Below are 57,671 nucleotides of genomic sequence, written 5' to 3' on the forward strand. Positions count from 1 at the left end.
GCGAAAAGGCTCCCACTTCCTCGCCTTCCTCGGCCTCGCAGCCGCCCTCACCTGCTACAAGAAGCTCGCGAAACTCACCACATGAGACATCCTCTAAGGCTCCGGTGATCTCGGGAGGCGCACCGTACACGTCGTGTCAGCCGAATGACTGCACTGATGCGGGCGGCCCGGGTACCGCGGGAACGTTCACATTCACGGGGGACAAGAGCGTCATCGGATTCCAGTACCGGCTCTCCACGCAGAGTGCCTGGTCTGCGACGGTCTCCGGCTCGACGGTGACGCGGGCGGTCAAGCCTTCCCTCGCCGGTACGCAGACGCTCGTGGTCAGGGCCAAGGACAGCCTCAACCGGTGGAGTGGGAACAGCTATTTCGACTTCAAGGTCGCTGCGGCGCAGGGGCCGACGGGGCAGTGGCATTTCGCGGAGGGTCCGCCCTCGACCACCAGCGCGGATTCCGCGACCGTCGGCACACGTCATCCGGCCACCCTGAACGGCTCGGCCGGCTGGTCCAACGACGCCCGACGGGGCTACCTCACCACCGGCGACCACTCCTTGTACCTCCACGGTGACACCTCCTATGCCCAGACCAGTGAGCCGGCCGTGAACACGGCCGATTCCTTCACGGTCTCCGCCTGGGCGTACCTGGAGAGCGACACGACGTTCGGCTCGGTGATGGCGCAGGGCGGGCCTGGCGCGGGGTTGTTCGAGCTGTACTACTCGAAGGGTGTCAACCGGTGGATGTTCAAGTGGCACACCTCCGACAACGTGGTCTACGCGTCCGCCGGCGACACGGGGAAACCGCCGCTGCAGGTTTGGACGCACCTGGCCGGTGTGTATGACGCGGACGCCCAGACGATTCAGCTGTTCGTCAACGGCGAGGCCCAGGGCGACCCGGTCACGATCCCGGCAGCTGACACCCCGAGGGCCACGACGCTGCCGTTGCAGTTCGGCCGCTCCAGCAACTACGCCGGGTCGGCGTACATCGACTATTTCACCGGCCGGCTGGATGAGTTCGAGGTGTGGCAGCGGGCGCTGACGGCTGATGAGATCAGCCTGGACGCCCAGTTGATCGATCCGGACACCAAGTGGCCGTCGACCGAGCTGGTCGCACACTATGACCCGTCGGTTGCTACTGGCACCACGGTCAAGGACATCACCCCCTATCAGCGTCTGCCTTTGCAGCTTTCTGCGACCGGGGCGTTGCTTGACGCGGAGAGCGGGGCGATCAGTCTCGACGGTGCCTCGGGCACAGCCACGACCGGCAGCCCGTTGGTGGATCCCTCCGGATCGTTCACGGTCTCGACCGAGGCGATGCTGGATTCGGAAGCGGTGGAGGGCAAGCCTGTCGGATATACCGCGCAGGTCCTCAGCCAGCAGGCCGCGGACGGATCCGTGTGGGGTTTCTGGTACCAGATCACGGGCATCGATCCCGACCTCGGCACGGTCACGGCGAAGTGGTATTTCGGACGCCGGGACGCCGACGGCAGCGTCAGCACCTCGGCAGTCTCCTCCGAGGACAATGCCGAAACGGGCAGTCCTGTGCGCCTGGTCGGTGTCTACGACGCCTCCGCGCACGTCGCGCACCTCTACCTGAACATGGATGAGCAGACCAAGGGCGTGAGCTATACACCGGCACAGACGCTTACTGATCTCGCCGTCGGCTCGGCATTGCTGAACGCTACTCGCGGAAACTATTTCCCTGGCCAGATCGATGACGTGAGGATCTGGGCGGGTGCCATGGCCGACGGAAATCAGATCGCCGACGTGATCCTTAATTAACCTCCGACGACCGGTGTGTGGGCCGCGCACTGGCGACCCACACCACCCACTGGAAACTTTCTCTCCCCCAGGCTCCAAGAAATCAGCCGAGCACGATGGGGCAGGGCTGAGCATCTACCGAAGGACTGAGACTCGTGGGCACTGGTTTCAGGTTTGCCACGCTGCGTCGCACCGCCAACCACTCCTCCCCGCCCCTACCGCCTCCACCGCCTGCCCGAAGACGCTCCAGGCGGATGCAGCGCCTGGGCGCCGTCGGCGTAGCGCTGGGACTGATACCGCCGTTGCTGTCCGTGTCGATGGCGACGGCTGCTGTTGCCGCGCCGCTGGGCCGGCCGGATGTGCCCAAGCCGCACGTCAGCAAGGTCTTTCCCTTCGACAGTACGAAGGGCGAAGGCGCTGCGGCTGCGGCGGCCAAAGGGCGCGCCGCTGACGGCGTCCTGGCGGCGCGGGCGCTGAAGGAGCAGACGGCGCCCGTGGCCTGGCCGAAGGCCGCCACCGCCACCCTCACTCTTGCGGCCGGTGGCCATGCCCGGGTGAAGCCCGGCTCGCTGCCGGTCACCGTGACCTCCCTGGCCAAGCCCTCCGCAGCCAAGGCGAAGGCAGGCGCGAGGGCGAAGGCGAAGTCGGGGACGGGTTCGAAGTCCGGGGTGGCTACTGCTTCCGGCGCGGTGAAGGTCTCGGTCCTGGACCAGAAGGCGGCCGAGCGTGCCGGGGTCACCGGTGTGGTGCTGAGCGCGCAGGCCGAGCACGCCGGCACCGCTCAACTCTCCGTTAGCTACTCCGCGTTCGCCGGTGCCTTCGGTGGCGACTGGGCGGGCCGTCTGCGTCTGGTGGAGCTGCCCGCGTGTGCCCTGACCACGCCGCAGCAGGCTCGGTGCCGTCACCAGACGCCGCTGAACTCCCGCAACGACGTGGGCTCCCAGCAGGTACGCGCTGAAGTCGACCTGCCTGCGACACCCGAGCCTGGTGCGGCGGTGTCGTCGTCATCGGGCCCGGTGGTGCTGGCACTGGCTGCCAGCGCAACGGGTGCGTCGGCGACCGGCAGCGGCAACCCTTCCGCTACCCCGCTCGGTGCCTCGTCCACCTGGGAGGCGGGCGGGTCCTCGGGCTCGTTCACCTGGAACTATCCGCTGCGCACCCCGGCTGCGGCGGCCGGCCCTGCACCGGACCTGTCGATCTCCTACGATTCGGGCAGCATCGACGGCCAGACCGCCAACACCAACAACCAGGGCACACAGATCGGCGAAGGCTTCGATCTCCCCTCCTCCTACGTCGAGCGCCGCTACTCCTCCTGCGACGACGACGGTCAGGACGACAAGCAGGACCAGTGCTGGAAGTACGACAACGCGTCCCTGGTCTTGAACGGCAAGGCCAGTGAGCTGGTCAAGGACGACACCACGGGTACCTGGCGGCTGAAGGACGACGACGCCTCCACGGTTACCCACTCCACCGGCGCCGACAACGGTGACGAGGGGGACGCCGACATTGACGGCGCCGGTGAGTACTGGACCGTCACCACCGGCGACGGCACCAAATACGTCTTCGGCAAGGACAAACTGCCCGGCGCGAACACGGAGCGCACCAACTCCGTATGGACCGTTCCGGTGTTCGGTGACGATTCCGGCGAGCCTGGCTACAGCAAGGGTTCCGCCTTCGCCGACCGATCCGTGAACCAGGCGTGGCGGTGGAACCTGGACTATGTCGTGGACACCCACGACAACGCCATGTCGTACTGGTACGCGAAGGAGACCAACTACTACGCCAAGAACGGCGATGACTCTCCGACGACCGAGTATGTGCGTGGCGGGTATCTGAAGGAGATCCGCTACGGGCAGCGCGCGGGGCTGCTGTTCGCCACCGGGACTGATGCGGACAGTCCGGAGAAGGTCACCTTCGACTACGCCGAGCGCTGCCTGGCGGCCGACTGCTCCTCGCTGACCAAGGACACGGCGAAGAACTGGCCGGACGTGCCGTTCGACGCGATCTGCGATCAGGGCAAGGACTGCGCCGCCAACACCGGCCCGTCCTTCTTCACCCGCAAGCGTCTGACCGGAATTCACACCTACACCTGGGACACCCGCAAGAGCCCCGCCTCGCTCCAGCAGGTCGATTCCTGGACTCTGAAGCACAAGTACCTCGATTACGGTGACACCGGCGACTCCAGTGACCAGACCCTGGTCCCGGACCAGATCCAGCACACCGGCTACGGCTCGGGCGCCACATTGTCCCTGGAACCGGTGACCTTCACCTACCAGGACCGCGCCAACCGCGTCGACACGAACAACGACGACATCCTGCCGATGACCAAACCGAGGATCAAAACCATCACCTCGGAAACCGGGCAGGTCACCACCGTCAGCTTCTCCGGCCCCGAGTGCAGCTATGCGGCCGGCCTGCCGGCCCCGGATGCGAACACCAGCGCCTGCTACCCGGTGTACTGGCACATCAACGGCTCCGCCGAACAGAAGCTGGACTGGTTCCAGAAATACCGGGTCATCACCGTAGAGGACGCGGATCCCACGGGCCACTCGGACGCGGTGCAGACCGCCTACACCTACGACGACGGTGGCGCCTGGCACTACAACGACGATCCGTTCACCGAGAACACGTACCGCACCTGGTCCGTCTGGCGCGGCTACGGCAAGGTGACCGCCACCACCGGCACCGGATCCACGGTCTCCAAGACTGTCTCGGTCTTCCTGCGCGGCATGGACGGCGACCGGCAGGTCAACGCCGACGGCACCGCAGACACGCCACGGAAGGTCAGCGTCACCGGCATCAAATCCGGCGCCCTCACCGACAAGGACGAATACGCCGGCTTCCTGCGCGAACAGGTCGTCTACAACGGCGCCGCCGAAGTCTCCGGCACCATCAACGCCCCCTGGTCCACGAAAACAGCCACCCAGCACAAGTCCTACGCCGACATCGAGGCGTACATGGTGCGCACCGGGACAGCCAAGAACTGGACCAGGGCCACCAGCACCGGAACACCAGTGGACCGCTCCACCACAACCACCACCACCTTCGACGACTACGGCATGCCTGCCACCGCACAGACCAGCGGTGACGGCATCCCGACCACCTGCACCCGCACCTGGTACGCCCGCAACCCCAGCGCGGGCATCACCACGCTGACCTCACGGGTCCGCGCCGTCGCCCGGCCCTGCGCGACGGCGGAGACCGACCTGAACCTGCCGGCGGACGACAAGAGCCAAGGCGATGTCGTCTCCGACACCGCGACGGTCTACGACACCGCCGGGGCCACCGCCTGGTCGCAGAACCAGGTTCCCACCAAGGGCGAGACCACCTGGACCGGGCGCGCGACGGGTTATCCGGCGGCCGCGACCGGCGGGGAGCGGCCCCCGTCCTGGCAGACGGTGACAACCATCACGGGCTACGACGGTCTGGGCCGGCCCAGCACCGTGGCCGACGCAAACGGCAACACGACGGTCACGAAGTACACCCCGCCCGCAACCGGTTCCCTAGTGGCTGCGGTGGGCCCGTTGACGCGGACGGACGTCACCAACGCCACCAAGGCACAGACGACCATCACCCTCATCGACCCCTTCTGGAGCCTGCCTTTCAAATCGCAGGACATGAACGGGAAGATCAGCAAGCAGGGCTATGACGCGCTGGGCCGCCTGACCGACGTATGGCGGCCCGACCGCTCGGGAAGTGACACTCCCAACACCAGCTACGCCTACAGCGTCACCGCGGACAAGCCGTCCTGGGTGTCGACCAAAACGCTGAACGCGGACGGCAGGACCTACACCACCAGCTACCAGATCTACGACGCGAAACTCCGCCCGCTGCAGACACAGACACCTTCACCGCTCGGTGGCCGGATCATCACCGACACCCGCTACGACGACCGTGGGCTGGTGACAGAGTCCTACGCGGACGTCTACGACAACACCTCCGGCCCGACCGGCGAACGCATGGGCGTGCAATACGCCGGGGCCCCGTCGCAGACCGAGACCGTCTTCGACGGTGCAGGCCGCCCCACGACCAGCACCTTCCTGGTGCGCGGGGTCAAGCGCTGGTCGACGACCACCAGCTACACCGGCGACTCGACCGCCACCACCGCCGTGGACGGCGGGTCGGCCAGCCGGACGTTCACCGACGTCCTCGGCCGCACCACCGAAACCCGCCAGTACGCCGGCACCAACCCCGACAGCAACACCTCCTACACCTCCACCACGTTCACCTACACCCCGGGCAGCGCCCCCCAGACCGTCACCGCCGAAGCTGACGGCACGACGTGGTCCTACCGCTACGACCTGTACGGACGCCAGACCTCGGCCACCGACCCGGACAAGGGCACAACGACCACCAGCTACAACAAGCTGGACCAGGTGGCCTCCACCCAGGACGCCAACCACAACGTCCTGTCGTACGCCTACGACGCACTCGGCCGCAAAACGAACGAGTGGAACACCACCACCCAGACCGACGCGAACAAGCTCGCCAACTGGACCTACGACACCGTCACCGGCGGGAAGGGCCAGCCCGCCACGTCCACCCGCTACGTCGGCGGAGCCGACAGCACCGGCAAGGCATACACCCGAGCCGTCACCCACTACGACAGCGTCTACCGGCCCACCGACACCACCCTCACCCTGCCGAGCACTGATCCACTGGTCACCGCAGGAGTCCCAGCCACCCTCGCCTTCCACACGGACTACAACGTCGACGGATCGGTGAACGCCGCCTTCGATCCCGCCGTGGCGGGCCTGGACTCAGAAGGCGTTACTTACCACTACAACACGCTGGGCCAGATCACGGGCAGCCAGGGCATCAGCGGCTACCTCCTGGACACCTCCTACTCCGAACTGGGCGACCCCCTGCAACTCAGCCTCGGCCAGTCCGTCAACAACCCCAACAAAGCCTTCATCACCAACCACTACGAAGACGGCACCCGCCGCCTGACGGATTCCATCGTCACCGACACCACCCACCCCTACCAGCTGCAAAACCTCCAGTACGGGTACGACGACGTCGGCAACGTCACCCACATCTTCGACCCCACCACCCTCGGCGGCACCTCAAAGGCCGACAACCAGTGCTTCACCTACGACGGCTACCGCCGCCAGAGCGAAGCCTGGACCCCCACCACCCCCGACTGCTCCACCACCAACCGCACCACCGCCAACCTCGGCGGACCCGCCCCCTACTGGACCAGCAACACCTACACCGACTCCGGCCTGCGCACCACCGAAACCACGCACACCCCGGCCGCCACTACCAAGACCACCTACTGCTACGACACCAAACGGCCGCACGCTCTCACCACCACGACGACGAGCACGGCGACGGCCCCCTGCACCGGCCTCACCCCCACCTACGTCTACGACGACAGCGGCAACACCACCACCAGGCCCGGCCCCAAAAACCCGCAGACACTCCACTGGGACACCGAAGGCAAACTGTCCACGGTCACTGACGCCGCACCGGGCACGGCCGATACCAGCTACCTGTACGACGCCGACGGCAGCCTCCTGATCCGGCGCCCCACCAACGCGACGGGCAACGGCGAAACCGTCCTCTACCTCGGCACCACCGAAGTCCACCTCACCGTCACCGGCACCACCAAAAAGCTCTACGGACTGCGCTACTACACCGCAGGCAGCCAGACCATCGCACTGCGCAGCAACCAGGCCAGCAACGGCGGCACCGCCACCACCCTGACCTTCCTGGCCGCAGACCAGCACAGCACCTCCAGCCTCGCCATCGAGTCCACCACCCAAGCCATCACCAAGCGCTACACCACCCCCTTCGGCGCCGACCGCGGCACACCCCTCTACGGTCCCTGGCCCGACGACAAGGGATTCCTCGGCAAACCAGCCGACACCACCACCGGCCTCACCCACATCGGCGCCCGCGAATACGACCCCACGACCGGCCGCTTCATCAGCGTCGACCCACTCCTCGAAACCGACAAACCCCAGACCCTCAACGGCTACACCTACAGCGCCAACAATCCGGTCACCTTCTCCGACCCCACCGGCGAAGGACTCGCCTGCGGGCAAGGATTCGATGTCGGCTGCGGCGACGGGGTCGTCACCCGCGGCGACGGCAGCCTGTCCAAAAACGGCAAACCCACCGGCGGCGGCGTACTCAAGGGATGGGCCCACACGGGCAACAGCGGCGGCACGGCCACCGCCGGTAGCGATAGCAAGAAGAGCAGTGACTCCGGGCAGAGCTGGCTTTCGACCATCAAGGACACGATCGCAGACGTCGGTTCTGTGCTCTTCTCCCAACCCGAGATCTGGTGGGGCGCTACGGAAACCGTCGGAAGCATTTTCTTGATGGGGTTTGGTGGTGACACCGTCCTTGGCGGCGCCGCCCTCTGCACCACCGTAGTAGGTTGCTTCGCCGGAGCTCCCGCAATCGCAGGCGGTCTGACCATCTCCAGCGTCGGAGCCGCCGGTGCTGGAGACGGCATCGGACGGATCAACGAGGGGCTCGGAACGGCTCTAAGGGAGGCCAGTAGTGAATCTTCCGGTGGTTCGAGAACATTCACTTCGGACGACCCGCTCGTCGGCGACCTGGCCACCTCTATCGAGGCGAAGTACCCTGGGTTGGTCGAAGATGTCAATGTTCCAGTCAACCGTGCTGATGGTTCTACGCTGACTGACTTTGATATTGAGCTCAAGAATGCCGTTATCCAGGTGAAGGCTGGCCCTGGAAAAGGTGCTGGAGCGCAGGTGACTCGGACGCAGGAAGGAACCGACAAGCCGGTGATCGTTTACGGTCCGAAACTTCGGCCTGCCGTGGTAAAAGAGGTAAATAGTCGAGGAGGGATTGGCGTTACGTCAATGGATGATCTACTGTCAGTGATCGCGCCATGAATTCACTGATCGCCTGCTTGCCTTACGGCGTTACGGTCGAAGAGTTCTCTGATGAATTGGAGAAAAGTGGAATTGATGTAGATTTTGTGCGTAATCGTCTTTCCGTTTCGTACGGGGGCTCCCATGCTTGGATCGAAGTAGACTCGCATGGTGAACTGGAGAGGGAGTATGAGCCTGATGAGCGTGCTCTCATAAAGGAGCTCATCGGAGTATGGGTAGGATTCATTATCGATTATCGAACGCAGGAAGCCGCAGATGCTGTCGTTGCTGCAGTAGCTCAGAAATGGCCGTGCGTCGTAGACGACGAGGCAGGTTTTCTGGGGCTGGCGCGAGATTACTTCGAGCGCTGAATTTTCTGCGTCGTCCAGGTTGTTGGGACTCTTCAGGAGGGTTCAGCTGATCCAGGACGTCATCGAAGTGACGCCACGAACAGCTCTTCGGAGCAGCAGCATGGCTGCCGCCTCGGAATCCTCGTCCAGGTTCGTGGCGGTTTCACTCGGGAGACGGAGGGTTGGAAGGTCTTTGTGGCCCCCGTTCCACACTGAAACCGATGCCCTGCCGCCCGAGATTGCTTCCACCGTTCTGTGCCCTGTAATGCGTGGATATAGCTGACGGTGGCAATGAGGGAGGCAGGGCCGCCGGGGCCCCGACTGCACTGGAGTCGCCGGGTCCGCGGTCCCACGGGACAGGAGATTCTAGGATGCTGTTGGGGCATGCGGCCCGTTGATCTTCCGTACGGCGGCGACAGCACCTTGCAGACGGATGTCCCCGCATATGGTGGATACCCAAGCAAAAGGACACTTGCTCTACAGCGAATCCACAATCGGTCGGCAAGGGGTCTACAGGGCGTGATCTTCACGCGCGATGACCGGGCGGGGGAGGGGAAACTGTCGTCGCGGCTCGGTCTGGTGACGGAGGCTGTCGTGGCGGCGCCGGAGATGGATCTGTACGCCTACGATGCCCGCCGTCCTGGAAGCGACCTGTGCGTGGTCTGGGACCGGTGCCCGGTCGGTGGAGTGCGTCACGCTACGGCAGCCCGCCGACCCGCAACCCGACCTGGACCTGCGGCTCGACGCGCCAGGCCGCGCGCACGGTGACTCTCGCCGACGGAACCGAACTTGCTCACGACGTCGTGATCCTGGGTCGCAAACTGAGTGGCACGGACAAGACCAAGTCCACCGCGGCGAGGCCATCGACCCGCGCCAACCGTAGCTGGGCCCGTTTTCACAGGCGGAGACCGTCGGCTACGACCTCACCGGCAACCGGCAACCGGCAACCGGCAACCGGCAACCGGCACGCGGGCATGCCCACCTCCCGGGGCGGATACAGGGCGAGATTCCCTGCCGCCCAGGGCGTGCTGCAGGGCAGTGAGATTGCGGAACTGATTGACTCAGCCGCCGCTCTTGCGCCGGAACGACCGCTGGCTCGCAGCCGGGCCGTGCGCCCCACGGACCTTCGACGCATTGACGTTCGCAGCAAGGTCAGCGGCGTCCGCCTGCACACCCCGCTTGCGCGCCAAGGCCTCCCGGAACTTGCGTTTCAGGTCGTACTGGCCGTCGCTGTCGGGCACCAGAGCGGACGTCTCGGGGCCGGTCGGCTCCGAACCTTCTTCGGATGCAGGCTCTGCGGTCATGGCGACCTCCTGGGTTCGGGCTGTGGGAAACACAGCTTGTCGTGCCGGGCGCAGTACGGGGCGCAAGTAACATCATCTTGGCTCCGGCTTCGGAGGGTATCGCCTCGCGGCCGGGCACACCACGAGGGCCTATCTCGTAGGTGTATGCACAGGAGGGGTTCGGGCCGGGCTGGAGATTCTCCATTCCGGGATCGGAAGTCTTCGATTGTCAGGGCAGCGGGCTCTCAGCCGCCGCGGCGCACCAGGGCCGCCTTGCGGGCCTCGGCGAGCTTGCGGGCCTCGGCGGCCTTCCGGGACTTGCCGCCGGCGCCGCGGGAGGTGTCCTTGCTGGTGCCCAGACCCCGGAAGGGAGCGTTGGCGTTTTGGGGCCGGGGCGCGGCGGGCCTGCCGTCGAGCGGGGTGCCGGAGGGTGCCTTGGCCCCGGTGATCCGGCTCAGCTCCGCCTCGCCCGAGCGCACCTTGGTGATGGTCGGCTCGATGCCGACCCCGGCCAACAGCCGGCTCATCTCGCGGCGCTGGCCCGCCAACACCAACGTGACGACGCTGCCGGACTCACCGGCCCGGGCAGTACGGCCCGCGCGGTGCACATAGTCCTTGGGGTCGGTGGGCGGGTCGACGTTGACCACGAGATCGAGGTCGTCGACGTGCAGTCCACGGGCCGCGACATTGGTCGCCACCAGGACGGTGATCTGACCGTTCTTGAACTGCGCCAGGGTCCGTGTGCGCTGCGGCTGGGACTTGCCGCTGTGCAGGGCCGCAGCGTGCACTCCGCTGGCCCGCAGATGGCGGGTGAGCTGGTCGACCGCGTGCCTGGTGTCCAGGAACAGCAGTACGCGGCCGTCGCGGGCGGCGATCTCCGTGGTGACGGCGTACCGGTCGGGGCCGTGGACGACCAGAACATGGTGGTCCATCGTCGTGACTGAGCCCGCGGACGGGTCGACCGAGTGGACGACGGGGTCGTGGAGATAGCGGCGGACCAGCTGGTCGACGTCGCGGTCCAGAGTGGCCGAGAACAGCATCCGCTGACCGTCGGGGTGCACCTGGTCGAGTACCTCGGTCACGTGCGGCAGGAAGCCCATGTCGCACATCTGGTCGGCCTCGTCGAGGACGGTGATCCCTACCCGTCCCAGGCGGCAGGCCCTGCGCTCGATGAGGTCGTGCAGACGGCCGGGGGTGGCGACGACCACCTCGGCTCCATCGCGCAGCGCAGCGACCTGCCGGCCGATCGACATGCCGCCGACGACCGCGGCCATCCGCAGCCGCAGTGCCTCTGCGTACGGCGCAAGCGCCTCGGTGACCTGTTGGGCCAGCTCTCGGGTGGGCACCAGGATCAGGGCGAGGGGCTGCTTCGGTTCCGCGCGCCGCCCGGCCGTCCGTGCGAGCAGCGGCAGGCCGAAAGCGAGCGTCTTGCCCGATCCGGTGCGCCCGCGCCCCAGGACGTCGCGTCCCGCGAGGGCATTGGGCAGCGTGGCCGCTTGGATCGGGAAGGGCTGGCTCACACCGAGTTCGCTGAGCGTTCGCAGTACCTCGGCCGGCAGTTCCAGGCTGGCGAAGGAAGCGATCGGGGGCACCGTTGCGGCAGTGGCCATGAGCGGGGCGAGATCGCTGTGCGAGGTGCCAGGGCGGTCAGGGAGATTCATGGAGAGCCTTCCGCATGCGAACGTACCGAGGAAGGCCCGGTAGGAATGAGCAGTCGACGAGCAAGAGGAACCGGACAGGCAGGATCGCCCCACCATCACGAGCACGCAAAAGCACAAGGTTAACACAAAGTGACAGCCCCGCGTCCCGAGATCGCGGCCCGGCGCTTCCGGCCCTCGCCCAAGTGACGATCTTGGCATTCTTGGTCCTGCTGACGGGAGGGCAACGGAGTCGTCCGTCGACGGAGTTGTCGGCACCCGGTCCGGTGGCTTGCAGAACGGACGGACGCTGAGGCGCGCAGGGAGGCGCGGGGTTGAATCTGGTTCACGTCGAATACCCGTTCCTTTTGGTGCGTCAGAACGGCAGGCCCTGGAGGTCCACGCCGACGGTGGGCCGGGGCAGGTCGGCCAGGTCGTACGTCATGGTGCTCAGCGGGCAGGGCCGGGGGCCGGCAGGCTGTCGGAAGGTGACCGGCACAGCCATGCGGCGCCATCCGAGCCGTGTGCAGAGCGGGACCAGCTCCGGGCGGCAGAGCAGCATCACCGTTTCGGCCCCGGCGTCCCGGGCGTGTTCGATCGCGACGCTGATCATGGTCCTGGCGATGCCCCGGTTCCGATGGGCAGGGTGCACCAGCACACCGCCCAGCCCGGCGACGCGACGCGGTGCCCCGTCGAATGCCATCTCCCGCAGCAGCAACCCCGCGGAAGCCACCAGCCGGCTGTCACGGAAAGCCGTCAGTGTGTGTTCCTTGTCCGACCAGGCCAGGCCGAACCCGTTGATCCCGAAGGGGTCGGGCCGGCCATCGCAGAGTGCGGCGGTGTCCTCCCGGTCACCGGGACCGGGTGCGTAGTGCAGTCGGAGGTCTGAATCGTCTGAATCACCTGAAACACCGTCCAGTACCGCAGGTGTTTCCGCCTCCGCGTACACGGCGGGATCGAACCGGTACCGCACACAGTGCAGGCCACTGGACTGGACGGTCCCGGACTCCTCGGCACCCAAGCGGCGCAGCACCGCGATCGAGGCCATGTTGCCAGGCAGGACGAACGCGAGGACGGCCGGGAGCTTGAGCCGGCGGAACGCCAGGTCCAGGCAGGCACGGCCCGCCTCCGCCGCGATGCCGCGGCCCTGTGCCCGCGGATGGACGGCGAAGCCGAGGTCGACCCCGTACCCGGCCCGGTTGCGCAGTCCCACCCGTCCGAGGAAGGCATGGTCTGCCGCGTCCCTGACCGCGAAGTCGCCGTAGCCGTGCCTGGACCAATGGGCGACGTGATCGTCACACATGGCCTCGGCTGCGGAGCGGCTGTCCGCCCGGCCGGTCGCCAGCCACCGCATCACACTGTCCTGACTGACCACAGCCTCGAACAGATCGTTGCTGTCCTCGCGGCGGATCGGCTCCATCACCAGCCGCTGCGTGCGCAAGACGGGTCCATGCAACCGAGCCACTCTGCAACTCCCCTCAGCCAACGGGAGGGAAGCATATGTGCCAGGCGTCGTGGAGCTGGTTGAGTCGTTCCATCCGTTCCATCCGTTCCATCCGTTCCATCCGTTCCATCCGTTCTGGCGGGTGTTTCCACCTCCTCCGCGCCGCCGCAGGGCGGTAACCGCACGGTACGGAGATCGCGAGGCCCGCGCATCGGTCATCTGTGATGCAGCCGATCACCTGAGATGTGTGTCCCACCCCTCTCCTTGAAGGCCCGCACGCGTCACCGTGTCGGCGGTGTCGCGTGCGGGCCTCGTGGCGTGCGGGCCTCGTGTTGCCGCGGGCCTTGTGCCGCGTGCTGGCGTCGTGCTGTGTGTGGGCCTCGCGCCGCGTGCGGGCCTCGCGCTGTCTGTCAGCTTCGGATGGGGCCCTCACAGGTGTAGTCCGACGTCCCCGCGACCCGGTTGGACCAGATGTCCACCTCGCCGAACGAGCAGTTCATGTCCGTCAGGTTGTTGTCGCCGCCCGCGGCACGTTCGAGGAGGAAGTAGTCGACCGTCTCGGACATGTCCTTGAAGACCGCGTCCGCGTTGTCGGCGTTGGTCAGGTTCGCGGAGATCCGGCCGGTGCAGACGAACCGGGGGCGATCCGTCGAGCCGGTGGCACGGCAGTCGGGGACGGATTCGGTCGTCGCGGTGAAGGAGGAGCGAATCTGGTCGGGCGAGGTGTCGCGGAGCTGGTCCAGCGGCGTATAGGTGGTGTCGGGCACGTACAAGTCGTCCAAGTTGGCGATCTGTTCGTCGAGGAAGCGGTCGTACGCGCTCTGCAACCCCGCGTCCCTGCCGAGTCGGTCGCGCCAGGCGTCGAAGGCCGCCGGGTCGTCGGAGCGCAGGTCGCGGTACATCTCCCGGAGCAGGGAGGGGCGTTCGGTCCACAGGAACTCGAAGAACGTGCCCGCGTAGTCGTAGAAGCGGAAGCCGTCGCCGTCGTAGGTGGCGTGCAGGAGCTGGTTGACGGTCATGCGCGGCCCGCCGCCGGCCGTGTCGTGGATGATGCCCTGGACCAGGGACTTGCGGACCCGGATGCCGTCGTCGCGGGTGGCGCCGTCGAAGAACTCGGCGGTGCCCTCGTCCATCGCGGTGGTCCGGTCGCCCTCGTACCAGGGCCCCTCGCCGAAGGAGCCGGGCACCGCCCAGCGGCCGTTGAGGTAATGCGTGTACTCGTGGCGGAACAGTTCCTCCAGGGTCAGGCTGGAGTCCTGCGGGACGCGGCGCTGGTAGGTGTAGAAGGTCGCTCCCTGCTCGATGTAGATGCCGCCGTTGTCGGTGTCCATGCCGGTGAGGAGTGGGTGGAAGTTCTCGTAGTCGGCGCGGGAGGCGTACAGGACGATGTGCAGGGTGGTATTGGTGTCGCCCGCCAGGGGCTCCTGCGTACCGAGGACGCGGTGGAACTGCGCATTGACCTGCTTGCTCGCGTAGTAGAGCTGGTCGACGGTGTCCCGGTCGAGGGCGGTGCGGACCTGCATGCCGTCGACGCCGTCGGCGCCGTATGCGTACGTGGACGGGAAGAGACGTTTCTCGATGTCGTCCTTGCACACGTGGTACGGGGCGCAGGCCTCGAACCACACCAGCCAGGTGGCGACCTTCGCCCACGGCGCGCTGCTGTCCCCGAAGTTGCGGGCCGTGGTGTCCAGGAGGGTGCCGAGGCCGGAGACGGTCTCGTCGCGGAGCCCGTCGATCTGGCCGAAGCGGCCGTATTCACTGAGCGCGTCGCGTACCACCCAGGCGTTGGGCCCGTCCTTGAGGTGGGTGTAGTCGGCGAAGGACCTGAACATGGTCCGGTATGAGGGGTCGGCCAGCACCGCGGCGTGGAAGGCGGCGTCCTGGTTGCCGGGGTACACGCCGAGGTAGTTCACGGAGAGCGCCGCGAGGGCGGCACCGGCCCAGGAGGTGTCCTGGGCGGTGTCGGGGTGCTGGGCGTCCATGGTGGTCAGAACCCGCTTGATCAGCGGGAGTTGGTACTGGCGCAGGCCGGGGGCGGAAGCCGCGTCGAGGGCTTCGCGCAGGGTCTCGGCGTTGGGGCGGGTGACGTCGAAGGTGCGGGCGGCCGAGCCGAAGGCGTCGACGGCCTCGCGCATGGCGTTCACGGTCGGCGCGTCGGTGACGTCGATCTCGCCGTGCGAGAAGTCCTGGTAGGCCACGGCGTGCAGGTAGGTGAACATCTCCAGCAGGTGACTGCCGTTCTTGCCGTCGTGGGCGGAGGCGAGCCGGGTGATGCGGCGGGAGACGGCCTGGACGTGTTGGTCCGACATGACGGGGACGAGCCGCTGGTCCCAGGTCCACAGGATGGAGCGCAGGCAGTCGTCGGCGGTGACGGCGGGGTCGGCCAGGAAGTCGGCGAAACTCTCCGGGGACAGACCGGTGACACCGTCGAGCGTGCAGGGCACGGATGCCGCGCCGAGGGTGGCAGGCGGTGTGACGGCGTGGTCCTTGCCCTTCGGTAAGGGTGTACGGGGCCCGGGGATGCGACCGCCTGTGAGGCCGCCGGGGGTCGGCACCTTCCGGGCGTGGTTGGGGGCCTTGGCCAGGCGGTCGACCGTGTCGAGGGGGTTCGGCGAGGCGGTCGGGCTGGTCGCCGAGGCCGGGCGTATCGCCGTAGGCGACGGGGCTGCGGGGGCGGCCGCGAAACCGGACGGGGTCGCCGTCATGCAGAGTGCCACCGTCGCGGTGGCGGTGAGCAGGCTACTGCGCGTGGTTCTGCGCAGAAGCCCGCGCAGGTTTCTTGACTGGAACACCGTTGGCTCCTGTCTGGGAGTGGGCAAGCGATGCGTGCGCTGGGGGCAGTGGGGCCGCGCGGCCTCAACTGCTCCGTGCGTGGTGGCGTGTGAGGAGACGAGGGTCGTGTTGTTGAGTACATGACGCCATGTGATGCGTAACGTTATTATGTGAAATTGCACTGACGTGCAAGAGTTGCGACGTGACGGATTGCGGAAGCGCGCGCCAAGTGGCTCGGGTGCGCGGTCGGCAGCCGGTGAGGCAGCCGGCGGGAAAAGCGGTACCTGCGCTGAAAGGTGACACGTCGCGCGACGGTGCGCAGGTGCACTCGACGGATCGAGGAGGAGCGATGAACGAACCCCAGGCCGACGCACCCAGGACGGTCAGTCATGACCTGCCCGTCTCACCCGAGTTCGAGGCGTTCATGGCGGAAGGCTGGGCGCCCACCCCGCTGGCCGCCGACATCCGGCTGGCTGCCGCCGACTTCACCCCCGCCCGCCGTGCCCGGCTGTCCGCCCGCTTCCCCGGCGAGCGGCTGATCATCCCCGCGGGAGAGCTGAAGGTCCGCTCGAACGACTGCGACCACCGCTTCCGGCCGCACAGCGCGTACGCCTGGCTCACCGGTCTGACCGGCGAGGAGCAGGCCGGGCACGTCCTGGTCATGGAGCCGGACGGACCTCATCGGCACGAGGCGGTCCTGTACGTGCGGCCCCGCTCGCCACGTACCGACGGCGGCTTCTACCGGGACCGGCGCTACGGCGAGTTCTGGGTCGGCCGGCGCCCCGACCTCGACGAGGCCGAGCGGATGACCGGCATCCGCTGCGCCCGCCCCGGCGGCCAGGGAGTGCTGCCGCCGGGCCGTGACGCCATGGCCGACGCGGAACTCGCGGCGGTACTGAGCGAGTTGAGGCTGATCAAGGACGTCTGGGAGGTGCGCCAGTTGCAGTACGCCGTGGATCACACCGTCGCCGGTTTCGAGGACGTGGTACGTGACCTGCCGCGCGCCCTCGCCCACCCGCGCGGCGAGCGCTGGATCGAGGGCGTGTTCGGCCTGCGTGCCCGCGCCGAGGGCAACGGCACCGGCTACGAGACCATCGCGGCGTCCGGCGCCCACGCCTGCGTCCTGCACTGGATACGCAACGACGGCCCCCTGGATGCACAGCAGTTGCTGCTGCTGGACGCGGGTGTGGAGACGGACAGCCTCTACACCGCGGACATCACGCGCACCTTCCCGCTCTCCGGGCGGTTCTCACCCGTGCAACGGCAGGTGTACGAGCTCGTGCTCGCGGCTCAGGACGCGGGCATCGCGGCGCTCAGGCCGGGGGTGAGCTTCCGTGACTTCCATCGGGCCGCGATGCGCGTGATCGCGGAAGGGCTCACGGAATGGGGTGTGCTCAAAAGTCCCGAAGGCGACCTGCACCGCCGCTACACCCTGTGCAGCAGCGGGCACATGCTCGGGCTCGACGTCCACGACTGCGCGCAGGCGCGGGCGGAGAGCTATCTGGACGGGGTGTTGGCGGAGGGGCAGGTGCTGACGGTCGAGCCCGGCCTCTACCTCCAGCCCGACGACGAGACGCTGCCGGACGAACTGCGGGGCATGGGCGTACGCATCGAGGACGATCTGCTCATCACCTCCGAAGGAGCGCAGTTGATGTCCGGTGCCCTGCCGCGCACCCCGGATGCGATCGAGGCGTGGATGGGGGAGCTGACCGGGAGCCGCTGAGCCTCTTGGCAAGGAAAGTGCAATGTGAAATATTACTTGTCGTGCCCACGAGAAGCTCTGCGGATCTCATCGTCATCGGGGCGGGCGTGGTAGGCGCGGCCTGCGCCTACTACGCGGTCCGCTCCGGCCTCTCCGTCACCGTGATCGACCGTGGCGCCGTCGCGGGCGGGACCACGGGAGCCGGCGAGGGCAATCTGCTCGTCTCCGACAAGGAACCCGGCCCTGAACTCGAACTGGCCCTGCTGTCCGTGCGGTTGTGGCGTGAGCTGTCCGGCCTTCTGCCACCCCTGATCGAGTACGAGGCCAAGGGCGGGCTGGTCGTCGCTTCCGATGAGACGTCCATGGCAGCCCTGCGGAGCTTCGCCTTCCGGCAGGAACGCGCGGGCGTGCAGGCGGAGCAGGTCACCGGCGACCGGCTCCGTGACCTGGAGCCGCACCTCGCCCCGGACCTGGCGGGCGGCTTCTGCTACCCGCAGGACGCCCAGGTCCAGCCCGCACAAGCCGCCGCGCATCTGCTGCGTGCCGCGGGCGGGCAGGGCTCTGGCGGCGTGCGCCTGCGGCTCGGCGAGGAGGTCACCGGCGTCCTCACGGGTGCGAAAGGGGAGGTGCGGGGCGTACGCACGGCGAGCGGTGACGTGCACGCTCCGTACGTCGTGAACGCCGCCGGGAGCTGGGGCGGTGCGCTGGCCCGGCTCGCCGGCGTGGACCTGCCCGTGCTGCCCCGGCGCGGCTTCGTCCTGGTCACCGAACCGCTGCCGCGCGTGGTGCGGCGCAAGGTCTACGCGGCCGACTATGTCGCCGATGTCGCCAGCGGCTCGGCGGGGCTGCAGAGTTCCGCCGTTGTCGAGGGCACCCCGGCGGGACCGGTCCTGATCGGTGCGAGCAGGGAACGGGTCGGCTTCGACCGCACGCTGTCGGTGGAGGCGCTGCGCCGCCTCGCGGCCCAGGCCACCCGGCTGTTCCCGGTGCTCGCGGGGGTGCGCGCGATGCGGACGTACGCCGGATTCCGCCCGTACCTGCCCGACCATCTGCCCGCGATCGGCCCGGACCCCCGCGTTCCCGGACTGCTGCACGCCTGCGGCCACGAGGGCGCGGGTGTCGGGCTCGCCCCCGCAACCGGGCTGGTCATCGCCCGCATCCTGTCCGGCGCCCGACTCCCTGTGGACATCGAGCCGTTCCGGCCGCACCGCTTCGGTGCGGCGGGATGACATCCAGGACGCCGGTCGCGTCCGTCGTCGGCGGAGCCTCGACCGGACGCCCGTCCTGCACGCCCTCACTTGAGAAGGAGCCGCTCCATGGCGCGTGACCGCACCCCCGCCGGGCTTGTCGGCGCGGCACCCGGCACCCCCTTCGAGATCACCTTCGACGGGCGCACCCTCACCGCGCTGCCGGGACAGACCGTGGCCGCCGCCCTCTGGTCGGCAGGCGTCCTCGCCTGGCGCACCACCCGCCGCGACGGCCGTCCGCGCGGAGTCTTCTGCGGCATCGGCCAGTGCTACGACTGTCTCGCCACGATCAATGACCTGCCCAACAGGCGGGCCTGTCTGGTCCCCGCTCGCCCAGGCGACGTGATCACCACTCAGGAAGGGCACGGCCATGCCGAACTCGCCGTCTGACGAGGCCGCCGAGGACGCGTACGGCGCGCGGTACGACCTCGCGGTGATCGGCGCGGGCTGCGCGGGCCTCGCGGGTGCCGTCGCCGCGTCCGAACGGGGCCTGTCCGTAGCCGTGTTGGACGCCGCCGGCCAGATCGGTGGCCAGTTCTACCGCCACCCCGCCCCGGCCCTCGGCGCGGCGCGCCCTCAGGCACTGCACCATGACTGGTCCGTCTTCGCCGGCCTGCGCCGCCGCTTCGAGGCGAGCGGCATCGTCCACCTCGCCGGGCACCATGTCTGGACCGTGGCGCGAGCGGGCGAAGGGGAGTGGGCGGTGCACGCGGTCACGGGCGCGGACGGCACAGGCGAACGCCCCGTCCGCGTACGGGCCCGCACGGTCCTCCTCGCGACCGGTGCGTACGAACGCCACTTGCCCTTCCCCGGCTGGACGCGGCCGGGTGTCGTGGGTGCCGGCGGTGCGCAGGCGATGCTGAAGTCCGGGCTGGTCCTGCCCGGCAGGCGCGTCGTGGTGGCGGGCAGCGGCCCGCTGCTGCTCGCCGTCGCCGCCTCGCTCTCCGCCGCCGGGGCGCGTGTGCCCGCGGTGGTCGAGGCGTCCGGCTACACGGGGTACGCCCGCCGCCCCGGCGTCCTCATCGCGAACCCGCACAAGCTGATGGAGGCCGTGGTCCACGGTGCGGGCCTGGTACGGCGCGGGGTGCGCGTGCGCACCCGCAGCGCGGCGACCCAGGTCCACGGCACCGACCGGGTGGAGGCGGTCACCGTCTCCCGTGTCGACCGTGACTGGCGTCCCCTGCCGGGAACGGGCCGCCGGATCGCCTGCGACGTGCTCGCGGTGGGGCACGGTCTCGTCCCGCAGGTGGAACTCGCCACGAGCCTCGGATGTGCGACGCGGCGGACCCAGGACGGAACGTACGCCCTCGCCCTGGACGCGCTGCAGGAGACCTCGGTACGAGACCTGTGGGCGGCGGGCGAGACCGGCGGGATCGGCGGTGCGGAACTCGCCCGCGCCGAGGGCGAGCTGGCGGGCATCGCGGTGGCCGCCCGGGCGCGCGACCGGCCCGGACTCGCCCGCGGCGGCCGCGTGCGGGAGCTTCTACGCCGCCGCGATCGCCTGCGGGCCTTCGCCGACACCATGGCCGCCGTGCACGCACCGGGGCCGGGCTGGACGCACTGGCTCGACGACGCGACGGAGGTGTGCCGCTGCGAGGAGGTGAGCGCCGGCGCCGTCCGTGCGGCCCTCGCCGACCACGGCGCCCGTGACGCGCGCACCGTCAAACTCCTCACCCGCGCGGGCATGGGCTGGTGCCAGGGCAGGATGTGCGGGCCGGCCGTGGCCTGCCTCGCGGCCGGAGCGGGCGCCGAGTCCGCACCGGCATCGCCCGAGCGCCGGCCGCTCGCGGTGCCCGTGCCGCTGGGAGCGCTCGGCTCGATCGAGCCGAGCGGGACGGCCGCCGTGCCCACCGACGCGTCCGGGCAGCCCGGCGTGGCCGGTCCGGACGGGCCCGGCCGACCCCATCGGACGACGGACCGGACGAGTCCGCCGGCAGACGAACACCGCCGGTCCGCCAACTGATGGACCCGGCACCACCCTTGTGGGTGCCGCACGCAGCACAATAAAATGTCACACATCATAGAGGGGGTTCTTTCATGACCGCCACCACCGCCACGACCACCACCGCATCCGCCTCCAGCACGACCTGGAACGCCGACCGCCCATGGCGCGGCATCATGGTCGCCACCGCACTGCCCCTGCGCGAGGATCTCTCCATCGACTACGACGCCTACGCCGAGCACGTCCGCTGGCTCATCGGCAACGGCTGCGACGGGGTGGTGCCCAACGGCTCCCTCGGCGAGTACCAGACCCTCACCGACGACGAGCGTGCCCGTGTGGTCCGCACCGCCGTCGAGGCCGCGGGGGACGGCGCGCGCGTCATGCCGGGCGTCGCCGCGTACGGCAGCGCGGAGTCCCGCCGCCTGGCCGAACAGGCCGCTGAGCAGGGCTGCGGGAGCGTTCTGCTGCTCCCGCCGAACGCCTACCGCGCCGACGCACAGGCGGTGCGCGCCCACTACGCGGACGTCGCCCGGACCGGACTGCCCGTCGTGGGCTACAACAATCCCATCGACACCAAGGTCGATCTCACGCCCGCACTCCTCGCCCAACTCCACGGCGAAGGCAGCATCGTGGCCGTGAAGGAGTTCAGCGGCGACGTCCGCAGGGCCTACGAGATCGTCGAACGCGCCCCGGAACTCGACCTGTTGATCGGGGCGGACGACGTCCTGCTCGAACTCTCCCTGGCCGGCGCGGTCGGCTGGATCGCCGGCTACCCGAACGCCTTTCCCGTCACCTGCGCCGAGCTGTACCACGCCGCCACCGCCCGCTGCCTCGACACCGCGCTCCCGCTGTACAAGTCCCTGCACCCGCTGCTGCGCTGGGACTCCAGGGCCGAGTTCGTGCAGGCCATCAAGCTGTCCATGGACCTTGTCGGCCGCCGCGGTGGCCCCACCCGCCCGCCGCGCATGCCGCTTTCCGCCGCGACGGAGACCTCGATCCGCGCGGCGACCGAGAAGGCCGTCGCCGACGGCATGCGCTGATCCGGACCGGCCCCAGAAGAAGGGACGTTCAATGCGTACCCGTCACGTCTTCCATGCCGTCGACTCGCACACCGAAGGCATGCCCACCCGCGTGATCACCGGAGGTGTCGGCGTGATCCCCGGCACCACGATGGCGGAGCGCAGGCTCCACTTCATCGAGCACATGGACCACCTGCGCACGCTCCTGATGTACGAGCCACGCGGCCACGCCTCCATGAGCGGCGCGATCCTCCAGCCGCCGACACGTCCCGACGCCGACTACGGCGTGCTGTACATCGAGGTCTCCGGCGTGCTGCCGATGTGCGGACACGGCACCATCGGCGTGGCCACCGTCCTCGTCGAGACCGGCATGGTCCCCGTCGCCGAAACCACGACCGTCCGCCTCGACACCCCGGCCGGACTCGTCACCGTCGACGTACACGTCGAGGACGGCGCCGCGAAGTCGGCCACCCTCACCAACGTCCCCGCCTACTGCGCCGGCCTGGACCGCAAGGCGGAGGTGCCGGGGTACGGGACGGTGACGTACGACCTCGCCTTCGGCGGAAACTTCTACGCCTTCGTCGAACTGGACGCGCTGGGGCTGCCGTTCGACCGGTCCCGCAAGGACGACCTGCTCGCGGCCGGGCTGGCCGTCATGGACGCGATCAACGCATCGCCGGACCGCCCCGTCCACCCGGAGCGGTCGGAGATCGCCGGGGTCAAGCATGTCTACCTGGCCGCTCCCGGCTCCGACGCCCACCGTTCACGCCACGCCATGGCCATCGACCCGGGCTGGTTCGACCGCTCACCGTGCGGCACCGGCACCTCGGCGCGGATGGCGCAACTGCACGCCCGCGGCGCCCTGCCGCTGCACCGCGACTTCGTCAACGAGTCCTTCATCGGCACCGAGTTCACCGGCCGCCTCGTGGCGGAGACCGAGGTCGGCGGGATGCCCGCCGTCGTGCCCCGGATCACCGGGCGTGCCTGGATCACGGGCACCGCCCAGTACTTCCTCGACCCGGACGACCCCTTCCCCGGAGGCTTCCTCCTGTGACCACCGGCCCGGCCCGCATCGTCGCGCGTGACCCGGCCGATCCTTTTGACGTACTGGTCCAAGCCCCCGCTCCCGGGGCCCCAGCCACGGCCCACGCGAACAAGGCCATGACGCCCTGGAGTTCCACACCAGTGGCCGCGCCTGCACACTGGCACCCGCACACCCGTAGGCTCCGGCGAGAACAACGTGACATTATACTCAGGTGATCCGCTCGGCCGTGCGGGCACGGGGCACGAAGGGGAACACCACCGCCATGGGCCACCTCAAGCAGCGCAACCTCATCACCACCAGGGAGCGGCTGCGCGACCAGGTCGCCCACGCCTTGCGCGCCGCGCTGATCTCCGGCGAACTCCGCCCCGGTGAGGTCTACTCGGCGCCCGGGCTGGCCGAGGACTTCGGTATCTCCGCGACACCGGTGCGCGAGGCGATGCTCGACCTCGCCCGCGAGGGCCTCGTCGAGCCGGTCCGCAACAAGGGCTTCCGCGTCACCGAGGTCAACGAACGCGACCTCGACCAGTACACCGAGATCCGCATGCTGATCGAAGTCCCCATGATCGGCCGGGTCACCCGCAGCGCCGCCCGCGAGGAGCTGGAGGCGCTGCGTCCGGTGGCCGAGGACATCGTGCGCGCTGCACGCGAGCACGACCTCATCGGCTATCTGGAGGCCGACCGCCGGTTCCATCTCTCCCTGCTCGCGCTCGCCGGAAACGACCGACTCGTCGAAACCGTCGGCGACCTGCGCAAACGCTCACGCCTGTACGGACTGACCGCCCTGGACGAACGCGACCAGCTGATCCCGTCCGCCGAGGAGCACCTCGAACTGCTCGACCTGATGGTCGCGGGTGACGCGAAGGGCGCCGAGAAGTGCGTCGCCCGCCACCTTGGGCACGTGCGTTCGCTATGGGCCAGGGGCGACCAGGAGCCGGAGCCGGCGGGGCGCGCACCCAAGAGAATGCTGGGCGCGGGCCGCTGAATTTTCCGGAGGTAGTCCAAAGGTCTGGCTTGGACATCTGTCGGCGGGTGAATGGGCCCTCGTTGCCGTGTATCGCACCGAACGTGCTGCGCAACAGGGCGCGAACGGTACGCCGACATCGGAATGCGATGTCCCGGATGCCGTCGTAGGGCGCGCTTGCCCGACATCGCGGACGTGGGGGCCAGGATGGGGTTTCCGTGTCCGGGCCCCATTCCCGATCAGGAGTCGGCGTCCCCGCAAAAGGACGATTCCTCCGCGGTCAAGAAGGGCCCGCACGCTTCGTGGAGGGTGGCGGCCATCGCCGTCGCCGCGGGTGTCGCGGGGAACTGGGCCTGGGTGGCGAGCGCCAGTGTCCAGGTGAGGGCGGGTGCGACCGGAACGGTCCGCAGACCGGGGTAGTCGCCGGCCGCCGTGGCGGGCATCAGGGTGACGCCGAGCCGGTTGCGGACCAGGCCGGCGGCGGTGTCGTAGTCGGCCACCTCGTAGGGCGCGGCCACGTCGGTCCCGGTGGTGGTGAAGGCGTCGTCGGTCAGGCGGCGGATGCCCCAGCCCGCGGCGAATCGTACGACCGTCTCCCCGGCCAGGTCCGGCACCTGGACCTGGCTGCGGGAGCCCAGCCGGTGGTCGGGCCGGCACAGCAGCACCAGGGGTTCCCGGGCGACCGGCCGCAGGGCGATCTGCGGCGGTGCCGAGGTGGCGGCGACCAGGGCGAGGTCCAGCGAACCGTTCGCGACGGCCGCCAGGTGTCCGGCGGTGCCGGCGACGCTCTGGTGCAGCCGGATCGACACCAGCGGATATGCGGTGTGGAAGCGGCCGAGGGCGGCCGGCAGGTCGAGCGGTCCGGACGACATCAGCGTGCCGAGGTCGACGCTGCCGCTGAGCTGCTCCCGGAACTGCTCCACGGAGTTCTTCGCGCGCCGGGCCGCGGCGAGCGTCCCCCGTGCCTCGGTGAGGAACTGGGCACCCGCCGAGGTCAGCGCGATCCGGTACCGCGAACGGTCGAGAAGCTCAATGTCGAGTTCTCGTTCGAGCTTGGCGACCGCCGTCGACACCGCCGACTGCACGACATGGACCCGCTCGGCACCACGGGAGAAGCTGCGTTCGTCGGCGACGGCCACAAAATACTCAAGCTGCCGTAGTTCCACCCACAAAGCATCTCACGGCGAGATCATCTTCGTCGTACTGTTTTGTCGGACGAGATATTTCTGTCGGGGTCACGCATTCTCGCCACGGGTCGAGAAGCAGATCCGAGCGAGGGGGAGACGAGTGATGGCGATCGACCTGACCGAGGAAACGATCACGGCCGCGGTGCAGGGGACCTTCGCTGGGGCGACCGACGCGCGCCTGCGTGAACTCTTCGTCAGCCTGGTCCAGCACCTGCACGACTTCGCCCGAGAGACGCGCCTCACCAGCGAGGAATGGTTCACCGCGGTGGACTTCCTGGAGCGGGTCGGTCACCTGTCGTCCCCCACCCGGCAGGAGTTCGTGCTGCTCTCGGACATCCTGGGGCTGAGCGTGCTGGTCGACCGGATCAACCACGCACACAGCTCCGCCACCGAATCCACGCTGCTCGGGCCCTTCTACACGGAAGGCCGCCCCCGTGCCGAGAACGGCGCCGACATCTCCGGCGGCGTCACGGGCATGCCCTTGTTCTTCAGCGGCGCGGTCGTGGACACCGAAGGACGGCCGGTGGCGGACGCGCACGTCGACACCTGGCACAGCGACGGCGAGGGTTTCTACGACGTACAGCAGGCCGACAGGCTGAACGGCGAGACCGCCATGCGGGCGCTGCTGACGACGGACGCGGACGGCCGTTTCTGGTTCCGTTCGATCGTGCCGCGGTACTACCCGGTGCCCACCGACGGCCCCTGCGGTGAGATCATCCACGCCGCCGGCCGCTCCCCGGTGCGGCCCGGCCACATCCACTTCCGGCTGCACGCGAACGACTACGAGTCGCTGGTCACCATGCTGTTCCGGGACGACGACCCCTATCTGGAACGGGACGCGGTGTTCGGCGTCAAGAGTTCGCTGGTCGCCGAGTTCCTCCAGCACGGCGCCGGGGAGACCGCGCCGGACGGGACGGAGATGTCCGAACCCTTCCAGACCGTCGAGTGGACCTTCGCCCTCGCCCCGGACCGCCGCTGACGCCGCGAAGCCCGGACACATCCCTGTCCCTCACCCGTCCGGAAAACGCACCCGCCTGCGGTCAGCGCGGGCTCTCGATCACCGAGAAGACCGCGCCCTCCGGGTCCGTCACGGTCGCCACCCGCCCGTGTTCGCTGTCGTGGGCCGGCTTCAGGATCCCGCCGCCCAGGTCGCTGACTTGGTGCAGCGTCGCGTCCGTGTCGCCGACCTCGAAGTACGTCAGCCAGTGCGGCCCGCGGGTGCGTGGCAGCCGCTGTCCCGCACCGTGCACGCCGGCCACCGGGCGGTCGTCGACGCGCAGGGTCACGTAGTCGAAGCCGTCGGACACCACCGGCTCCTGCTCGTACCCGAACACCGACTCGTAGAACTTGGCGACGCTCGCGGTCTCGAAGGTGACCAGTTCGTTCCAGGCCGGTGTGCCGGGCGCTCCGGTGACGGCCGTGCGGAGGCGGGCGGTGTCCTGGCAGATCCCGAAGACGGCTCCCGCGGGGTCGGAGGCGATCGCGATCCGCCCCGCCTCGTCCGCGTCCAGCGGGCCGACTCCGACCGTGCCGCCGCACAGCCGTACCGTTTCGGCAGTCCGGTCCACGTCGTCGGAGGCGAGGTAGGGGGTCCAGGCGACGGACAGCCGCCGGTCGGGCGGCAACTGGCCGATGACGGCCACCTCCTGTCCGTCGAGCAGAGCCCGTACGTTCGGGCCGAGTTGCAGCGGTCCGGGCTGGAACTCCCAGCCGAACAGTGCGCCGTAGAAGTCCTCCGTCGCCGTCAGCGTGTGCACCATGAGACTCACCCAACAGGGTGTGCCGGGCGCACGCCGGGCGTGCGCGCCGCCGGCTGAGTCGGCCGGCCCCCGTGACTCGGTCATCGTCACCCTCTCCCCGGCCCCTCGCGGTGGCCGTGTCGCTTCCGCTCAGCGGAACCGGTGTGCCGCGGCGGCATGCGCGCACCGTGCCGGTGCCCGCACCTTCCGTGCCCGCGTACGGCACGGCTGCGGTGTCGACCGACGGCGCGCTGGCGGAAGAATGCCCGATCTGTCGTTTCCCGCTCGTTTCTGGGCGTTTGCCGTCGGGTGTCCATCATCTGTACAGCACGTGCCCGGTTCCGTACGCCTCGTGATCGAGCCTGTCCGGCGGAGCACAGTAGTCGGACCTGGACGACGCGGCCACCCCTGGCGTATGGATGGGGGCCATGGAAGTCATCATCACCGCATCCCGACTCGCCCACGATCTGACCGCGGACCGTCCGCCGGTACTGCTCGACGTCCGCTGGCAGCTCAGCACGCCCGGGGCGAAGGCCTTCGACGGCCGGGCCGCATACGCGGCCGGGCACCTCCCCGGCGCGGTCTTCGTCGACCTCGACGAGGAACTGGCCTCGGCTCCGGGGGAACGCGGCCGGCATCCGCTGCCCGAACTGGCCGAGTTCGGCGCCGCGATGCGCCGGGCGGGCGTGTCGGCCGGCCGGCCCGTCGTGGTGTACGACGGCGGTCAGGGCTGGGCGGCGGCCCGCGCCTGGTGGCTGCTGCGCTGGACCGGGCACCCGGACGTGCGGGTCCTGGACGGCGGGCTGTCCGCCTGGGAGGGACCGCTGTCGACCGACGTCCCCGAGCCGGACGAAGGCGACTTCGAGCCGGTGCCGCGCCCGACGGGGCTGCTGGACGCGGCCGGGGCCGCCGCGCTGGCCCGGTCCGGGGTACTGCTCGACGCCCGCGCGGGGGAGCGGTACCGGGGTGACGTGGAACCGATCGACCGGGTCGGCGGGCACATTCCGGGCGCCGTGTCGGCGCCGACGAACGAGAACGTGGGACCGGACGGCCGGTTCCTGCCCGCGGACGAGCTGAAGGCGAGGTTCGCCGCGCTCGGCGTCCCGGACGCGGCCCAGGTCGGCGTGTACTGCGGCTCCGGGGTCTCGGCGGCCCACCAGGCGCTGGCGCTCGCGGTCGCGGGGATCCCGGCGGAGCTGTACGTGGGGTCGTGGTCGGAGTGGTCGGCGGATCCGTCCCGGCCGGTGGCCGTGGGGCCCGACCCGCAGTGACGACGACGCGGGAGGCGAGGGCGCGGACACCGAGCCCCGCCTCCCGCGCCACGGGCAGATCACGGGCGCTTCCAGGGGGTTCCCGGGGAACTCCGCCGGGCCGTCACGGGTCCCGCGCGGGACGGCCCGCGGCGGGCCCCGGTGCAACGCTCCGGACTAATCCTGCTTCTTGCGCCGCGTGCCGAAGACGATCTCGTCCCAGCTGGGGACGGCCGCCCGGCGGCCCGGACGGACGCCGTCGGCCTCGGCCTGGCGGTCGGTGGCACCGACGAGACGGTCGCGGTGGCTGCCGACGGAGCGCGGCATGAGGACGTCCGCGTAGGCGGAACCGGCCGAGGCCGCCGGGGCGGGGGGCTCCTCCGCCGCGGGTTCCGCGACGGGCTCCTCCTTCGGCTCCGCCGGGCGTTCGGGCACCACCATGTCGCCCCGGAAGCTCGGCACCGCCTCCAGCAGGCTGGTCAGCGAGTCCCGCTCGCTCGTGATCTCCTCGGCCGGCTCGGGCGCCGGGGCCGGCAGGCTCGGCCGTTCCCGGTCGTGGGAGCGGTCGAGCGGGCGGTCGCGCGGCAGCCGGGCGATACGGGGCACGAACGGAAAGCTCGGCTCCGGTACGGCGAGGTCGTCGGACTCGCCGATCAGCGAGCGCGCCTCCTCGTCGACGGCCTGCACGAGCCGCCGCGGCGGGTCGTACGTCCAGCTCGCCGAGTGGGGTTCGCCCGCCACCCGGTAGACCAGCAGGACTTCCCAGGTGCCGTCGTCGCGGCGCCACGAGTCCCACTGCACGGTGTCCTTCTCGGCGCCGCGCAGCAACAGCCGCTCCTGGACCGCTTCGCCGAGCAGCGGCCCGGAGTTCTCGCCGGGGCGGCGTACCGAGGTCTTGCGGGCCCGCTCCGCCATGAAGGCGCGCTCCGCGAGCACGGGACCCTCGAACCGGCGTACGCGGTCGACGGGGATGCCTGCGAGTTGCGCGACCTCTTCCGCGGTCGCGCCGGCGCGTATCCGCGCCTGGATGTCGCGGGGGCGGAGATGGCTCTCCACCTCGATCTCGATCTGGCCGAGGCGGGGGCGGTCGCCGCGCACGGCGGCACGCAGCCGCTCGTCGATCGGAAGGGTGTATTCCGTGGAATCGGCAGCCTTGAGCACCAGCCGTGTGCCGTCATTCGAGACGGCCACGACACGCAGTTCGGGCATGGGAACCTCCCGGGTGGTGCCTGCCGACGTCACGTGCGTCGCTGCTTCCGCTAGTCGAGTGTGGCCTGCCCGGGTGCAGCCTGCCACAACCTTGCCGAGTTGCCCGGCGTGTCGGGCTGGGGCCCTGGATCGCCGTTATGGCACGGTTACCTATTCGCAACGCTAAGTGATCAAAGCCGCCACCCTGCGCAACTAGCCCCCTTCCAGCGGTCCAGCATGGCCCCGGGCACCCCGAAGGGCGACCGGACCCAGGGCTCGCCACAGTACTCCATTCGGACCACGCGCGTGGATTGGCACGCCGCCCAACTTCCGGCAAGGAGCGGGTGTCAGGCGTCCCCGCCCCGTTTTCTCGATCACGAGCATGGCGAACTTCACGCAATCCACAAAAACGGAACTATCGGTTTCGCCCGTACACCACCTTCTTGCGCATTTAGTCGGCCAACTGTGTGAAAGGTGGGAAAGATCCGAGATGGGCAAATGGCCCGATTCGGCTGGTGGGTTGAGGAAGCGGGAGGAGGCGCGGGGCGAGCGGTTCGATCTGAATGTCCCGTGGGTCTCGGGGAGCGCCGTGGCCGCGGTGGGCGGGGTGCCCCGCGCGTTGGTGCTTCCGCGGCGGACGGGGCGACCCCCGCGTCAAGCGCTTCCCCGGACCCGGGGCCGGGCGTCCGGAGGAGGCGACTCCGTCGCCCTCCATGACGCCCGGCGGCTCGGTCAGGGCCCCAGCACCCTCCGCAAGTAGTCGTTCTGGAACCGCCGGTCGGGATCCAGCCGGTCGCGCAGTGCCGTGAACTCACCGAAGCGCGGGTAGGCCCCGGCGAAGTAGGCGGCGTCCCGGGTGTGCACCTTGCCCCAGTGCGGCCGCCCCTCGTGCGCGGTGAAGACGCGCTCGGCGAGGGTGAAGTACGCCTGGAACGGCGTGCCCCGGAACATGTGGACGGCGATGTAGGCGCTGTCCCGGCCGCAGGCGGTGGACAGGGCGATGTCGTCGGCCGGGGCCGTGCGCACCTCGACCGGGAAGCTGATCCGCAGCCGGGAACGGTCGACCGCCGTTCTCAGTTCGCGCAGCGTGTCCACCAGGGCGGCGCGCGGAACGGCGTATTCCATCTCCACGAACCGCACCCGGCGCGGGGATGTGAAGACCTTGTGCGGGATGTCCGTGTACGTGCGCGCGGACAGCGCCCTGCTGGCGGTGTTCGCGATGGCCGGGACGGCCGTGGGCACCGCCCGGCCCACCCACTGGGCCACCTGGAAGACCCCGTTGGAGAGGAACTCGTCCTCGAACCAGCCCCCCAGCCGCCCCACCGGCCGCTCCGGGCCCGCGCTGCGGTTGTTGCGCTTGGTGTTGGTGTTTCCGGTGTGCGGGAACCAGTAGAACTCGAAGTGCTCGTTCTCGGCCCAGAGTTCGTCGAAGCCGGCGAGGACCCGGTCCAGGGGCATCGGCTCCTCACGTGCCGTCAGCAGGAAGACCGGCTCCACGGCGAAGGTGATCGCGGTGACGATGCCGAGGGCGCCCAGGCCGATCCGGGCGGCCGCGAAGACCTCCGGGTTCTCCTTTTCGGAGCAGCAGAGCACCGAGCCGTCCGCCGTGACCAGCTCAAGACCTCTGATCTGGGCGGCGATGGAGGCCGAGTCCCGGCCGGTGCCGTGGGTGCCGGTGCTGGTGGCCCCGGAGACCGTCTGCTCGGTGATGTCGCCCATGTTGGTGAGCGACAGGCCCTCGCGCGCCAGAGCCAGGTTGAGCCTCTTGAGCGGAGTGCCGGCCTCGACGGTGACGGTCATGGCGTCCCGGTCGATATTGCGGATGCCGGTCAACAGCTGAGGGCGGATCAACACTCCGTCGGTGGCGGCGACGGAGGTGAAGGAGTGCCCGGTGCCGACCGCCTTCACCTTGAGGCCGTCCTCGGCGGCCCGCCGTACGGCAGCCGCCAGTTCCTCCACCGAGGCGGGTGTCACCTCCCGCGCCGGATGGGCGGCGACATTGCCTCCCCAGTTACGCCACGTGCCGTTCTTTTCGCTCGCTGTGGTACTCAACAACGCCTCCCCGACCCACGGCCGGCCTGCTGAGCCGGCGGAACCCGAGGAAACCGACCGTGACCGCGACGGCTCCGGACACGGCCGGCACCCCGTACCCGGCGCGCGCACCGGCCGAGTCGATCACCCAGCCGGCCACGGAGGAGCCGACGGCGACCCCGACCGCGAGGCCGGTGCTCACCCAGGTCATGCCCTCGGTGAGTTTCGCGCGAGGTACGTGCTGCTCGATGAGGGACATCGTCGTGATCATCGTCGGTGCTATCGACAGGCCCGAGACGAACAGCGCCACGGCCAGAAGCGGCAAGTTTCCGACCAGTAGGAGGGGGATCATACTCACGGCCATCGCGCAAATTCCCGCCAACCACCGACGTTCCGGCCGTCCGGCGGGGTGCAGCAGGCCGAACACCATCCCGGCCACGCAGGAACCCGCCGCGTACAGCGCCAGGACCACGCTCGCGGCGCTCTTGTGGCCGCGCTCGTCGGCGAAGGCGACCGTGACCACGTCGACCGCCCCGAAGATCGTCCCCGTGGCGACGAAGGTCGTCACCAGCACCTGGAGGCCGGGCGCGCGCAGTGCGCTGCCGCCGTGGTGCGCACGGCGGTGGGGCTCGGGCTCGGTGGCGTGCTGGGCGGTCAGCCAGAAGACGCCGATGGCCAGGAAGCAGGCGGCCAGCAGCGGCCCGGCCTCCGGGAACCAGGCCGTGGACAAGCCGATCGAGATGATCGGCCCGAAGATGAAGCAGACCTCGTCGACCACCGATTCGAACGAGTAGGCGGTGTGCAGTTGGGGGGTGCCCCGGTACAGCGCCGCCCAGCGGGCCCGGATCATCGCCCCCAGGCTGGGTACCGTGCCGATCCCGGCCGCGCAGACGAACAGCACCCAGTCCGGCCAGGAGAAGTACGTGGCGAGCAGCAGGCCGGCCGCCGCGGTGAGCGCCGCCAGGGTCGCCGGGCGCAGCACCCTGCGCTGCCCGTGCCGGTCGACCAGCCGGGAGATCTGCGGGCCGATCGCCGCGGCCGACAGTGCGAGGGTGGCCGACAGGGCGCCCGCGAGTCCGTACCTCCCGGTGAGCTGGGAGATCATCGTGACCACGCCGATGCCCATCATCGACAGCGGCATGCGGCCGAGGAACCCGGCCGTGGAGAACGACTTGCTGCCGGGCGCGGCGAACAGGGCGCGGTAGGGGCTGGGCACGTGGGTCTCCGGGGTGCGGTACGGCGGGCGGTCCGGCCGGCGGCGGGCGCGTGGGCCGCGGCGGACCGGTAAGGCGTGAAGCCAGTCGATACAGCTTACGAGTAAGGGGACCCTAATGCACCAGGAAAGTCACGGGAAATCCGGCCAGAATCGCACCCGTCACCCTGCTGTTCCCCGGCTGTCGGTACCAGGTGGCAGGATCGAGACATGCCAGACGCGCACGATGCCACTCCCTACGACGCCCTGCTCCTGCTCTCCTTCGGCGGCCCGGAGGGCCCGGACGACGTGGTCCCGTTCCTGGAGAACGTGACACGGGGGCGCGGCATCCCCAAGGAACGCCTCAAGGAAGTCGGCCGCCACTACTTCCTGTTCGGCGGGGTCAGCCCCATCAACGCCCAGAACCGCGCCCTGCTGGACGCCCTGCGCAAGGACTTCGCGGAACACGGCCTGGACCTGCCGGTCTACTGGGGCAACCGCAACTGGGCGCCGTACCTGACGGACACCCTCCGGGAGTTGACCGCCGACGGCCGGCGCCGCGTCCTGGTGCTCGCCACCAGCGCCTACGCCTCCTACTCGGGTTGCCGCCAGTACCGGGAGAACCTGGCCGACGCGCTGGCCGCCCTGGAGGCCGAGGGGCTCGAACCAGTCCGGGTCGACAAGCTCCGGCACTACTTCAACCACCCCGGCTTCGTCGAGCCCATGATCGACGGCGTGCTGGAATCCCTCGCCGGCCTCCCCGAGGACCTGCGCGACGGTGCCCACATCGCCTTCACCACCCACTCCATCCCGACCTCCGCGGCCGACGCCTCCGGCCCGGTCGAGGCGCACGGCGAGGGCGGCGCCTACGTCGCGGAGCACCTGGACGTGGCGCGGCTGATCGCCGACGCCGTCCGCGAGCGCACCGGCGTGGACCATCCGTGGCAACTGGTCTACCAGTCCCGCTCCGGCGCCCCGCACATCCCGTGGCTGGAGCCCGACATCTGCGACCACCTCCAGGAGCGGCACGCCGCCGGCGTACCTGCCGTCGTCATGGCCCCCATCGGCTTCGTCTCCGACCACATGGAGGTCCTGTACGACCTCGACACGGAGGCGAAGGACAAGGCCGACGAACTGGGCCTGCCGGTGCGCCGCTCGGCCACCGTGGGCGCCGACCCGCGGTTCGCCGCCGCGATCCGCGAGCTGGTCCTGGAACGGGCCGCCGCCCAGCGCGGACGGCCGGTCGAGCGGTGCGCCCTGGGCGCGCTCGGCGCGAGCCACGACCTCTGTCCGGTCGGCTGCTGCCCGGCCCGCACCCCGCGTCCGGCCGCCGCGGGCGCCGACAGCCCCCACGCCTGAGGAGCCCCGTGACCGACATCCCGTACCCGGACCTGCTGGCCCTCGCCAGGGAGGCCGCCCGCCGGGCCGGCGACCTGCTGCGCGACGGCCGTCCGGCCGATCTCGCCGTGGCCAGGACCAAGTCGAGCCCGATCGACGTCGTCACCGAGATGGACATAGCCGCCGAAAAGCTGATCACCGGGCTGATCGCCGACCGGCGCCCGGACGACGGATTCCTCGGCGAGGAGGGCGCCTCCAGTGCCGGCACGAGCGGCATCCGCTGGGTGATCGACCCGCTCGACGGCACGGTGAACTACCTGTACGGGCTGCCGACCTGGGCCGTGTCCATCGCGGCCGAGCAGGACGGGGAGGCCGTCGTCGGGGTGGTGGCCGCCCCGATGCGCGGCGAGACGTACCACGCGGTACGCGGCGGCGGTGCATGGGCGTCCGGAGCCTGGGAGGGCGAGCGCGCACTGGCCTGCCGTCCGGCGCCGCCGCTCGACCAGGCCCTGGTGTCCACGGGCTTCAACTACGTCTCCGACGTCCGCACCCACCAGGCCCAGGTCGCCGCGCGGCTGATCCCGCTGCTGCGCGACATCCGGCGTGGCGGCTCGGCCGCGGTCGACCTGTGCGACGTGGCCGCGGGCCGCCTGGACGGCTACTACGAACGCGGGCTGCACGCGTGGGACATGGCCGCGGGGGGCCTGATCGCCCGGGAGGCGGGCGCCCTGACCGGTGGACGCCCCGGAGAGCGCCCCTCCGGCGACCTGGCGGTGGCGGGCACCCCTGGCGTCTTCGAACCCCTCCAGCGCCTCCTGGAGGACTTCGGCGCCTGGCACGACTGACCGGCGCCCGGCGCCCGGCCCCCGGAGGGCCCGGCGCCGGACCCGGCGGCGGAACGGACCGGAGAACGCAGCGGGACCCCGGCGCTGGATTCGCCGGGGTCCCGCTGTTGCGCTACGGGCTGTCAGACGCTTGACGCGCCGACCTCCACACCGTGTTCGGCAGCGAGGCGGTGCAGGTCGTCGAGTTCGGCCTGCTCCACCTCGACGAGGAAGTCGTCGCCCTCGTCGAGAGCCCGCGACAGGTCGGTCTCGGTCGCCTTTATGCGCTGCAGAAGTCCCGTGGTGAAAGCGTCCATGCTGCGCCCCCTCGTCCTGGGTCGTGGGTCGGTGGCACGGGGTGTGCCGTTCGAGGGGCGATCACGTCTCCTGAGGTGCCCAGCGCTGCCCTGCTGGGCGGCGACGGTGCCGGACACCCGTGCCCGCTCTGCGGGAAGCGGATGAACATGCCGCATGGTGGTACGGCACACGCAGAGCGTGATCGCGGGGTGTAAACCGGTCCTCCCCCCGCTCCCTTCTGGAGAAACCTCAACCGAAAGAGAAAATTTCGCATTCCCGCACCGGCGCCCCGGTCCGTCCCGCTCCGTTCCCGTCTTACTGCCGACTTATGGCCGAAAAGGGCAGGATGGAGCCACACCCGGGAAAGCCCTTCCCGCACGCCCGCGGTTGGGCCGTGCGGGTGGACACAGGAAGGACAAGACGTGCGCGTACTCGTCGTCGAGGACGAGCAGCTACTCGCGGATGCGGTGGCCACCGGACTGCGCCGGGAGGCCATGGCGGTCGACGTCGTGTACGACGGCGCCGCCGCCCTGGAGCGCATCGGCGTCAACGACTACGACGTGGTCGTCCTCGACCGAGACCTCCCGCTCGTGCACGGCGACGACGTCTGCCGCAGGGTCGTCGAGCTGGGCATGCCCACGCGCGTGCTGATGCTCACCGCGTCGGGCGACGTCAGCGATCGGGTCGAGGGCCTGGAGATCGGCGCCGACGACTATCTGCCCAAGCCCTTCGCGTTCAGCGAGCTGATCGCACGCGTGCGTGCCCTCGGCCGGCGGACCAGTGTGCCGCTGCCGCCCGTCCTGGAGCGGGCCGGGATCAAGCTCGACCCGAACCGCCGCGAGGTCTTCCGCGACGGCAAGGAGGTCCAGCTCGCGCCGAAGGAGTTCGCCGTGCTGGAGGTGCTGATGCGCAGCGAGGGCGCCGTCGTCTCCGCGGAACAGCTGCTGGAGAAGGCATGGGACGAGAACACCGACCCGTTCACCAACGTCGTGCGGGTGACGGTCATGACCCTGCGCCGCAAACTGGGCGAGCCGCCCGTCATCGTGACCGTGCCCGGCTCCGGCTACCGGATCTGATGCACCGTGGCCACGACACCCGCGCCCCCGCAGGCGCCCCCGAAGCCGACCTGGGACCCGCGCAGACCCCAGCCGCCGTTCCCCTGGCTGCGCCCGACCATCCGGATACGGCTGACACTGCTGTACGGCGGCATGTTCCTGATCGCGGGCATCCTGCTGCTGTCGATCATCTACCTGGTGGCCGCGAACGCGCTCAACGTGGGCAGTGAGCTGCCGTTCAAGATCCTCTCCGGTTCGGTGAGCAGCAGCAGCTGCAACTTCCCGAGCGCGCCGTCCGCGGCCGAGCTGAACAGCGCGATGAACGACTGCGTCAACCAGCAGCGCCAGCACGCCCTCGACGACCTGCTCAGCCGCTCGCTGCTGGCCCTGCTGGGCCTCGCCGTGATCGCCTTCGCGTTCGGTTACGCGATGGCCGGCCGCGTGCTGTCCCCGCTCGGCCGGATCACCCGCACCGCGCGCGCGGTGGCGGGCTCGGACCTGTCCCGGCGGATCGAGCTGGACGGCCCGGACGACGAGCTGAAGGAGCTGGCGGACACCTTCGACGACATGCTGGAGCGCTTGCAGCGGGCCTTCACCGCCCAGCAGCGGTTCGTCGGGAACGCCTCGCACGAGCTGCGCACCCCGCTCGCGATCAACCGCACCCTGCTTGAGGTGCACTTGTCGGACCCGGGGGCGCCCGTGGAGCTGCAGCAGCTGGGCAAGACCCTGCTGGCCACCAACGAGCGCAGCGAGCAACTGGTCGAGGGACTGCTGCTGCTCGCCCGCAGCGACAACCAGATCGTCGAGCGGGGGCCCGTGGACCTCGCCGAGGTCGCCTCGCAGGCCATCGACCAGGTCCACGCGGAGGCGGAGGCCAAGGGCGTGCGGATCATGGGCGAGCGCGGCCCCGCGGTGGTCCAGGGCAACGGCGTACTGCTGGAGCGGATCGCCCTGAACCTGGTGCAGAACGCCGTGCGGTACAACGTGCCCGAGGACGGCTGGGTCGAGGTCACCACCGAGGTCCGGCACGGGCAGGCGGTACTGTCCGTCTCGAACACCGGCCCGGTGGTGCCGGCCTACGAGATCGACAACCTTTTCGAGCCCTTCAGGCGGCTCCGTACGGAGCGGACGGGCAGCGACAAGGGTGTGGGCCTCGGCCTGTCCATCGTGCGGTCCGTGACGCGCGCACACGGCGGTCACATCTCGGCACAGCCACGTGAGGGGGGCGGGCTCATGATGCGGGTCACCCTGCCGACGTGAGGTGAGGGCGCCGCGATCACCGGTCGCGGCGCAGAGGATCTTGCCGATGGCCGACACACGCGGGGATGTTCGCTTTGCGCTGAATTCTCGGGTGGGTCGACGGGCGTTCGCGTGTGTGATCAATCACAAGGGCGGATTTCCGGCCATCTACTCTCCGTGATCACAATTCTGGGCGGAAAGCCGGGAACATCCGGGTTTTCAAGGGTCTTGATCACGGGAAGTACACGGTGAGACGCCTTTGAGGTGCGGCATTCGGACCGTGTACGGTCCCCATCGCCATCCAAGCCGATCACTCTTGAGGAGTCCGGTTGGGTGTCGATTGAGTAACAGACCTTGATGTGAGGCAAAATCTCCGCCTCGGGTCGGGCACAAGTCCGGCCTCTCACGCGTTACGTGCGCTGGAGACACCGCAGACACCCAGAGGGGGAGAGCGACATGGCAACCGATTACGACACTCCACGCAAGACCGACGACGACGTCGACTCGGACAGCCTGGAAGAACTGAAAGCCCGGCGGAACGACAAGTCGACCTCCGCTGTGGACGTGGACGAGTTCGAGGCCGCAGAGGGCCTGGAACTGCCGGGCGCCGACCTCTCGAACGAGGAGCTGGCGGTCCGGGTACTGCCCAAGCAGCAGGACGAGTTCACGTGCATGAGCTGCTTCCTGGTACACCACCGCAGTCAGCTGGCCCGCGAGAAGAACGGTCAGCCGATCTGCCGCGACTGCGACTGAGGGCGGGTCGGCCGTGACTGGCTCGACCCCTCCTCGGAAGCGCCGCTTCCCGTTGCGGGGAGCGGACCACGGGCCGCGGGACGGCTCGCAGGGCGCGCGTGACGACGAGCGAGGCTCACCGGACAGGGGAGCCTCGCTTGAGTCCGTCACCGACCGGGGTGACCGCCCGGAGCCGTCCGAGCACCCCGCGTCCGTCGCACCGGCGGAGGATCTCCCTGCCCGGACGCGGCTCAGGGCGCGGGGGAGAGCCGTCGCCATCGGCGGCAAGGCCCGGGATCTGGCCCGGGAAGGGGCACGCAAGGGCGGGAGCCGCGCCAAGGCGGGGCTGGGGTACCTCGCGGACCGGATCATCGACATGGCCCCGCGGATCGCCGTACGTGACCTCGCGGCGCTGCGCAGGCAGTTCCCGGGCCTCGGGCCGGAGCAGATCGCGGACAAGCTCGTGGCGGGTGCCGCCCACGGGACCTCGACGGTCGGAGCCGGGGTGGGTGCGGCGGCGATGCTGCCGGTGCCGCCCGCGATGCCGACCGAGCTGGCCGCGGAGATCACCGGGGTCGCGGCGATCGAACTGAAACTGGTCGCCGAGCTGCACGAGGTCTACGGGGTACGGCCACCGGGCAGCCTGATGGCCCGCAGCACCGCGTATCTGTCCTCCTGGTCGGGGGAGCGCGGGATCGACGTGATGAAGCCGTCGACGATCAACACGGCCCTCGGGGGCCAGATGAAGCGCGAACTGCGCCAGCAGATCATGAAGCGGATGGTGCGGAACCTGCCGAACCTGATGCCGTTCATGGTCGGCGCCGCCGTGGGGGCGGTCATGAACCGCCGCGACACCAAGAAACTGGCCGCTCGGATCCGCACCGACCTGCGCAAGGTCCAGGTCCCCTGGGACGAACTGGCCGAGTTGCCTGAGCTGGAGCCTCCCGCGAACCCGCTGAGACCGGGAGACGTCCCCGGGGAACTCGACCGCTGAGAGGCCGTCCCCGGGCCTTCCCGCCCTAGGCCGTCGCGCCGTCGCGGGCCGCGTCGATCGCCGCCGCCAGCTCCTGCGGGGTACGCGTCGACAGGTACAGGTACGGCGTCGGGTCGGCCGGGTCGCTGACCTCCACCCGCAGGGCCTGCGGGATGTAGGAGCGCAGCAGCAGGAAGGCGCGGGTGTCGGCCTTGTACGTGCGCCAGGCGCGGGCCTCCTCCGGGTCCAGGACCTCCCACTCGCCGAGCGCCGTCACCGGGATCTTCGCCTCGCCCGCGATCAGCTGACCGCCCACGACGCGGATCCGCGGCGAGCCGTACGAGCTGGCCATCACCGCGGTCACCGCCGTACCGCCGACCAGTCCGCCCAGCAGCGGCAGGGTGCCGAAGGGGAGCAGGACCAGGGCGCAGGCGACGCCGACCAGAAGGCTGATCAGCCACCAGGAACGGGGGGCGGTGAGGCGTTCTTCGTACGGGGTGGCGGGGTGCTCCATGAACCAAGCTTGGCACGCGCTGCGCAGGCCGCCCGAATCGGGGCACCCGCCGCAACCGAACGCCGGTGAGGGGTGTAGCCGCCAGGTGCTGCGGGGTAGTGCGGAGATGGGCCGGCGGGCGAAGGTGGTGGGGCGTGACAGGCCGGGTAAGGTCTGCGGCTGTGAGTGGTGGTTCCGCTGTGCTTCAGCCTCCCGTCGACGCCGTGAAACCGGTGCGGCATCCCGATGCGCCCGCGCCCGGTGAGGTGCTCGGCTCGCATTACGGACAGTGCTTCGGCTGCGGCCAGGAGCAGCCGCACGGGCTGGGCCTCGCGGTGCGGGCGGGTGAGGGCGTCACCCTGACCGCCGAGTTCACCGTGCGCCCCGCCCACCAGGGCGCCCCCGGCCTCGCGCACGGCGGGGTGCTGGCCACCGCGCTCGACGAGGCGCTGGGCTCGCTGAACTGGCTGTTGCGCAAGATCGCGGTGACCGGGCGGCTGGAGACCGACTTCGTGCGGCCGGTGCCGGTCGGCACGCGGCTCCACCTGACCGCCGAGGTGACCGCGGTCGCGGGGCGGAAGATCTACGGCTGTGCGGTCGGCCGCATCGAGGGGCCCGGCGGCCCCGTGGCGGTCCGGGCGGACGCCCTGTTCATCGAGGTCGCGGTCGACCACTTCGTCGACAACGGCCGCGAGGAGGAGATCCAGGCGGCCCTGAGCGACCCGGACCAGCTCCGGCGGTCCCGCGCCTTCGAGGTGAACCCGTGAGCGCCCCGGACAGCGCGTCCCCGGCGGGCCGTGCCCCGCTGGACGTACTGATCCGGCGCGTCGACCCGGACGTACCGCTTCCGGCGTACGCGCACCCCGGGGACGCGGGGGCCGATCTGCGCACCACACAGCGGTGCGAATTGGCACCCGGAGAACGGACCGTGCTGCCCACGGGCGTGTCGATCGCCCTCCCCGAGGGGTACGCGGCCTTCGTGCACCCTCGATCCGGTCTGGCCGCCCGCTGCGGTGTCGCGCTCGTGAATGCCCCGGGGACGGTTGATGCCGGGTACCGTGGGGAGATCAAGGTGATCGTGGTGAATCTCGACCCGCGCGAGTCCGTGCGGTTCGAGCGCTTCGACCGGATTGCCCAACTGGTCGTCCAGCAGGTCGAGAGGGTCCGCTTCCAGGAGGTCGCGGAGCTTCCCGGCTCGGCGCGGGCCGAGGGGGGCTTCGGTTCCACCGGGGGCCACGCCACGGTGGGCGGCGAAAGCGGCAGAAGTGGCCAGGTCGCCGAGGGCGGCCGGGCGGGTGGGAATCGATACGCTTCGGTCGTATCCGACCGGGAAGGACAGTGACGTGTTCGGACGTCGCAAGAAGAAGGGTGCCGCCGAGGACGCGGCCGGCGAGACCGAGCAGGTCGTCGACAGCGTCGGCACCGAGGCGGACGAGGAAGCAGTGGGCGAGCCCGGGCAGCGGGTGCGGCTCGAACCGGAGCCCCGCCCCGACGGGCCGTGGGACGACTCCGAGGTGCGCGACCCGGCCGAGGGCCGGGTGGATCTGGGTGGTCTGTTCGTGCCGGGCGTCGACGGCATGGAGCTGCGCGTCGAGGTCGCGGGCGACGCGATCGTCGCGGCGACCGTCGTGCTGCGCGACAGCGCGGTCCAGTTGCAGGCGTTCGCCGCGCCCAAGCGCGAGGGCATCTGGGGCGAGGTCCGCGAGGAGATCGGGTCCGGCATCACCCAGCAGGGTGGCATCGTCGACGAGGTCGAGGGCCCGCTGGGCTGGGAGCTGCGCGCCCAGGTGCCGGTGCAACTGCCCGACGGGACCAGCGGCTTCCAGGTCGTGCGGTTCATCGGCGTGGACGGCCCGCGCTGGTTCCTGCGTGGTGTGATCTCGGGCCAGGGCGCGGTGCAGCCGCAGGCGGCCGGGCTGCTGGAGCAGATCTTCCGGGACACGGTCGTGGTTCGCGGCGAGGGCCCGATGGCGCCTCGCGACCCGATCGTCCTGAAGCTGCCGAACGACGCCCAGATGGTTCCGGAGGGCGTCCAGCAGGAGGAGTCCTCGCGCTTCTCCGGCGGCATGGGCCAGTTGCAGCGCGGACCTGAGATCACCGAGGTCCGGTAACAGACAGTCGAGAACGATGAGGGCCGTACCCCTGGCCAGGGGTACGGCCCTCATCGTGTTCACATCCATGGCCGTTGATTCCGTTCCGACGCATGGACAGCCGATCTCTTGTGCGGGCCCTTGACGGGAATTTGGTCCGTACCTATGGTCTCCGGCCAACGCCTCTGTTCATAAAGGCGCTCCGAGTTCATATACGAGAACGGAGTTGCTGTGCGTCGTACCCCCCTCCTCGCGGTGGTGGCCGCCCTCGTGCTGGGCGTCTTCGCGGCCCCCGCCGCACAGCGCGCCGACGCTGCCCCCACCGCCTTCGTCCACCCCGGAGTCACCGTCTCCCAGGGGCAGCTGGAGTTCGCCCGCACCAAGGTGCAGGCCGGAGCCCAGCCCTGGAAGGGTGCCTATGACCAGATGATGGCGAGCAAGTACGCCGACCTGAACCGCACGCCCAAACCCCGCGCCACCGTCGAATGCGGTTCGTACTCCAACCCCAACTACGGCTGCACCGACGAGCGCGAGGACGCGATAGCGGCCTACACCGACGCCCTCGCCTGGTACATCACCAAGGACGCCCGGTACGCCCAGAAGGCCATCCAGCTGATGGACGCCTGGTCGGCCACGATCACCAGCCACACCAACAGCAACGCGCCGCTGCAGACCGGCTGGGCCGGCTCGTCCTGGCCCAAGGCCGCCGAGATCATCAAGTACACGTACAGCGGCGGCTGGGCGAACTCCGGCCGTTTCGCGACCATGCTGCGCAACGTCTACCTCCCCGTCGTCATCAAGGGCTCCAACTCCAACGGCAACTGGGAGCTGTCGATGATGGAGGCCGCCGTCGGCATCTCCGTCTTCCTGGAGGACAAGGCGTCCTACGACACGGCCATGGCGAAGTTCCGCACCCGCACGGCCGCCTACGTCTACCTGTCCACCGACGGTGACCTGCCGAAGACCGTGCCCAGCCAGAACCTGGACACCCGGGACAAGATCGTCTCGTACTGGCAGGGCCAGTCCACCTTCGCCACCGGGCTCACCCAGGAGACCTGCCGGGACTTCACCCACACCGGATACGGCATCTCGGCGATCTCGCACGTCGCCGAGACCAGCCGGATCCAGGGGCAGGACCTGTACGGCACCGACGTCGGCGAGCGGCTGCGGCAGGCCCTCGGCTTCCAGTCGAAGTACCAGCTCGGGACGGCCGCGCCCAGCTGGCTGTGCGGCGGCTCCCTCAACCTCGGTCTCGGGCCGGTCACCGAGGTCGGCTACAACGCCCTGCACAACCGCCTCGGCATCGCCATGACCAACACCCAGACACTGACCCAGAACAACCGGCCGGCCGGCACCAACGCCCTCTTCGTCGCCTGGGAGACCCTGACCCACGGCGACAACCCGAACTGACGGATCCGCACCGATCAGCTCCGAGGTCGGAGCATAGGCCAGAACAGACCAGAACAGACCAGAATTGACCGCAATAGATCAGAACAAAGCAGAACGGAACAGGGCAGAATCGAACGGACCTGATCCGAACCCTTGGACGGCCGGGCGTCGGGCGGCGATACTGGCGCCCGGTCGACGGGGGGAATCGGTTGTGACGGGGGAAGCGGCATGAACGCTCAGGTCATCACGGAGACGATGGTGCGCGTCGAGGACGTGCACCGCTCCTACGGGCACGGAGCCGCCGCCGTGCACGCCCTGCGCGGCGTCTCCTTCGAGATCCCGCGTGGCGAACTCGTCGCCCTCAAAGGGCGCTCGGGATCCGGCAAGACCACCCTGCTGAACCTGGTCGGCGGGCTCGACGTACCGGACCGCGGCCGGATCACCGTCGACGGCCGCGACCTCGCCGGACTGGGCGAGAACGGCCTGCTGGAGCTGCGGCGGGACCGGATCGGCTTCGTCTTCCAGTCCTTCGGGCTCATCCCGATCCTGACCGCGGCGGAGAACGTGGGCGTGCCGATGCGGCTGCGCCGGGCCGACCCGCGCGAACGCGAGGAACGCGTCGAACTGCTGCTCTCCCTGGTGGGCCTCGCCGAGCACGCGGCCCAGCGCCCCGGCGAGCTGTCCGGCGGCCAGCAGCAGCGCGTCGCCATCGCCCGCGCCCTCGCCAACCGTCCCGCGCTGCTCGTCGCCGACGAGCCGACCGGCCAGCTGGACGCCGAGACCGGCCACGCCGTGATGGAACTGCTGCGCGCCGTCGTGCACAGCGAGCAGGTCACCGCGCTCGTCGCCACGCACGACACCACCCTGCTGGACCTGGCCGACCGGGTGCTGGAGCTGAGCGACGGGGAGATCGCCGAACGCTGACGCACGGGCCGGCGGCCGGCGGGTGGGCTCGCCGCGCCACCGCGGCCCGACGCCCGCCGTATCGCGCCCGGTACCCTCTGACCTGCGCCGACCGGCGGTGACGGACGACGGCGGGCGTGGCTTGGGTCGGCTCATCAGGGTTGCGTCAAAGTTGCCCGTCACCCCACCACCTGCCCCTTTTGTCGCCATTGCGGGCCGTAAGGTCGACGCTGCGTTGGCAGCAGTGACGGGAAGACAATGGGGCCATGGCACGCGGAAAGCTGCGGATCTATCTCGGTGCGGCACCGGGCGTGGGCAAGACCTACGCGATGCTGTCGGAGGCACACCGGCGCATGGAGCGGGGCACCGACTGCGTGGTCGCGTTCGTGGAGCACCACGAGCGGCCGCGCACCGAGGTGATGCTGCACGGCCTGGAGCAGCTGCCCCGCAAGGAGCTGGAGTACCGGGGCAGCAGCTTCACCGAGATGGACGTGGACGCGGTCCTGGCCCGCAGCCCCCAGGTCGCCCTGGTGGACGAACTCGCCCACACCAACATCCCGGGCTCGCGCAACACCAAGCGCTGGCAGGACGTGGAGGAAATGCTCGCCGCCGGGATCGACGTGATCTCGACGGTCAACATCCAGCACCTGGAGTCGCTGGGCGACGTCGTCGAGTCGATCACCGGTGTGCGGCAGCAGGAGACCGTCCCGGACGAGGTGGTCCGTCGCGCCGACCAGATAGAGCTTGTCGACATGTCGCCGCAGGCCCTGCGCCGCCGCATGGCGCACGGCAACATCTACCAGCCCGACAAGGTGGACGCGGCCCTGTCGAACTACTTCCGGCCGGGCAACCTGACCGCCCTGCGGGAGCTGGCGCTGCTGTGGGTGGCCGACCGGGTCGACGAATACCTCCAGCAGTACCGCAGCGAACACCGGGTGTCGAAGATCTGGGGCTCGCGGGAGCGGATCGTGGTCGGCCTGACCGGCGGCCCCGAGGGACGGACGCTGATCCGCCGGGCGGCCCGGCTCGCCGAGAAGGGCGCGGGCGGCGAGGTGCTGGCCGTCTACATCGCCCGCAGCGACGGCCTGTCCGCGGCCTCGCCCAAGGAGCTGGCCGTCCAGCGCGCCCTCGTCGAGGACCTGGGCGGCACCTTCCACCACGTCGTGGGCGACGACATACCCGCCGCGCTGCTGGACTTCGCCCGCGGTGTCAACGCCACCCAGATCGTCCTCGGCTCCTCGCGCCGCAAGACCTGGCAGTACGTCTTCGGGCCCGGCGTCGGCGCCACCGTCGCCCGTGAGTCCGGCCCGGACCTCGACGTGCACATCGTCACCCACGGGCAGGTCGCCAAGGGCCGCGGGCTGCCCGTGGCCCGGGGCGCCCGGCTCGGCCGGAGCCGGATCATCTCCGGCTGGCTGGTCGGGCTGCTGGGCCCGGTGGCCATGGCGCTGCTGCTGAACGCCGTGGACCTCGGCCTCGCCAACGACATGCTGCTGTTCCTGTCGCTGACGGTGGCGGCGGCCCTGCTCGGCGGACTGCTGCCGGCCCTGGCCTCCGCGGCCTTCGGATCGCTGCTGCTGAACTACTTCTACACACCCCCGCTGCACCGCCTGACCATCGCCGACCCGCACAACATCGTCGCCATCGTGATCTTCGTCGGGGTAGCGGTGTCCGTGGCCTCGGTGGTGGACCTCGCCGCCCGGCGCACCCACCAGGCGGCCCGGCTGCGTGCCGAGTCGGAGATCCTGTCGTTCCTCGCCGGCAACGTGCTGCGCGGCGAGACCAGCCTGGAGGAGCTGCTGGAGCGGGTCCGGGAGACCTTCGGCATGGAGTCGGCCGCCCTGCTGGAGCGGGCGAGCGACGTCGAACCGTGGACCTGCGCCGGCCGGACCGGCTTCGGCCCGGAGCTGGAGCGCCCCGAGGACGCCGACGTCGACATGCCGGTCGGGGACCACATGGCGCTCGCGCTGACCGGCCGCGTGCTGCCCGCCGAGGACCGCCGGGTGCTGGCGGCCTTCGCCGCGCAGGCCGCCGTCGTCCTGGACCGCCGGCGTCTGCGGGAGGAGGCGCTGCAGGCCCGCGCACTGGCCGAGGGCAACCGGATCCGCACCGCGCTGCTCGCCGCCGTGAGCCACGACCTGCGCACCCCGCTGGCCGGCATCAAGGCCGCGGTGACCTCGCTCAGGTCCCACGACGTCGACTGGTCCGAGGAGGACCGGGCGGCGCTGCTGGAGGGCATCGAGGAGGGCGCCGACCGCCTCGACCACCTGGTCGGCAACCTGCTCGACATGTCCCGGCTGCAGACCGGCACGGTCACCGCGATCATCCGCGAGGTCGACCTCGACGAGGTGGTGCCGATGGCGCTGGTCGGCGTGGACGAGGCCGGCGTGGAACTGGACGTCCGGGAGACCCTGCCGATGGTTTCCGTCGATCCCGGTCTGCTCGAACGGTCGGTGGCCAACCTGGTGGAGAACGCCGTCAAGTACAGTCCGCCCGGCCGCCGTGTCATGATCTCCGCGAGCGCGATCGCCGACCGGGTGGAGGTCAGGGTCGTGGACCGCGGGCCGGGCGTCCCGGACGAGGCCAAGGAGCGCATATTCGCGCCCTTCCAGCGCTATGGCGACGCCCCGCGCGGCGCCGGGGTGGGTCTCGGCCTCGCGGTCGCCCGTGGCTTCGTCGAGGCGATGGGCGGCACACTGACCGCCGAGGACACCCCCGGCGGCGGCCTCACCATGGTCCTCAGCCTCCGGGCGGCAGGATCGCGTCCCGAGCCCCTCCCCGCCGGAGAGGGCGTAGCAGAACCCGAACCCGAAAGGGAGGCCTCATGACCCGGGTGCTCGTGATCGACGACGAGCCGCAGATCGTGCGCGCCCTCGTGATCAACCTCAGGGCCCGCAAGTACGAGGTCGACGCGGCCCCCGACGGCAGGACCGCCCTCGAACTCGCCGCCTCCCGCCACCCCGACGTGGTGGTCCTCGACCTCGGCCTGCCGGACATGGACGGCGTCGAGGTGATCAGGGGCCTGCGCGGCTGGACCCGGGTGCCGATCCTGGTCCTGTCGGCCCGGCACTCCTCCGACGAGAAGGTCGAGGCGCTCGACGCGGGCGCCGACGACTACGTCACCAAGCCGTTCGGCATGGACGAACTGCTGGCCAGGCTGCGCGCCGCCGTGCGCCGGGCCGAGCCGGTCGGCCCCGGCGAGGACGACGTGACCACGGTGGAGACCGAGGGGTTCACCGTCGACCTCGCGGCGAAGAAGGTCAACCGGGGCGGCAAGGACGTCCGGCTGACCCCCACGGAGTGGCACCTGCTGGAGGTGCTGGTCCGCAACACCGGACGGCTGGTCAGCCAGAAGCAGCTGCTGCAGGAGGTGTGGGGACCCTCGTACGGGACCGAGACCAACTACCTGCGGGTGTACATGGCGCAGCTGCGCAGGAAGCTGGAGGCCGACCCCTCGCACCCGAAGCACTTCATCACCGAGCCGGGGATGGGGTACCGGTTCGAGCGGTAGCCCCCCGGGAGGGATTCCCGGCGGGCGCCGACGGGTGTGATCGGTCCCTCCCCAGGCCCCCGGACGTACCGGTACGTCGCCGTCGGCGGGCGCCGGTACGCTTCTTTTATGAGTGCTGTTCCGCATTCCGAGAAGCCGGTCGGCCGGTTCCGGCGCATGCTCGACCGGCTCTCCTCCTCGCAGGAGGACCTGGAGTCCGAGGAGCTGCGGGAGGACGCCGAGACGGCCGGCTGCATACGCATCGGCGACTGCCAGGACCGGCAGATCGTCACGGTAACTGGTACCTTGCGCACGGTTACGCTGCGCCCGCGCGCCGGGGTCCCGGCGCTGGAGGCCGAGCTGTTCGACGGCTCTGCCGCGCTGGACGTCGTGTGGCTCGGCAGGCGTTCCATCGTGGGTATAGAACCGGGACGCAAGCTGATCGCATCGGGCCGGATCTCGATGAGCCGGGGCCGCCGGGTGCTGTTCAACCCGAAGTACGAACTGAGACCCCTTGGACGGGAGTAGCCGGTGACGTCACTCGACAAGCCGACCGAAGACGCCACTCAGCAGGACGACGCGCGGACGGTGACCGAGGCCGCGCTGTTCGAAGCGTTCGGCGGTGTCCGGGGCATGGTCGAAACGGTCCTGCCCGGGCTCCTCTTCGTCACCATCTACACGATCAACAAGGATCTGCACTGGTCCGCCATCGCGGCCCTGGCCGTGTCGCTGGCCCTGGTCGCGGTTCGGCTGGTGCGGAGGGACACCGTCAAGCACGCCTTCAGCGGCGTCTTCGGCGTGGCCTTCGGCGTCCTGTTCGCCATGTTCACGGGCAACGCCAAGGACTTCTACCTCCCGGGCATGCTCTACACCCTGGGTCTGGCCCTGGCGTACATCATCACGACCCTCGCCGGTGTTCCCCTGATGGGCCTGATCCTCGGCCCGGTCTTCAAGGAGAACCTGTCCTGGCGCCATCGCAACCCCGGCCGCAAGAAGGCGTACGCCAAGGCCAGTTGGGCCTGGGGACTGATCCTGCTCGCGAAGTGCGTGATCCTCTTCCCGCTGTACTGGTGGGCCGACACCGCACAGCTCGGCTGGGTCCTGGTGGCGCTGAAGATCCCGCCGTTCCTGCTCGCGGTCTGGCTCACCTGGGTCTTCCTCGCGAAGGCGCCCGCGCCGATCGACGTGTTCGCCGAGATGGAGGCCGCGGAGAAGGCCGAGGAGGAGCGGAAGGCGGCGCAGGCCGGTCAGGCCGCGGAGTCCGACGAGTCGACCGCGGGACGACACCGCCGGGAGGCGTGACGACATCTTCGACACGGAGGGGGCGCCCCGGATCACCGGGCGCCCCCTCCGTCGTGTCACTCTCCGTCGTGTCACTCGATCCGCTCAGCCCTGGCGGGCCGGAGCGAGTCCGGACTCGGCGGCGGCGGCCGTCCGGCCCGGGCATCCGCGTCCGTGCGGGCTCGGTGCGACCACTCTCGTCCTGACTTCGACCTTGACCTGGCCTGGACCCGGAACCTGACCCAGCCCCGGCGCCGGCCCCGGACTCAGGCGCCCTCGCGACGCACCGAGAGCAGATCCTCCAACTGCTCCTCGCGGGCCTGCGCCGCCACGAACAGCAGCTCGTCGCCCGCTTCCAGGGAGTCCTCCTTGGAGGGGGCCAGGACGCGGTTGCCGCGGATGATGGTCACCAGCGAGGTGTCCTCCGGCCACTCCACGTCGCCGACCTGGGTCCCGGCCAGGGCGGACTCCTCCGGCAGGGTCAGTTCGACCAGGTTCGCGTCGCCGTGGCTGAACCGGAGCAGCCGGACCAGGTCGCCGACGCTGACCGCCTCCTCGACCAGCGCGGACATCAGGCGCGGCGTGGACACCGCCACGTCGACCCCCCATGCCTCGTTGAACAGCCATTCGTTCTTCGGGTTGTTCACCCGGGCCACAACGCGCGGAACGCCGTACTCCGTCTTCGCCAGCAGGGACACGACCAGGTTGACCTTGTCGTCGCCCGTCGCGGCGATCACCACGTTGCAGCGCTGCAGCGCGGCCTCGTCCAGGGACGTGATCTCACAGGCGTCGGCCAGCAGCCACTCCGCCTGCGGGACGCGTTCGACCGAGATCGCGGTCGGCGCCTTGTCGATGAGCAGGACCTCGTGGCCGTTCTCCAGCAGCTCGCCCGCGATCGAGCGGCCGACCGCGCCGGCACCGGCAATGGCGACTCTCATCAGTGACCGACCTCCTCTTCGGGACCTTCGGTGAACGCCGCCTCGACCTTGCCCAGGTCGTCGGTCCGCATCATCACGTGGACGAGATCGCCCTCCTGCAGCACCGTCTGGGAGGTGGGCAGGACCGCCTCGCCGAGCCGGGTGAGGAACGCCACGCGGACCCCGGTCTCGTCCTGCAGCTTGCTGATCTTGTGGCCGACCCAGGCCGGGGAGGTGTGCACCTCCGCGAGCTGGACGCCACCGGTGGGGTCACGCCACAGCGGCTCGGCCCCCGAGGGGAGCAGCCGGCGCAGCATCTGGTCGGCCGTCCAGCGGACCGTGGCCACCGTGGGGATGCCCAGCCGCTGGTAGACCTCGGCGCGACGGGGATCGTAGATGCGGGCCGCGACGTTCTCCACGCCGAACATCTCGCGGGCCACCCGCGCCGAGATGATGTTCGAGTTGTCGCCGCTGGACACCGCGGCGAAGGCGCCCGCGTCCTCGATGCCGGCCTCGCGGAGGGTGTCCTGGTCGAAGCCGATCCCGGTGACCCGGCGGCCGCCGAATCCCGGGCCCAGCCGGCGGAAGGCGGTGGGGTCCTGGTCGATCACGGCGACCGTGTGCCCCTGTTGCTCCAGGGTCTGGGCGAGAGCGGAACCCACTCTCCCGCAGCCCATGATGACGATGTGCACGACCGTCCTTCCGATGTCCATAAACTGACAGCTCAGCCCCATCAGGGTCTCAGACCGGTGTTCAAGCTACACACGCACTCTCCGGGCTCGGCACCCCCGTGCAGCTCCGCCCGTGGTCAGCGGCGCGTGATGCTGCGCACGCTGAGCAGCGTCAGCAGTCCGAGGCCGACGAACGAGGCGACGGCGCCGATCAGCTCTGCGGTCGCGGGCATGAAACCTCCGGAGGCTGCGACGGGCGGGTCTGCCATCTAGGCACGGCGGGCGCTCCATGCCCGGAATCCCCAGTTCTATCCGACTCGGAGTTCACTCGTGAGGCAGATCTGGGACGGCAGGTGGGCGGCTGCCAGTTCGAAGCCTTACGATGCTCTGTCGTGTCCAAACTGACCGACGTGCCCAAACGGATCCTGATCGGGCGCGCACTGCGCAGCGACCGGCTGGGGGAAACGCTCCTGCCGAAGCGCGTCGCGCTCCCCGTCTTCGCCTCCGACCCGCTGTCCTCCGTCGCGTACGCACCGGGGGAGGTGCTGCTGGTCCTGTCCATCGCGGGCGTGTCGGCGTACCGTTTCAGCCCCTGGATCGCGGTCGCGGTCGTCGTGCTGATGTTCACGGTGGTCGCCTCCTACCGGCAGAACGTGCACGCCTACCCGAGCGGCGGCGGCGACTACGAGGTCGCCACCACCAACCTCGGCTCCAAAGCCGGCCTCACGGTCGCCAGCGCACTGCTCGTCGACTACGTCCTGACCGTCGCCGTATCCATCTCCTCCGGCATCGAGAACCTCGGCTCCGCGATCCCCTTCGTGGTCGAGCACAAGGTGCTGTGCGCGGTCGCCGTGATCGTGCTGCTGACGCTGATGAACCTGCGCGGCGTGAAGGAGTCCGGCACGCTGTTCGCGATCCCGACCTACGTCTTCGTCGCGGGCGTCTTCATCATGATCGTGTGGGGCGCGTTCCGGGGCCTGGTCCTCGGGGACACCATGCGCGCGCCCACCGCCGGCTACGAGATCAAGGCCGAGCACGGGGGCCTCGCGGGCTTCGCCCTCGTCTTCCTGCTGCTGCGCGCCTTCTCGTCCGGCTGCGCCGCGCTCACCGGCGTCGAAGCGATCTCCAACGGCGTCCCTGCCTTCCGCAAACCCAAGTCCAAGAACGCGGCGACCACGCTGGCCATGATGGGCCTGCTCGCCGTGACCATGTTCTGCGGGATCATCGCCCTCGCCATGACCACCAGGGTCCGGATGGCCGAGAACCCGGCCACCGACCTGCTCCACAACGGCCTGGCGCTCGGTTCCGGCTATGTCCAGAACCCCGTGATCTCACAGGTCGCCGAGGCGGTGTTCGGCAAGGGCAGCTTCCTGTTCGTCGTCCTGGCCGCGGCCACCGCGCTGGTGCTGTTCCTGGCCGCCAACACGGCCTACAACGGCTTCCCGCTGCTCGGCTCGATACTGGCCCAGGACCGCTACCTGCCCCGCCAGTTGCACACCCGCGGCGACCGCTTGGCCTTCTCCAACGGCATCGTGCTGCTCGCGGGCGCCGCCGCCCTGCTGGTCTTCCTCTACGGCGCCGACTCGACCCGGCTTATCCAGCTGTACATCGTCGGTGTGTTCGTGTCCTTCACGCTCAGTCAGACCGGCATGGTCCGGCACTGGAACCGGCACCTCGCGGCGGAGCGGGACCCGGCCCGGCGCAGCCGCATGATCCGCTCCCGGGCGATCAACACGTTCGGCGCCTTCTTCACCGGCCTGGTGCTGGTCGTCGTCCTCGTCACCAAGTTCACCCACGGCGCCTGGGTCGCCCTCCTCGGCATGGTGATCTTCTACGCGACCATGACGGCGATCCGTAAGCACTACGACAGCGTGGCCGAGGAGATCGCGGCACCCGAGGGGCCGAGCGACGAGAGCGTACGGCCCTCCCGGGTCCACTCGATCGTCCTGGTCTCCAAGATCCACCGCCCCACGCTGCGCGCCCTGGCCTATGCCCGGCTGATGCGCTCGGACACCCTGGAGGCGCTCACCGTCAACGTCGACGCGACGGAGACGAAAGCGCTGCGCGAGGAGTGGGAACGGCGCGGCATAGAGGTACCGCTGAAGGTGCTCGACTCGCCCTACCGGGAGATCACCCGGCCGATCATCGAGTACGTCAAGAACCTCCGCAAGGAGTCGCCGCGCGACGCGGTCTCGGTGATCATCCCCGAATACGTGGTCGGCCGCTGGTACGAGGCCCTGCTGCACAACCAGAGCGCCCTGCGCCTCAAGGGCCGGCTGCTGTTCACGTCCGGTGTCATGGTGACCTCGGTCCCCTACCAGCTCCAGTCCTCCGAGGTGGCCAGGAACCGGGCCCGCAGGCGGCAGGAGTGGACCGCGCCCGGCGCGGTGCGCCGCGGCCCGGCGGAGCAGCGGCCGAAGGACCCCGGCGCCGCCGAACCGAGCCGGGGCGAGCCCGCCGGGAAACTGACCGGGAGGGAGCCCGGCGCCGGGAACTGACGGGTGCGGTGCCGGGGGCGGCCGTGACGGTGCCGGGTGCCGGGTGGATCGTACGGGCGGGCCGGCCGTCGGGCCGATCGTGCGGCGCAGCCGGTGCCGGGCGGCCCGTCCCCGCAGCCCCTGGGGCCCGCCCCCGCAGTCCCCGGGGTCTGCGCAGCACGTAGACTGGTGGGCTGTCGTCGGCCCCCGAGCGGGCCGTTCCCCTCACCCCCATCTGGAGTCACCCCGCCATGCAGGCACAACGGAAGAAGTCGCAGGCGGGGTCGCTCGTGGGGGAGGAGTACGAGGTCGAGGTCGGCCCCGTCGCACACGGCGGCCACTGCATCGCCCGCACCACCGAGGGCCAGGTCCTGTTCGTGCGGCACACGTTGCCGGGCGAGCGGGTGGTGGCCCGGGTCACCGAGGGCGAGGAAGGGGCCCGCTTCCTGCGCGCGGACGCGGTCGAGGTCCTTCAGCCGTCCAAGGACCGTGTCCCGGCGCCCTGCCCCTACGCCGGACCCGGCCGCTGCGGCGGCTGCGACTGGCAGCATGCCAAGCCGGGCGCCCAGCGACGGCTGAAGGGCGAGGTCGTCGCCGAGCAGTTGCGGCGCCTCGCGGGCCTCACTCCCGAGGAGGCCGGCTGGGACGGCACCGTGCTGCCGGCCGAGGGCGACAAGCTCCCCGCGGGCGAGGTACCGCAGTGGCGGACGAGGGTGCAGTACGCGGTCGACGCCGCCGGGCACGCCGGTCTGCGCCGGCACCGCTCGCACGAAGTGGAGCGGATCGACCACTGCATGATCGCGGCGGCGGGCGTCGCCGAACTGGGCATCGAGAAGCACGAGTGGTCCGGCATGGATTCGGTCGAGGCCATCGCGGCGACGGGTTCGGGGGACCGGCAGGTGATCATCACCCCGCGCCCGGGCGCCCGGCTGCCGCTGGTGGAGCTGGACAAGCCCGTCTCGGTCCTCAGGGTCGACGAGACGTCCGGCGGTATGCACCGCGTCCACGGCCGCCCCTTCGTCCGCGAACGCGCCGACGGCCGCACCTACCGGGTGGGGGCCGGCGGCTTCTGGCAGGTCCACCCGAAGGCGGCCGACACCCTGGTGACCGCCGTCATGCAGGGACTCCTGCCCCGCAAGGGCGAGACGGCCCTCGACCTGTACTGCGGTGTCGGCCTCTTCGCCGGCGCCCTCGCCGACCGCCTCGGCGAGAAGGGCGCGGTGCTCGGCATCGAGTCCGGCAAGCAGGCCGTGGCGGACGCCCGGCACAACCTCGCCGAATTCCCGCGCGTGCGCATCGAACAGGGCAAGGTCGAGTCGGTCCTTCCGCGCACCGGGATCACCGAGGCGGACCTCATCGTCCTGGACCCGCCCCGCGCCGGCGCCGGCCGCCGGACCGTCTCCCACCTGGCCTCACTCGGCCCCCGCCGGATCGCCTACGTCGCCTGTGACCCCGCCGCGCTGGCAAGGGACTTGGGATATTTCCGCGAGGAGGGTTACCGGGTGCGGACGCTGCGGGCGTTCGATTTGTTTCCCATGACCCACCATGTGGAGTGCATCGCCATCCTTGAACCGGCCGCGAAGGGCTCCTGACCTGCGGTTTTGTGTGTGCGCATGATGTGCGGTGCGGGCGTTGCGGGCGATGTCCTGACGCCGGAACGACGCTCGTGACGCTCGCTTGACGTTCGTTCTGATGGGGTGTCAGGCGGCGTGCCGGGCAGATCAAGACCTGTCGGGGCGGCGTATGTCAACGGGGTGCCGAGGGCGGGTGACGCTCTGCGCGGCGCTGCTGGCTCCTGATGGTCAGCTGTCGCGGAAGAGGCCAGAGCTCACCATCCTGGGCACCGGCACCCCGGACACCTACGGAACTTGCTCAAGCCCTGAGGTCCCGCCGGAGTGTGGTCAAGCCGGGTGCGGAGGGCTGCTCGGGCACGACGAGCTGATTCCGCTCGACGGCCACGACGATATCGTCGGCCGACGGCGTATCCGCTCAAGTGATTGGATATTTCTGACTGTGCTCAAGAGGCAGGGAAATCCCAAGAGCAAGAGGTGGATAAAAGACTCAAAGGAATGCGGTCGGCAGATAGTACCTTGCAAATGGTACTTGCAAGATTCAAGTAGTTGTGTCAGGGTTTTCGGGTCGGAGTGACTGGCCACAATCTCCAATGTGCCTCCGTAGACATGAACGGCGAGTGTCGTGCTGAAAAAATCAGAGCGGCAGGCTGCTCGATCGTGTCCACGTCGATGAGATTGATGGGGTCAATGGGGGAGCCGCCGTCCAGTAGGACGGCGGCACTTCGCTTACCTGGAAGTGCAGTTCATCACTCGTGAGCCAGAGAATGGCTAAGTGTCGAATTCAAAGCTAACTCCAGGCGCCCGGTGTTGAGGATTCGAGTTGCCGGGATCTCGTGGCACCCACCTTGAAGCGTCAGTAAACCGACAACTCGTGCGTAGGCCGCACATGTCAAGGATGGGGAGTCATCGTGAGCTTTGACTCCGCCAGGCTTGCGAAAACCAATCCAGCGGAGCATTCTGTAGCCACCACGGGATTTCACATATCATCCTGATGGGTGTCCGGACCGGCGGGAGCGCACGCAGGCGTTCCCGCGCACCACTCGTCCCACCGGAGATCTTCGTGAGCCCTTCCCCCGTTGTGCTGCCGCTCGCTGCCGAGGCCTGCCGGGCCGTACTGCGGGAGCAGGTGGCGGCGTCCGAGCCGCTTCTGCGCACCGCCGCCCCGGACACGCCGATGCCCACCTGCGGCAACTGGACCCTGCACCACCTGCGCACTTATCCGGGCCAGACCTACCACCGCTCCGTGGCGACGGGGGTGCGGAACGGCAAGCCGTCGGGTGAGCAGGTCGCCCCGGCGAACGGGGAGCGGATCGTCGACCGGTACGTCCAGGGTGCGGGCGTGCTGCTGACCGTCCTGGAGAAGGCCGATCCGGCCCGCACCACTCCGGCGGGAGAATTTTCGCCGACGTTATTATCAATGGCTTTGGCCGGTCCTCACGGTGTCGGACCGGTTTGCCTTTCCTGGCCGGAAGCCCAACTGATACGCGAACTCCACGAGGTCCGTTCGAGCGATGACGTCCCGCTGTTTTGCGGACCTGGCATGGCCCAGGAAGTGAGATGGTTCCCGATCGAGTTGGACGTCGAGCTGCTGCCTCTCGAAGTTGTGGCCTCCGTTTACCGTCCCGGCCCAGCCGGGCCCTACGGAATGGACGGGTGCCATGGATAGCGATCAGAACGGCTGCGAAATGTCCCAGCCGGTCGGTGACTGGGTACTCAGCTCGGTCCAGGCGAGGATCCTGGAAGGCGTTGCGGCCGGCTTCTCCAGCGGGCGACTTTCGAGAGAGTTATACCTCAGTTCGAAGACCATCGACTATCACGTCCGCGTCATGTCCGACAAGCTGCAGGCGCCAAATCGTGTCGCGTTGGTTTCGAGGGCGTTCGTCCTCCAGATTCTGCGAACAGATTCGTGGCCCCCGCGCATTGCGGATGAAACTATGGATTAATACGTGTGGGCCACGCCGTGACCTGGCTCGGGCGATCCGCTGCAGCGTGGCGTCGATGTCGGCGGTGGATGTGGTGGTCATTGACTGCACCGGCGCGACGGCGCCGACCGGCACCGTGCCCGCCATGATCTGGTGGGGTGTCCGCCGCGTGGCCACCGAGAGCGGGACCTCGTCCTTGCGTGGCAAGGGCATTCCCACATCGACGGTCGTCAATGGTCCTCCCCTGAGTGAACCGGCCAGGTGCTGGGCGCGTCGATGCCCGCCGACGCTGGTGCGGCGTCGAGGCGGGTCAGCAACTCCACCACGGCCCTGGTGATGTTCTGCGTGGTCAGCCCGCAGGCGGCGAGCACCTCGGCCCTGGAGTCGTGGCTGAGGAACCGCCTCGGGATGCCGAACTCGTGCAGCGGGGTGTGTACGTCGGCGTCCCGCAGCGACTGCGCGATCGCGGAACCGACACCCCCCGCACGGCTGTTGTCCTCGACCGTGATCGCGAGCCGGTGGCGGCGGGCCAGGCCGGCCAGCGCGGGGTTGACCGGGGTGACCCATCTCGGGTCCACCACCGTCACCCCGATGCCCTGTACCCGCACACCGTCGGCGACGGTGAGCGCGAGCCCGGCCAGCGCACCTACCGCGATGATCAGCACGTCCAGCCCGCCGGAACGGCGCAGCACGTCAATGCCGTTGACCGTGGCGGTGGCGGGCAGGTCCGCACCGGCGGGGCCTTTGGGGAACCGCAGCAGTGTCGGACCTTCGTGCCACGCCACCGCCTCAGCCAGCAGTTCGGCCAGCCGGGTGCCGTCCCGCGGTGCCGCGATCCGCAGCCCCGGCACCACCTGCAGCACCGACAGGTCCCACATGCCGTTGTGGCTCGGCCCGTCGTCGCCGGTCACCCCGGACCGGTCGAGGACGAACGTCACCGGGCGGCGGTGCAGCGCGACGTCCATGAGCAACTGGTCGACCGCGCGGTTGACGAACGTGGAGTAGATGGCCACCACCGGATGCACGCCGCCCATGGACAACCCCGCGGCCATCGTGACCGCGTGCTGCTCGGCGATGCCGACGTCGATCACCCGGTGCGGAAACCTGCGCTGCAGCGGCAGGAGCCCGGTCGGCTCGGTCATCGCGGCCGTGATCGCCACGAGGTCGTCGCGCTGCTCGGCCAGTTCGACCAGCTTCTCGCCGAACACCGACGTGAACGACCGGGGCGACACCTTCAGCGCCTGCCCGGTGTGCGGGTCCATCGGTTTGACGGTGTGGCCGAGGTCGAGGTCGTTGGTCTCGGTGTGCCGGTATCCCCTGCCCTTGGCGGTGATCACATGCACCACCACCGGCCCGCCCAGTGCGACCGCGTGGCGCAGGGAGTCCTGGACGGCGGAGAGGTCGTGACC

45 protein-coding genes and 1 pseudogene (1 of these 46 running past the window's edge) are annotated in these 57,671 nt (G+C 69.8%); 32 read left to right on the forward strand and 14 right to left on the reverse strand.

Annotated elements, in window-relative coordinates:
* Positions 1–320 precede the first annotated feature (320 nt).
* The 4 genes and pseudogenes from ACFYPJ_RS15230 to ACFYPJ_RS15245 form a co-directional block, all read left to right on the forward strand.
* Complete coding sequence (locus ACFYPJ_RS15230; RefSeq protein ID WP_389016039.1) at positions 321–1,778, forward strand: LamG domain-containing protein; 1,458 nt, start codon at positions 321–323, stop codon at positions 1,776–1,778.
* 233 nt (positions 1,779–2,011) lie between these two features.
* A complete protein-coding gene (locus tag ACFYPJ_RS15235; protein WP_389016042.1) occupies positions 2,012–8,629 on the forward strand; it encodes an RHS repeat-associated core domain-containing protein in 6,618 nt (2,205 codons plus the stop codon).
* Entirely contained in the window at positions 8,626–8,979 is a 354-nt protein-coding gene (locus ACFYPJ_RS15240; protein WP_389016045.1) for a hypothetical protein, read from the forward strand. Before ACFYPJ_RS15235 ends, ACFYPJ_RS15240 begins: the two co-directional genes overlap by 4 nt.
* Before the next feature lie 402 nt (positions 8,980–9,381).
* Positions 9,382–9,585: pseudogene (locus ACFYPJ_RS15245) on the forward strand (hypothetical protein); the annotation flags it as partial.
* A 434-nt stretch (positions 9,586–10,019) separates the two neighbouring features.
* Here the strand turns inward: ACFYPJ_RS15245 and ACFYPJ_RS15250 are convergent.
* From ACFYPJ_RS15250 to ACFYPJ_RS15265, 4 genes are all read right to left on the reverse strand, one after another.
* Entirely contained in the window at positions 10,020–10,262 is a 243-nt protein-coding gene (locus ACFYPJ_RS15250) for a DUF5302 domain-containing protein (RefSeq protein WP_389016048.1), read from the reverse strand.
* Between the two features lie 224 nt (positions 10,263–10,486).
* On the reverse strand, positions 10,487–11,902 hold the full coding sequence (locus ACFYPJ_RS15255) for a DEAD/DEAH box helicase (protein WP_389016050.1): 1,416 nt from the start codon (positions 11,900–11,902) through the stop codon (positions 10,487–10,489).
* Between the two features lie 352 nt (positions 11,903–12,254).
* Positions 12,255–13,319 carry a GNAT family N-acetyltransferase gene (locus ACFYPJ_RS15260; RefSeq protein WP_389016052.1) on the reverse strand — a complete coding sequence of 355 codons (1,065 nt, stop codon included), beginning with the start codon at positions 13,317–13,319 and terminating at the stop codon, positions 12,255–12,257.
* 413 nt (positions 13,320–13,732) lie between these two features.
* On the reverse strand, positions 13,733–16,114 hold the full coding sequence (locus ACFYPJ_RS15265) for a collagenase (protein ID WP_389016055.1): 2,382 nt from the start codon (positions 16,112–16,114) through the stop codon (positions 13,733–13,735).
* 329 nt (positions 16,115–16,443) lie between these two features.
* Here ACFYPJ_RS15265 and ACFYPJ_RS15270 point away from each other — a divergent pair, with 329 nt between their 5' ends.
* The 7 genes from ACFYPJ_RS15270 to ACFYPJ_RS15300 all read left to right on the forward strand — a co-directional run bounded on the left by ACFYPJ_RS15270 (position 16,444) and on the right by ACFYPJ_RS15300 (position 24,031).
* Positions 16,444–17,817 carry an aminopeptidase P family protein gene (locus tag ACFYPJ_RS15270; RefSeq protein ID WP_389016057.1) on the forward strand — a complete coding sequence of 458 codons (1,374 nt, stop codon included), beginning with the start codon at positions 16,444–16,446 and terminating at the stop codon, positions 17,815–17,817.
* 41 nt (positions 17,818–17,858) lie between these two features.
* Positions 17,859–19,025 carry an NAD(P)/FAD-dependent oxidoreductase gene (locus ACFYPJ_RS15275; RefSeq protein ID WP_389016060.1) on the forward strand — a complete coding sequence of 389 codons (1,167 nt, stop codon included), beginning with the start codon at positions 17,859–17,861 and terminating at the stop codon, positions 19,023–19,025.
* An 87-nt stretch (positions 19,026–19,112) separates the two neighbouring features.
* Entirely contained in the window at positions 19,113–19,433 is a 321-nt protein-coding gene (locus ACFYPJ_RS15280; protein WP_389016063.1) for a (2Fe-2S)-binding protein, read from the forward strand.
* The gene (locus ACFYPJ_RS15285) at positions 19,414–21,006 is read left to right on the forward strand and encodes an NAD(P)/FAD-dependent oxidoreductase (RefSeq protein ID WP_389016066.1); all 1,593 of its coding nucleotides are present in this window, start codon (positions 19,414–19,416) and stop codon (positions 21,004–21,006) included. The genes ACFYPJ_RS15280 and ACFYPJ_RS15285 overlap by 20 nt, the downstream gene beginning before the upstream one ends.
* Before the next feature lie 74 nt (positions 21,007–21,080).
* On the forward strand, positions 21,081–22,025 hold the full coding sequence (locus ACFYPJ_RS15290; protein WP_389016069.1) for a dihydrodipicolinate synthase family protein: 945 nt from the start codon (positions 21,081–21,083) through the stop codon (positions 22,023–22,025).
* 31 nt (positions 22,026–22,056) lie between these two features.
* A complete protein-coding gene (locus tag ACFYPJ_RS15295; protein WP_389016071.1) occupies positions 22,057–23,058 on the forward strand; it encodes a proline racemase family protein in 1,002 nt (333 codons plus the stop codon).
* Positions 23,059–23,311: 253 nt separating this feature from the next.
* Complete coding sequence (locus ACFYPJ_RS15300; RefSeq protein WP_389016756.1) at positions 23,312–24,031, forward strand: GntR family transcriptional regulator; 720 nt, start codon at positions 23,312–23,314, stop codon at positions 24,029–24,031.
* Between the two features lie 218 nt (positions 24,032–24,249).
* On the opposite strand, the gene ACFYPJ_RS15305 is transcribed toward ACFYPJ_RS15300, so the two are convergent.
* Positions 24,250–25,176, reverse strand: coding sequence for a LysR family transcriptional regulator (locus ACFYPJ_RS15305; RefSeq protein ID WP_389016074.1), 927 nt, complete (start codon positions 25,174–25,176; stop codon positions 24,250–24,252).
* Positions 25,177–25,300: 124 nt separating this feature from the next.
* On the opposite strand from ACFYPJ_RS15305, the gene ACFYPJ_RS15310 reads away from it, so the two are divergent.
* A complete protein-coding gene (locus ACFYPJ_RS15310; RefSeq protein WP_389016076.1) occupies positions 25,301–26,176 on the forward strand; it encodes a dioxygenase in 876 nt (291 codons plus the stop codon).
* A gap of 61 nt (positions 26,177–26,237) precedes the next feature.
* Here ACFYPJ_RS15310 and ACFYPJ_RS15315 read toward each other — a convergent pair whose 3' ends face one another.
* A complete protein-coding gene (locus tag ACFYPJ_RS15315; protein WP_389016079.1) occupies positions 26,238–27,041 on the reverse strand; it encodes a VOC family protein in 804 nt (267 codons plus the stop codon).
* Between the two features lie 323 nt (positions 27,042–27,364).
* Here ACFYPJ_RS15315 and ACFYPJ_RS15320 point away from each other — a divergent pair, with 323 nt between their 5' ends.
* On the forward strand, positions 27,365–28,207 hold the full coding sequence (locus ACFYPJ_RS15320) for a sulfurtransferase (RefSeq protein ID WP_389016082.1): 843 nt from the start codon (positions 27,365–27,367) through the stop codon (positions 28,205–28,207).
* A gap of 156 nt (positions 28,208–28,363) precedes the next feature.
* Here ACFYPJ_RS15320 and sepH read toward each other — a convergent pair whose 3' ends face one another.
* The 3 genes from sepH to ACFYPJ_RS15335 form a co-directional block, all read right to left on the reverse strand.
* A complete protein-coding gene (gene sepH, locus ACFYPJ_RS15325; protein WP_389016084.1) occupies positions 28,364–29,395 on the reverse strand; it encodes a septation protein SepH in 1,032 nt (343 codons plus the stop codon).
* A 711-nt stretch (positions 29,396–30,106) separates the two neighbouring features.
* Entirely contained in the window at positions 30,107–31,426 is a 1,320-nt protein-coding gene (locus ACFYPJ_RS15330) for a D-arabinono-1,4-lactone oxidase (protein ID WP_389016087.1), read from the reverse strand.
* On the reverse strand, positions 31,386–32,621 hold the full coding sequence (locus tag ACFYPJ_RS15335) for an MFS transporter (protein ID WP_389016089.1): 1,236 nt from the start codon (positions 32,619–32,621) through the stop codon (positions 31,386–31,388). The genes ACFYPJ_RS15330 and ACFYPJ_RS15335 overlap by 41 nt, the downstream gene beginning before the upstream one ends.
* A gap of 207 nt (positions 32,622–32,828) precedes the next feature.
* On the opposite strand from ACFYPJ_RS15335, the gene ACFYPJ_RS15340 reads away from it, so the two are divergent.
* Both ACFYPJ_RS15340 and ACFYPJ_RS15345 read left to right on the forward strand, forming a co-directional pair.
* Positions 32,829–33,956, forward strand: coding sequence for a ferrochelatase (locus ACFYPJ_RS15340; RefSeq protein ID WP_389016092.1), 1,128 nt, complete (start codon positions 32,829–32,831; stop codon positions 33,954–33,956).
* Between the two features lie 8 nt (positions 33,957–33,964).
* Complete coding sequence (locus ACFYPJ_RS15345) at positions 33,965–34,780, forward strand: inositol monophosphatase family protein (protein ID WP_389016095.1); 816 nt, start codon at positions 33,965–33,967, stop codon at positions 34,778–34,780.
* A 122-nt stretch (positions 34,781–34,902) separates the two neighbouring features.
* Here the strand turns inward: ACFYPJ_RS15345 and ACFYPJ_RS15350 are convergent, their stop codons facing one another.
* Positions 34,903–35,076 carry a hypothetical protein gene (locus ACFYPJ_RS15350; protein ID WP_389016098.1) on the reverse strand — a complete coding sequence of 58 codons (174 nt, stop codon included), beginning with the start codon at positions 35,074–35,076 and terminating at the stop codon, positions 34,903–34,905.
* 402 nt (positions 35,077–35,478) lie between these two features.
* Here ACFYPJ_RS15350 and ACFYPJ_RS15355 point away from each other — a divergent pair, with 402 nt between their 5' ends.
* The 4 genes from ACFYPJ_RS15355 (at position 35,479) to ACFYPJ_RS15370 (ending at position 39,076) form a co-directional block, all read left to right on the forward strand.
* A complete protein-coding gene (locus tag ACFYPJ_RS15355; RefSeq protein WP_094216398.1) occupies positions 35,479–36,132 on the forward strand; it encodes a response regulator transcription factor in 654 nt (217 codons plus the stop codon).
* 6 nt (positions 36,133–36,138) lie between these two features.
* Positions 36,139–37,371: a sensor histidine kinase gene (locus ACFYPJ_RS15360; RefSeq protein ID WP_389016101.1), complete on the forward strand. Its 1,233-nt coding sequence runs from the start codon at positions 36,139–36,141 to the stop codon at positions 37,369–37,371.
* A gap of 435 nt (positions 37,372–37,806) precedes the next feature.
* Positions 37,807–38,103 (forward strand): DUF4193 domain-containing protein, encoded by a 297-nt coding sequence (locus tag ACFYPJ_RS15365; RefSeq protein WP_005481602.1) that lies wholly within the window; start codon positions 37,807–37,809, stop codon positions 38,101–38,103.
* A gap of 13 nt (positions 38,104–38,116) precedes the next feature.
* A complete protein-coding gene (locus tag ACFYPJ_RS15370; protein WP_389016104.1) occupies positions 38,117–39,076 on the forward strand; it encodes a hypothetical protein in 960 nt (319 codons plus the stop codon).
* A gap of 25 nt (positions 39,077–39,101) precedes the next feature.
* Here the strand turns inward: ACFYPJ_RS15370 and ACFYPJ_RS15375 are convergent, their stop codons facing one another.
* Complete coding sequence (locus ACFYPJ_RS15375) at positions 39,102–39,569, reverse strand: DUF3093 domain-containing protein (protein WP_389016106.1); 468 nt, start codon at positions 39,567–39,569, stop codon at positions 39,102–39,104.
* Positions 39,570–39,730: 161 nt separating this feature from the next.
* On the opposite strand from ACFYPJ_RS15375, the gene ACFYPJ_RS15380 reads away from it, so the two are divergent.
* The 9 genes from ACFYPJ_RS15380 (at position 39,731) to ACFYPJ_RS15420 (ending at position 48,722) form a co-directional block, all read left to right on the forward strand.
* Positions 39,731–40,315 carry a PaaI family thioesterase gene (locus ACFYPJ_RS15380; RefSeq protein WP_389016109.1) on the forward strand — a complete coding sequence of 195 codons (585 nt, stop codon included), beginning with the start codon at positions 39,731–39,733 and terminating at the stop codon, positions 40,313–40,315.
* Complete coding sequence (gene dut, locus ACFYPJ_RS15385) at positions 40,312–40,890, forward strand: dUTP diphosphatase (RefSeq protein ID WP_389016112.1); 579 nt, start codon at positions 40,312–40,314, stop codon at positions 40,888–40,890. Before ACFYPJ_RS15380 ends, dut begins: the two co-directional genes overlap by 4 nt.
* Position 40,891: 1 nt before the next feature.
* Complete coding sequence (locus ACFYPJ_RS15390) at positions 40,892–41,659, forward strand: DUF3710 domain-containing protein (protein WP_389016115.1); 768 nt, start codon at positions 40,892–40,894, stop codon at positions 41,657–41,659.
* Positions 41,660–41,869: 210 nt separating this feature from the next.
* The gene (locus ACFYPJ_RS15395; protein ID WP_389016118.1) at positions 41,870–43,048 is read left to right on the forward strand and encodes an alginate lyase family protein; all 1,179 of its coding nucleotides are present in this window, start codon (positions 41,870–41,872) and stop codon (positions 43,046–43,048) included.
* 207 nt (positions 43,049–43,255) lie between these two features.
* Positions 43,256–43,951, forward strand: a complete 696-nt coding sequence (locus tag ACFYPJ_RS15400; RefSeq protein ID WP_389016121.1) for an ABC transporter ATP-binding protein — start codon at positions 43,256–43,258, stop codon at positions 43,949–43,951.
* Positions 43,952–44,196: 245 nt separating this feature from the next.
* Complete coding sequence (locus ACFYPJ_RS15405) at positions 44,197–46,758, forward strand: ATP-binding protein (protein ID WP_389016123.1); 2,562 nt, start codon at positions 44,197–44,199, stop codon at positions 46,756–46,758.
* Complete coding sequence (locus ACFYPJ_RS15410) at positions 46,755–47,441, forward strand: response regulator (protein ID WP_389016126.1); 687 nt, start codon at positions 46,755–46,757, stop codon at positions 47,439–47,441. The genes ACFYPJ_RS15405 and ACFYPJ_RS15410 overlap by 4 nt, the downstream gene beginning before the upstream one ends.
* A gap of 108 nt (positions 47,442–47,549) precedes the next feature.
* Entirely contained in the window at positions 47,550–47,948 is a 399-nt protein-coding gene (locus tag ACFYPJ_RS15415; RefSeq protein WP_389016128.1) for an OB-fold nucleic acid binding domain-containing protein, read from the forward strand.
* A gap of 3 nt (positions 47,949–47,951) precedes the next feature.
* Entirely contained in the window at positions 47,952–48,722 is a 771-nt protein-coding gene (locus ACFYPJ_RS15420) for a DUF3159 domain-containing protein (RefSeq protein WP_389016131.1), read from the forward strand.
* A 245-nt stretch (positions 48,723–48,967) separates the two neighbouring features.
* On the opposite strand, the gene ACFYPJ_RS15425 is transcribed toward ACFYPJ_RS15420, so the two are convergent.
* A complete protein-coding gene (locus tag ACFYPJ_RS15425) occupies positions 48,968–49,639 on the reverse strand; it encodes a potassium channel family protein (RefSeq protein ID WP_389016133.1) in 672 nt (223 codons plus the stop codon).
* Positions 49,639–50,310 (reverse strand): potassium channel family protein, encoded by a 672-nt coding sequence (locus ACFYPJ_RS15430; RefSeq protein ID WP_389016759.1) that lies wholly within the window; start codon positions 50,308–50,310, stop codon positions 49,639–49,641. The genes ACFYPJ_RS15425 and ACFYPJ_RS15430 overlap by 1 nt, the downstream gene beginning before the upstream one ends.
* A gap of 371 nt (positions 50,311–50,681) precedes the next feature.
* Here ACFYPJ_RS15430 and ACFYPJ_RS15435 point away from each other — a divergent pair, with 371 nt between their 5' ends.
* The 4 genes from ACFYPJ_RS15435 to ACFYPJ_RS15450 all read left to right on the forward strand — a co-directional run bounded on the left by ACFYPJ_RS15435 (position 50,682) and on the right by ACFYPJ_RS15450 (position 56,283).
* Positions 50,682–52,787: an APC family permease gene (locus ACFYPJ_RS15435; RefSeq protein WP_389016135.1), complete on the forward strand. Its 2,106-nt coding sequence runs from the start codon at positions 50,682–50,684 to the stop codon at positions 52,785–52,787.
* A 230-nt stretch (positions 52,788–53,017) separates the two neighbouring features.
* Positions 53,018–54,358: a class I SAM-dependent RNA methyltransferase gene (locus tag ACFYPJ_RS15440; protein WP_389016138.1), complete on the forward strand. Its 1,341-nt coding sequence runs from the start codon at positions 53,018–53,020 to the stop codon at positions 54,356–54,358.
* Between the two features lie 1,042 nt (positions 54,359–55,400).
* Positions 55,401–56,006 (forward strand): hypothetical protein, encoded by a 606-nt coding sequence (locus ACFYPJ_RS15445; RefSeq protein WP_389016141.1) that lies wholly within the window; start codon positions 55,401–55,403, stop codon positions 56,004–56,006.
* Positions 56,007–56,025: 19 nt separating this feature from the next.
* A complete protein-coding gene (locus ACFYPJ_RS15450; protein ID WP_389016762.1) occupies positions 56,026–56,283 on the forward strand; it encodes a LuxR C-terminal-related transcriptional regulator in 258 nt (85 codons plus the stop codon).
* A 209-nt stretch (positions 56,284–56,492) separates the two neighbouring features.
* Here ACFYPJ_RS15450 and ACFYPJ_RS15455 read toward each other — a convergent pair whose 3' ends face one another.
* Positions 56,493–57,671: the 3' portion of a 1-deoxy-D-xylulose-5-phosphate synthase gene (locus ACFYPJ_RS15455; protein WP_389016144.1), read on the reverse strand. 645 nt of this gene lie beyond the right edge of the window; only the last 1,179 of its 1,824 coding nucleotides appear in the window; its start codon lies off the right edge, out of view; its stop codon occupies positions 56,493–56,495.

It is taken from the genome of Streptomyces sp. NPDC006012 (assembly GCF_042871185.1).
Taxonomy (GTDB): domain Bacteria; phylum Actinomycetota; class Actinomycetes; order Streptomycetales; family Streptomycetaceae; genus Streptomyces.

Coding starts and splice junctions, on each gene's coding strand:
- ACFYPJ_RS15250 (WP_389016048.1), bottom strand. CDS start 10,262: ATGACCGCAGAGCCTGCATCCGAAGAAGGTTCGGAGCCGACCGGCCCC.
- ACFYPJ_RS15235 (WP_389016042.1), top strand. CDS start 2,012: ATGCAGCGCCTGGGCGCCGTCGGCGTAGCGCTGGGACTGATACCGCCG.
- ACFYPJ_RS15350 (WP_389016098.1), bottom strand. CDS start 35,076: ATGGACGCTTTCACCACGGGACTTCTGCAGCGCATAAAGGCGACCGAG.
- ACFYPJ_RS15310 (WP_389016076.1), top strand. CDS start 25,301: ATGGCGATCGACCTGACCGAGGAAACGATCACGGCCGCGGTGCAGGGG.
- ACFYPJ_RS15400 (WP_389016121.1), top strand. CDS start 43,256: ATGAACGCTCAGGTCATCACGGAGACGATGGTGCGCGTCGAGGACGTG.
- ACFYPJ_RS15450 (WP_389016762.1), top strand. CDS start 56,026: ATGTCCCAGCCGGTCGGTGACTGGGTACTCAGCTCGGTCCAGGCGAGG.
- ACFYPJ_RS15425 (WP_389016133.1), bottom strand. CDS start 49,639: ATGAGAGTCGCCATTGCCGGTGCCGGCGCGGTCGGCCGCTCGATCGCG.
- ACFYPJ_RS15300 (WP_389016756.1), top strand. CDS start 23,312: ATGGGCCACCTCAAGCAGCGCAACCTCATCACCACCAGGGAGCGGCTG.
- ACFYPJ_RS15295 (WP_389016071.1), top strand. CDS start 22,057: ATGCGTACCCGTCACGTCTTCCATGCCGTCGACTCGCACACCGAAGGC.
- ACFYPJ_RS15410 (WP_389016126.1), top strand. CDS start 46,755: ATGACCCGGGTGCTCGTGATCGACGACGAGCCGCAGATCGTGCGCGCC.
- ACFYPJ_RS15320 (WP_389016082.1), top strand. CDS start 27,365: ATGGAAGTCATCATCACCGCATCCCGACTCGCCCACGATCTGACCGCG.
- ACFYPJ_RS15240 (WP_389016045.1), top strand. CDS start 8,626: ATGAATTCACTGATCGCCTGCTTGCCTTACGGCGTTACGGTCGAAGAG.
- ACFYPJ_RS15270 (WP_389016057.1), top strand. CDS start 16,444: ATGAACGAACCCCAGGCCGACGCACCCAGGACGGTCAGTCATGACCTG.
- ACFYPJ_RS15365 (WP_005481602.1), top strand. CDS start 37,807: ATGGCAACCGATTACGACACTCCACGCAAGACCGACGACGACGTCGAC.
- ACFYPJ_RS15405 (WP_389016123.1), top strand. CDS start 44,197: ATGGCACGCGGAAAGCTGCGGATCTATCTCGGTGCGGCACCGGGCGTG.
- ACFYPJ_RS15440 (WP_389016138.1), top strand. CDS start 53,018: ATGCAGGCACAACGGAAGAAGTCGCAGGCGGGGTCGCTCGTGGGGGAG.
- ACFYPJ_RS15255 (WP_389016050.1), bottom strand. CDS start 11,902: ATGAATCTCCCTGACCGCCCTGGCACCTCGCACAGCGATCTCGCCCCG.
- sepH (WP_389016084.1), bottom strand. CDS start 29,395: ATGCCCGAACTGCGTGTCGTGGCCGTCTCGAATGACGGCACACGGCTG.
- ACFYPJ_RS15315 (WP_389016079.1), bottom strand. CDS start 27,041: ATGACCGAGTCACGGGGGCCGGCCGACTCAGCCGGCGGCGCGCACGCC.
- ACFYPJ_RS15285 (WP_389016066.1), top strand. CDS start 19,414: ATGCCGAACTCGCCGTCTGACGAGGCCGCCGAGGACGCGTACGGCGCG.
- ACFYPJ_RS15280 (WP_389016063.1), top strand. CDS start 19,113: ATGGCGCGTGACCGCACCCCCGCCGGGCTTGTCGGCGCGGCACCCGGC.
- ACFYPJ_RS15290 (WP_389016069.1), top strand. CDS start 21,081: ATGACCGCCACCACCGCCACGACCACCACCGCATCCGCCTCCAGCACG.
- ACFYPJ_RS15415 (WP_389016128.1), top strand. CDS start 47,550: ATGAGTGCTGTTCCGCATTCCGAGAAGCCGGTCGGCCGGTTCCGGCGC.
- ACFYPJ_RS15340 (WP_389016092.1), top strand. CDS start 32,829: ATGCCAGACGCGCACGATGCCACTCCCTACGACGCCCTGCTCCTGCTC.
- ACFYPJ_RS15375 (WP_389016106.1), bottom strand. CDS start 39,569: ATGGAGCACCCCGCCACCCCGTACGAAGAACGCCTCACCGCCCCCCGT.